The following is a 56951-nucleotide window of genomic DNA, read 5'->3' as shown; positions in this document are numbered from 1 at the left end:
AGGGTGATCTCGGCGATCTGGCCGGCATCGGGATCGTAGTTGACGAAGGGGTCGGCAATGAACAGCGTGGTCCGCTCGAGGATCAGCAGCTGCAGGGCAGCAGGCGTGCTGACGCCCTCGCGCAAACCGATGACGTCCAGCACCAGGTCCAGGTGCTCATGGTAGGTGCCTACCGGACCGGCGATCATGGCATCCACTTCGCCCCGGCGCAGCAGCAGCGAGGCCAGGATGGTAGACCGGCTGCGGACGCGTTTCTCGGCGGCTTCGGGATGGACGCCACGCCGCCCCATCAGCTGGTGGTACTCACTGGCCAGCTCAGTGCAGTCGGGATAGTCCTGCGCGTCGATCAGCTCAAAATCGACGCCGGGCGTCACTGGCAGCCCCAATTCCTCAATGCGGGCCTCGATGACCGCACGGCGACCGATCAGTACGGGCTTGGCATAGCGCTGACTGACACAGACCTCCATGGCGCGCAGGACGCGCTCGTCCTCGCCTTCGGCATACAGCAAGCGGAGAGGGTTCTGTCGAGCCCGCTCGAACACCGGCTCCATCACGTTGCCCGAGCGGTAGACCAGGCGTGACAACGAGCGGGCATAGGCCTCCAGGTCCGCGATGGGCCGAGTGGCCACGCCACTCTCCATGGCGGCCTTGGCCACCGCCGGCGGGATGGTATCGATCAGGCGCGGGTCGAAGGGTTTGGGCAGGATGTATTCCGGGCCGAAGGTCAGCGCCTGCCCGCCATAGGCCACCGCCACCGTCTCTGGCACCGTGGTGGTCGCCATGTCGGCGATGGCCTTGACGGTGGCCAGTTTCATCTCCTCATTGATGGTGGTGGCGCCGCAATCCAGGGCGCCCCGGAAGATGAACGGAAAGCACAGGACGTTGTTGACCTGGTTGGGGTAGTCCGAGCGTCCGGTGGCGATCACCGCATCCGGGCGTACCGCCTTGGCCTCCTCCGGCATGATTTCCGGCGTGGGGTTGGCCATGGCCAGGATCAACGGGCGATCGGCCATGGTCGCCACCATTTCCGGCTTGAGAGCGCCCCCAGCCGAGAGACCCAAGAAGACATCGGCTCCGTTGACGGCATCGGCCAGGGTGCGGGCCTCGGTCCAGGCCGCGTAGCGCGCCTTGTAGGGATCCATGTCCTCGGTGCGTTCGGTGTGGACTACGCCTGTGCGGTCGCAGACCAGGATGTTCTCCTTACGCACCCCCAGGGAGACCGCCAGGTCCAGGCAGGCCAGGGCCGCCGCGCCCGCGCCGTTGCAGACCAGGCGGATGTCGCCGAGCTCCTTGCCCACCACCCGCAGGCCGTTGAGCAGGGCTGCCCCCGAGACGATGGCGGTACCATGCTGGTCATCGTGGAAGACCGGGATCTTCATCCGCTCGCGCAGGCGCCGCTCGATCTCGAAGCACTCCGGTGCCTTGATGTCTTCCAGGTTGATGCCGCCGAAGGTGGCCTCCAGGCCGGCGATGATCTCGACCAGCTTGTCCGGGTCGCGCTCCTCGATCTCGATGTCGAACACATCCACGTCGGCGAACTTCTTGAACAGCACGGCCTTGCCTTCCATCACCGGCTTGGAGGCCAGGGCGCCGATGGCACCCAGCCCCAGCACCGCCGTGCCGTTGCTGACCACCGCCACCAGATTGCCGCGGGCGGTGTACTCGGCCGCCATCAGGGAGTCACGTTCGATCTCCTCGCAGGCCGCAGCCACGCCGGGCGAATAGGCCAGCGACAGGTCCCGCTGGCTGGCCATGGGCTTGGTCGCCTGGATCGCCAGCTTGCCGGGGCGGGGAAATCGGTGATACTGCAAGGCGCTGTCGCGCAAATCGTCTGCCATGTGCTTCGCCTCTTCTCGCTTTCACTCATCGCGGCGATAGAGGAGTAAATGATCGCTTTGCCGATCGCCCTCGAACTGTTTGTTGCCAGGCCGGTTCCTCTGGCCACATCACAATTCCCTCTACGCCGCACTCAGCTCGTCATGCCGTGCCCATTGTCATTCTAGGAGCCGCGCGTCTCATGGGGCGCAGTCTGCGCTCAGCAACCAATGCGCCTAAATGAATGAATAAAATGGCTTTCAAGCGCTTAGCGAATCGACATACGACTTTGGTCGCAACGCTGGCAGCCCGGATTTGACTGGAAATGTGCACAATCGGCGAATTCGGCATACGAATTTCCGCACAGCAACGGAAGCGACTGCCCTGCCTACGAATTATCCTCGCGGAAGGGACCGGCAGCGGTAGTATGCGCCCCATGCGTCGTGCGCATTCCCGCACAGGCAGCTTGCGTCTTCCCTTGTGCCCTCGGCCCTTGTGTTCCCCACCATAGCAACAGGCCCCGCACGGCGATGCCGGCGGGGCCTGTCATTGCGTACCTGGACGAGTGATTACTACAAACCGGCGGCCTGGCGCAGCGCCGCGGCACGGTCGGTGCGCTCCCAGGGGAAGGCGGTGAAGGTTTCGGTATGCTCCTGGCCGTTGGTATCGGTCCAGCGATAGCTGGCCTCGAAGGGGTCGCGGCCGAAGTGGCCGTAGGCCGCGGTGAGCTGGTACATCGGGTGCAGCAGGTCGAGCATGCGGGTGATGGCGAAGGGGCGCAGGTCGAAGTGCTCGCGCACCAGCTCGATGATGCGCGCCTCGTCCACCTTGCCGGTACCGAAGGTGTTGATCGACACCGAGGTGGGCTCGGCCACGCCGATGGCGTAGGAGACCTGGATCTCGCACTTGTCGGCGAGCCCCGCGGCGACGACGTTCTTGGCTACGTAGCGCCCGGCGTAGGCGGCGCTGCGGTCGACCTTGGAAGGATCCTTGCCGGAGAAGGCGCCGCCGCCGTGGCGTGCCATGCCGCCGTAGGTGTCGACGATGATCTTGCGCCCGGTCAGACCGCAATCGCCCACCGGGCCGCCGATGACGAACTTGCCGGTGGGGTTGATGTGAAACTTGGTCGACTCGGTGAGCCACTCGGCGGGGATCACCTCTTCGATGATCTCGCGCTTGACCATGCGCCGCAGCTCCTCCTGGTCGATCTCCGGTGCATGCTGGGTCGACAGTACCACCGCTTCGACACCGCAGGGCTGGCCCGCCTCGTCGTAGCGGAAGGTGATCTGGCTCTTGGCATCCGGGCGCAGCCACGGCAGCAGGCCGTGCTTGCGCAGCTCGGCCTGGCGCTCGACCAGGCGGTGGGCATAGTGGATCGGTGCCGGCATGAACGACTCCGTCTCGTTCGTGGCGTAACCGAACATCAGGCCCTGGTCGCCCGCTCCCTGATCCTCTGGCTTGCTACGATCCACCCCCTGGGCGATGTCCACGCTCTGCTTGCCGATCAGGTTGAGCACGCCGCAGGTCTCGCCGTCGAACCCTACCTCCGAGGAGGTGTAGCCGATATCGATGATGACTTGGCGCACCAGTTCCTCCAGGTCGACCCAGGCAGAGGTGGTGATTTCACCGGCAACGATGGCCACCCCGGTCTTGACCAGCGTCTCACAGGCCACCCGGGCATGCTTGTCGCGGGCAATGATGGCGTCCAGCACCGCATCGGAAATCTGGTCGGCGATCTTGTCCGGGTGCCCCTCGGACACGGATTCGGAGGTGAACAGGGAGTATTCGCTCATGCGTGTCGACCCTTCTGTGTATCGGCAGGCTGTATATCGGCAAGGCGCAGCGGCACCGTCGAACCGGAATGACGGACCTCGAGCTGCGTACTCCCCAGCTTCCTGCCGGGCGGGCACACAGCACCATGGGGACCAGAGTTTACATGCTGCCACCCGGGGAGGCACCCGTCATTTGATGCACGGCGGCAAGTCGGCGACAATAGGCGGCCGAATTCGACCGCGCCGTACCTTCCTGCGGCGCCCAGCCAGAACGCTACCGGCAGGCCAGGCAGGCCGCCGTTGACTTGCCCCATTCTGCCGCAGGCGAGGAGCTTACCCAAATGCCATCCCGTTTCGAACTGGCCAACGCCATTCGCGCCCTGTCCATGGATGCCGTACAGAAGGCCAAGTCCGGCCATCCCGGCGCCCCGATGGGCATGGCAGACATCGCCGAAGTGCTGTGGAACGACTACCTCAAGCACAACCCCAACGACCCGAAATGGCCTGATCGCGACCGCTTCGTGCTGTCCAACGGCCACGGCTCGATGCTGCTCTACTCGCTGCTGCACCTGACCGGCTACGAACTGGAGCTCGAGCAGCTGCGCAACTTCCGTCAGTTGCACTCCAAGACTGCCGGCCACCCTGAGTTCGGCTATGCGCCGGGCGTGGAGACCACCACCGGTCCGCTGGGCCAGGGCCTGGCCAACGCCGTGGGCATGGCCATCGCCGAGAAGACCCTGGCGGCGCAGTTCAACCGCCCCGGCCATACCATCGTCGACCATCAGACCTATTGCTTCGCCGGTGACGGCTGCATGATGGAGGGCATCTCCCATGAGGTGTCCTCCCTGGCCGGCACCCTGGGGTTGGGCAAGCTCACGGTGTTCTACGACGACAATGGCATCTCCATCGACGGCGAGGTCGAGGGCTGGTTCACCGACGACACCGCCAAGCGCTTCGAGGCCTACGGCTGGCACGTGGTGCCCAACGTCGACGGTCACGATCCAGAACAGGTCAAGGCCGCCATCGAGCTGGCCCGCAGCCACGAGGAGAAGCCGAGCCTGATCATCTGCAAGACCGTGATCGGCTTCGGCGCCCCGAACAAGCAGGGCAAGGAGGAGTGCCACGGCGCCCCGCTGGGCGAGGAGGAAATCGCCGCCGCGCGCAAGCAGCTCGACTGGCCACACGCACCGTTCCACGTGCCCGAGCCGATCTACCAGGGCTGGGATGCCCGCGAACAGGGGCAGGCCCAGCAGGACGACTGGCAGGCCCGCTTCGCCCGCTACCGCGACGAGCATCCCGAACTCGCCCGCGAGTTCAACCGCCGCACCCAGTGCCAGCTGCCGGCGGAGATCACCAGCGAGGCCTTCATCGAGAAGATGCAGCAGCAGGGTGAGACCATCGCCACGCGCAAGGCGTCGCTGTTGTGCCTCAACGAACTCGGCCCGCAGCTGCCGGAACTGCTCGGTGGCAGCGCCGACCTGGCCCCCTCCAACCTGACCTTCTGGAGCGGTGCCAAGCCGATTTCCCGCGAGAATCCGGGCGGTAACTACCTGCACTACGGCGTGCGCGAGTTTGGCATGGGCGCGATCATGAACGGCATCGTGCTGCATGGGGGCTTCATTCCCTATGGCGCCACCTTCCTGATCTTCATGGAGTACATGCGCAACTCGGTGCGCATGGCCGCACTGATGGGCAAGCGCGCCATCTACGTTTTCACCCACGACTCCATCGGCCTGGGCGAGGACGGCCCCACCCACCAGCCGATCGAACAGCTGACCAACTTGCGCAGCACGCCCAACCTGTGCACCTGGCGCCCCTGCGACGCAGTCGAAACCGCCGCCGCCTGGGACGCCGCGATCAAGCGCAACTCGGGGCCCACCGCGCTGGTGCTATCGCGCCAGAACCTGCCGCACCAGGAACGCAGCAAGCAACAGCTGGCCGAAATCCAGCGTGGCGCCTACGTACTGAAGGAGTGCGAAGGCACGCCCGAGCTGATCCTGATCGCTACCGGCTCCGAGGTAGCGCTGGCGATGGACGCCGCCGCCGAGCTGGAAGGTCAGGGCCGCGCGGTACGCGTGGTGTCGATGCCTTCGGCCTACCGCTTCGACGGTCAGGACGCCGAGTACCGCGACAAGGTGCTGCCGAAGTCGGTGACCAAGCGCCTCGCCATCGAGGCCGGCCACGCCGACTACTGGTACAAGTACGTGGGCCTCGACGGCCGCGTGATCGGCATGACCACCTTCGGCGAATCCGCGCCGGCGGGCGACCTGTTCAAGCACTTCGGCTTCACCGTCGAGAACGTGGTCGCTCAGGCCCAGGAGCTGCTCGGCTGATAGTCGGGGTCGGTTAGCGGTAACAAGAAAGGGCACGACCTGGCGGTCGTGCCCTTTCGCTATCTTCGCCCCCGAGGAGGTTTCAGGCCACCGTCACGCCCTTGTCCAGGTACACGTCCTGAATGGCATGAAGCAGCTCGACGCCCTCGCTCATGGGTTTCTGGAACGCCTTGCGTCCAGAGATCAGCCCCATGCCGCCGGCGCGCTTGTTGATCACCGCGGTACGCACCGCCTCGCCCAGGTCCGAGTGCCCCTTGGAGCCGCCGCCGGAGTTGATCAGCCCGGCGCGACCCATGTAGCAGCAGGCCACCTGATAGCGGGCCAGATCGATGGGGTGCTCGGAGGTCAACTCGCTGTAGACCTTGGCGTGGGTATGACCGAAGCCGATGTCCTGATAGCCACCGTTGGTCTCGGGCAGCTTCTGCTTGACGATGTCGGCCTTGATCGTCGCCGCCAGATGGTTGGCCTGACCGGTGAGATCGGCCGCCACGTGGTAGTCCTTGCCCTCGTGCTTGAAACCCGGGTTGCGCAGGTAGGCCCACAGCACCGTGGCCATGCCCAGTTGGTGAGCACGCTCGAAGGCCTCGCTGATCTCCATGATCTGACGGCGACTCTCGGGCGAACCGAAGTAGATGGTCGCGCCAACCGCCACGCAGCCCATGTCGTGGGCCTGCTCCACCTCGGCGAACAGGGTCTGGTCGTAAAGCGCCGGATAACTCAGCGTCTCGTTGTGGTTGAGCTTGAGCATCATCGGGATGCGATGGGCATAGCGCCGCGCCACCGACGACAGCACGCCCAGGGTGGAGGCCACACCGTTGCAGCCGCCCTCGATGGCCAGCTCGACGATGTTGGCCGGATCGAAGTAGCGCGGGTTGGGGGCGAACGAGGCGCCGGCGGAGTGCTCGATGCCCTGGTCCACCGGCAGCAGGCTGAGGTAGCCGGTGCCGGCCAGGCGGCCATAATCGAATAGCGCCTGCAGGCTGCGCATCACCGCCGGGCTGCGGTCGCTGTCGGCCACCACCCGGCTGACGAAGTCCGGCCCCGGCAGGTGCAACTGTTCGCGGGGAAAGCCACGGCAACGGTGATCGAGCAGATACTCGGCATCGTCACCCAGCAGTTGGGGTATGTCGGTCATGTCTTCCTCTCCATGGTGTCGTGAATCGCTATTCCCAGCGTAGTGAAAACCGTACCGAGCGTGCGCCTTGCTTGCAAACGGAAGCGCCCTTTCACAGGGAAAGGGCGCTTCAGGAGAATACTTTCCCCGAATCGGCCTTCGTGCTAAGCGGCCTGGATTTCGATCCGCCGGCTGCGATGCCGTTCCTTCTTCGGCAGGCGCAGGTGGAGAATGCCTTTCTCCAGGCGCGCCTCGATGGCGGCGGTATCGATCTCGTGGCTGAGCGTGAAGCGCCGGGCATAGCGCTGAGCCTTGGCTTCCGCATAGGTCGCGGTGATGCCCTCGGGCATGTCGATACGAATCTCACCCTCGATGCTCAGCAGGTTGCCATCGACTTCGACGTTCAGCCCGTCCCGGGCGACCCCGGGCATGTCGGCAACCACGACCAGGGCGTTGTCCTCCTCGTAGATGTCCACGGGAGGCCGCATCGCCAGGCTGCGCCTTTCGCGTGCGGGCACACCGGCCTGCGATTCATGACGTGCGACTTCGTTCATGTCCATCACCTCCTGACGTGCTGATCGGTTCTCCTGTTTCCCACCATTCGACTCAGTGCGTCTGCACCTCGATGCGACGCGGCTTGAGCTCTTCACGCTTGGGCAGGTGGATCTCGAACACGCCGTCGTGGCAGCGTGCCTCGGCACGCTCTACGTCGATGCCTTCTGGCAAACCGATGGAGCGCACGAACTCGCCATCGAAGCGCTCGCGACGGAAACAGGGCCGTTTGCGGCCTTCGTCGCGCTCCCCGGGCAGGGCGTCACGCCGCCCTCTCAGGGTCAGCACATTGTCCTGCACGCTGATCTCGAGATCGTCGTTGGCCAGGCCGGCCGCGAGCACGTAGACGCGAACGGCATCATCGGTACGACCGACGTTGATCATCGGGAAGCTGCCGCGCGGCACCGAGCGAATGTCCGCCGCACCGTCTTCCGAAAAGACCTCGTCGAGCCACTGGCGGAACCAGTCCGCCCCCGGTGTAACGCCGGTATCGAAACGCCTGAGATCTCCGAACATATCGAACACCTCCTACGCTATCAGGCTTTTGGATGTTGCGGGTCAACCCGAACCGCGGCACCGAGGGCACAGGGCCACGCCGGTGCCGTAACCTTTCTTATAGGGTCGCCCCAACGTTTTTCAAGACATCCCCGACCCAGATTGACGCCCCCTGCATGGCGCGGCCTCATCCGCAGGCCACGTGGGCAAATGCGCCGAAAATGCGCTAGAATCGCCGCTTTCAGTCGGCAGGAGAGCCCGCCCACCATGCCTCAGCGCATCGCCATCAACGGTTACGGTCGTATCGGCCAGTGCGTGCTGCGCGCGCTGCTGGAGCGCCAGTCGAACCGACCCGGCGAGCCGGCGCTCGAGGTGGTGGCGATCAATGAGCTCTCCGACCTGGCCACCATCGCCTACCTGACCCGCTACGACACCACCCATGGCCGCTTTCCCGGGCACGTGGAAACGGCCGAGGGCCGGATGATCGTCGACGGTTCGCCCATCCGGATACTGACCGAACAGGAGCCCAAGCATCTGCCCTGGAATGAGCTCGACATCGACCTGGTGCTGGAGTGCTCGGGCAGTTTCAAGGATCGCGCCACCGCCGAGCGTCATCTCGAAGCCGGCGCCGGCCGCCTGCTGTTCTCCCAGCCCGCCGAGAGCGACGTCGACGCCACTATCGTCTGCGGCATCAACGACGGCGAGCTTGCCGCCGAGCAGCGCATCGTCTCGGCGGCCTCGTGCACTACCAACTGCCTGGTACCGGTACTCACCGTGCTCGACCAGGCGCTCGGCATCGAGCACGGCGTGACCACCACGGTGCACTCGGCAATGAACGACCAGCCGGTGATCGACGCCTACCACCAGACCGACCTGCGCCTGACGCGCTCGGCGATGCACTCCATCGTGCCCGTCGACACCAGCCTGGCCCGCGGCATCAACCGCCTGATGCCGCACCTGGCCGGGCGCTTCGAATGCCTGCACATGCGCGTACCGACGATCAACGTCTCGGCCATGGACATGTCGATCTGCGTACGCCGCGACACCACGGCCGCCGAGGTCAACGCGTTGCTGCGCAGGGCCAGCGCCGGGCCACTGGCCGGACTGCTCGGCTACAGCGAGGAACCCACGGCCTCGGTCGACTTCAACCACGACCCTCGCTCGGGTATCGTTGACGCCACTCAGACCCGGGTGGCGGGCAATCGCCTGATCAAGCTGCTGTGCTGGTTCGACAACGAGTGGGGCTTTGCCAACCGTATGCTCGACGTCGCCCAGCGCATGGCGGCGCTTCCCGCGGTGCCCCGGTGATCCCCGGCCTCGGTTTCCCTCACACAAGGAAGGAAGACGCCCGATGAACGTGCTCAAGATGACCGACCTCGACCTCAGCGGTAAGCGCGTGCTGATCCGCGAGGACCTGAACGTACCCGTCAAGCACGGCAAGGTGACCAGTGACGCCCGCCTGCGGGCCAGCCTGCCGACCATCCAGGCCGCCACGACGGCCGGCGCCAAGGTGATGCTGATGAGCCACCTGGGGCGCCCGACCGAAGGCGAGCCGGCCGAGGAGTTCTCGCTGGCACCGGTAGCTGAACGCCTGGGCGAGCTGCTCGGCCGACCGGTGCGCCTGGTCGAGGATTATCTCGATACCGCCCAGGACCTGGCCGACGGCGAGGTGGTGCTGCTCGAGAACGTGCGCTTCAACGTGGGCGAGAAGAAGGACGACGAGACTCTCTCGCAGCAATACGCGGCACTGTGCGACATCTACGTGATGGATGCCTTCGGCACCGCCCATCGTGCCCAGGCCTCCACCCATGGCGTGGCGCGCTTCGCTCCCCAGGCCTGCGCCGGCCCGCTGCTGGCCGTCGAACTCGATGCCCTGGAAAAGGCCCTGGCCATGCCCAGGCGGCCCATGGTCGCCATCGTTGGCGGTTCCAAGGTTTCGACCAAGCTCGAGGTGCTCAACGCCCTCTCCGAGAAATGCGACCAACTCATCGTCGGCGGCGGCATCGCCAATACCTTCATCGCCGCGGCGGGCCACAACGTGGGTAAGTCGCTGTATGAAGCCGACCTGGTCGAGCAGGCCAAGGCGCTGATGGCCAAGGTCGAGATCCCGCTGCCCACCGACGTGGTAGTGGCCACCGAGTTCTCCGACTCGGCCGAGGCCGTGATCAAGCCCGTCGACCAGGTGGGCGACGACGAGATGATCCTCGACATCGGTCCCGAGACCGCCGGGCGGTTGGCCGGGCTGCTCAAGGACGCCGGCACCATCCTGTGGAACGGCCCGGTGGGCGTGTTCGAGATCGACCAGTTCGGCAAGGGCACCGAGGCACTGTCGCAGGCCATCGCCGAAAGCAACGGCTTCTCCATCGCTGGCGGCGGCGACACCCTGGCCGCCATCGACAAGTACGGGATCGAGGAGCAGGTCTCCTACATCTCCACCGGCGGCGGCGCCTTCCTCGAGTACGTCGAGGGCAAGACCCTGCCCGCGGTGAAAGCGCTGGAAGATGCCGCCGCACGCTGACCCAATCCAATGCCGCCCGGCGCACCGGGCGGCGCCCCATCGCCCCAGACTGTAGAGAGACAGGTGAGTACATGGCACTGATCAGCATGCGCCAGATGCTGGACCACGCCGCCGAGCGCGGCTATGGCATTCCAGCCTTCAACGTCAACAACCTCGAACAGATGCGCGCCATCATGGAAGCGGCCGACGCAACCGACTCCCCGGTCATCGTCCAGGCCTCAGCCGGTGCGCGGAAGTACGCTGGCGCGCCCTTCCTTCGCCATCTCATCCTCGCTGCGGTGGAGGAGTTCCCCCACATTCCGGTGGTGATGCACCAGGACCATGGCACCTCTCCCGCGGTATGCCAGCGCTCGATCCAGCTCGGCTTCTCCTCGGTGATGATGGACGGCTCCCTGGGCGAGGACGGCAAGACGCCGATGGACTACGACTACAACGTCGACGTCACCCGCCGCACCGTCGAGATGGCCCACGCCTGTGGCGTCTCGGTAGAGGGCGAGCTGGGCTGCCTGGGCAGCCTGGAGACTGGCATGGCCGGCGAGGAAGACGGCATCGGCGCCGAGGGCGTGCTCTCCCACGACCAGCTGCTCACCGACCCGGAAGAGGCCGCCGAGTTCGTCAAGGCGACCCAGGTCGATGCCCTGGCCATCGCCATCGGTACCAGCCACGGCGCCTACAAGTTCACCAAGCCGCCTACCGGCGACACCCTCTCGATCCAGCGCATCAAGGAGATCCACGCCCGCATCCCCGATACCCACCTGGTGATGCACGGCTCCTCCTCGGTACCGCAGGAGTGGCTCGCCATCATCAACGAGTTCGGCGGCGAGATCCCCGAGACCTACGGCGTGCCGGTCGAAGAGATCGTCGAGGGCATCAAGCACGGCGTGCGCAAGGTCAACATCGATACCGACCTGCGCCTGGCCTCCACCGGGGCGGTGCGCCGCTTCCTGGCCAACAATCCCAGCGAATTCGACCCGCGCAAGTACCTCAAGGAAACGGTGACCGCGATGCGCGACGTCTGCATCGCCCGCTACGAAGCCTTCGGCACCGCCGGCAACGCCAGCCGCATCAAGCCGATCAGCCTCGAGGCGATGTTCGAGCGCTACGCGCGTGGCGAGCTGGACCCCAAGGTTAAGTAAACGTCTCGCCTGAATCGGCAAGGGCGGCCCCAGGCCGCCCTTCTCTTTTCCGCACCAGTCCCGCCTTCCTCACTCGCTCACCCGAATCGACATCGCTCACTCACTCTCGAGCTTGCTCACGCGGCTCATGCCGCCTAGGATGGGAACGTTCCCATTTCGAGAGACGTCATGCCTGTTCGACCTACCCGGCACGCCACCATCCTCGAAGTGGCCTTCGCAGCCGGCGCCTCCAAGACCAGCGTGTCACGCTATTTCAGCGGCGAGCGCGAGCGGCTCTCGCCGGCGCTGCAGCGGCGCATCAGTGAGGCCGCCCACAAGCTCGGCTATCGCCCCAACCAGATCGCCCGCGGCCTCAAGGGCGGCCGCTCGCGTCTGCTCGGCATGCTGGTGGCGGACATTCGCAATCCCTACTCGGTGGCGGTGATGCATGGCGTTGAGCAAGCCTGCCGCGAGCGCGGCTTTTCGCTACTGGTAGCCAACACCGATAACGACCCCGCCCAGGAGCGCTCCCACCTGGCCCTGCTAGCCTCCTATCGGGTCGAGGGGCTGGTGATCAACGCCGCCGGTAGCCCCGCCCATGAGCTGCAGGAACTGGCCGGGCAGGGCCTGCCGCTGGTGCTGCTCGACCGCTGGCTGGAGGAGCTCGAAGCCGACAGGGTTGGGCTCGATAACGCCCTGGCCATCGACATGGCGATCGACCACCTGCGCCAGCAGGGCTATCGCCGCCTGCTGTTTCTCAGCGAGCCGGTGGGTCAGGCCAGCCCGCGCCAGCAGCGCTGGCAACGCTTCGAGCAGCGCCTGGTCGACGAGCCGGCACTCTACGGCGAGCGCCACGACCCTGCCCTCGACGTCAACGCCATCCAGCAGGTCTTGCGGGATTTTCTCGCCCGCCCCAGCCACCCCGCCGCCGTGCTCTGCGCCAACGGCAACGTGACCCTTGCGGCCACCCGCGCCCTGCAGGCCTTGGGCATTCGCCTGGGCGAGGTCGGCCTGCTGGGTATCGACGAACTCGACTGGTGCAGCCTCGTGCCGCCCGGCATCACCACCCTGGCGCAGCCCACCGAGGCCATCGGGCGCACCGCCGTGCAGCAGCTGCTGGCGCGACTCGACGACGGGTCCGCACTGCCGCCCCGCCGCACCCTGTTTCCGCCGACGCTGATCGCGCGCGGCTCGACCCGCCTACCCGGCACCGGCCCCGACTTCGACAACGTCAAAGACAACACCAAGGAGACGCCATGAACACCCACACGCTCCCCCCGGAAGTGCTCGCCTTTGGCGAAGCCATGGCCCTGTTCGTGGCCGAGACTCCCGGTGCGATGGCCGAGGTGGAGTGCTTCCGCCGCGGCATCGCCGGCGCCGATACCAACGTCGCCATCGGCTTGGCCCGACTCGGCTTCCGGGTTGGCTGGCTCAGCCGTGTCGGCAGCGACGGCTTCGGTACCTACGTGCGTCGCAAGCTCGAAACGGAAGGGCTGGACTGTCGCTACCTGAGCGATGATCCCGCCCACGCTACCGGTCTGGTGTTCAAGGAGCGCGCCGAGGGCGGCGCCGACCCACGGGTGGAGTACTTCCGCCGCGGCAGCGCGGCCAGCCAGCTGTCTCCGGAAGATGCCGCCAAGGTGGACTTCACTGCCGCCCGCCACCTGCATGCCACCGGCATTCCTCCGGCACTCTCCGCCAGCTGCCGGGAGCTTACCCAGCACATGCTGGACCGGACCCGAGCCCATGGTGGGCGCATCTCCTTCGACCCCAACCTGCGCCCCAGCCTGTGGCCCAGCGAGGCGGAAATGCGCGAGACGCTCAATGCGCTGGCGGCGAAAGCCGACTGGGTGCTGCCGGGCCTGGCCGAGGGCCGCCTGCTGACCGGGCACGACACGCCCCGCGACATCGCCGGCTTTTACCTCGAGCGTGGCGCCAAGGCCGTATTCCTCAAGCTCGGCCCCGAGGGCGCCTACTACCGTGGCGTGCTGGAAGGCCGCGAGACCGAAGCCACAGTGCCGGGATTCCGGGTCGAGCACGTGGTGGATACCGTGGGCGCCGGTGACGGCTTCGCCGTGGGCGTGATCAGCGCCCTGCTCGACGGCCTCTCGCCGCAGGCCGCTGCGCGCCGCGGCAACCTGATCGGCGCCCAGGCCGTCCAGGTGCAAGGCGACATGGAGGGCCTGCCGAGCCGCGAGCGTCTGATCGAACTCGAGTGTCATCTGCCAGACTTACCGTAACTGCCAGCACCAACATCGGAGCGAAATAATGACAAAACGCATCGTCGCCTACAGCCGCCTCAAGCCGACGCACCTCGATCAGCTCAGGCAACGCTTCCACGTCGACTATTTCGAAACCCTGAAGAACACCGGCGATCCCGACTTTCGCCAAGCGTTGAGCAAGGCCCACGGCATCGTCGGCTCGAGCCTGCTCATCACGCCCGAGCTGCTCGACCAGGCCCCTCATCTGGAAGCCATCGCCAGCATCTCGGTGGGCTACGACAACTACCCCGTCGAGGCGCTGACCCAGCGCGGCATCCTGCTGTGCAACACCCCCGACGTACTCACCGAGACCACCGCCGACACCGGCTTCCTGCTGATCATGGCAACGGCTAGGCGTGCCATCGAGCTGGCCGACTTCGTCAAGCGTGGTGACTGGCAAGAGAGCATCGGCGAGGCCCACTTCGGCAGCGACGTACACGGCAAGACGCTAGGCATGATCGGCCTCGGCCGCATCGGTGCCGCCGTAGCCCGCCGCGGCGCGCTGGGCTTCGGCATGCGGGTGCTCTACTCCAACGCCTCGCCCAAGCTGGAGCTGGAGCGGGAGCTCGGCGCCACGCGCTGCGAGCTGGACGAGCTGCTGACCCAGAGCGATTTCGTCTGCGTAACCGTGCCGCTGTCGGCCGAGACGACCCATCTGATCGGCAAGCGCGAGTTCGGCCTGATGAAGCGCTCGGCGATCTTCGTCAATATCGCCCGCGGCAAGGTAGTCGACGAGGCAGCGCTGATCGGCGCGCTGGAGAACGGCGAAATCCACGCCGCGGGGCTCGACGTGTTCGAGCAGGAGCCGCTCTCGCCGGAGTCGCCGCTACCGCACATGGCCAACGTAGTGGCACTGCCCCACATCGGCTCGGCCACCCACGAGACCCGCGACGCCATGGCCCAGCGCGCGGTGGACAACATCACCCTCGCGCTCGATGGCAAGCGGCCGATCAGCCTGGTCAACGAGGCGGCCTGGCAGCGGAGCTGAGTCTCGGATTTCCGTCCAACCCACCGGGTCACGATCTGGCACGCTGACGTAGCGCCCTTCCGCCGAGGTATCTTCATAGAGCTGGAAGCGACCTTCGCCGGTGCCACGGCCATTCATCACGCCCGCGAGCTACCGGCAGCAGTGGAGCGCCTGTCTCAACAGGCCAGGGATACCACTTTTACGCTGCAACGCAACATACAGTGGCCAAGAATACTGTTAGGATCAAGAACACCGACAGGTGCAGGAACCACCGTCATCAAGCGACAAGGAGTCGTAATGTCACCCCATTCTCCGTTCATTCCGCATACCCCGGCCGCCATGCTGGACGTATGGAAACTGAGCGTCATGGCCCTCGAGCTGTGGTCCACCTCGTTCAGTACCATCGCCATGCGCCATGGCCTATGGCAGACCCAGTCTCCCACTAGCCCCCGGATGCTCAAGGAAAACCAGCGCATGGTGAGCGAGAAGCTCGAGGCCAGCATGGAAACCGGCTTCGAGATTCAGAAGGCCATGCTCCAGATGGCGTTCGGCCAGACGGCCCCCTGGTGGGTCATGGGACGCCGCACCATGACACCTTATCATCGCCGTAGCAGCGCCAACTCCCGGCGGTTGTCGCGCCGTCGCTGAGCTTGCGCCATCGCCGTAGGGCTTCCTACAGTGAAAGGGCATCTGTTGCCAAGGAGAGGTCGACATGAAGTCAAGCCTGCTGGCGGGCGGCATACTGGTGGCGGCATTCGTCGTCGCCCCGGCGCTTGCCGCGCCGGAAACCGCCGAGACCGATGGGAACGACGATCCGTCACAGGTGGAGGGAATGAGCCCCGAGGAGTCAGAGCAGCAGCTTGAAGCGACGCCCGACCCCATCGATCAGGCGCGCGTCGAAACCGACGAACGGGAACCCTTCGGCCGTTATCTGACCAATCAGGACGGCAAAAGCCTCTACATGTTCGAGCAAGACGAACAGGGCGGCGACTACAGTACCTGCTACGAGAGCTGTGCCATCGCCTGGCCGCCCTACACCACCGAAGAGCCGCCTGCTGCAGGCGAGCACGTCGATGCCGACCGCCTGGGTGTGATCGAGCGCGAGGATGGCACACAGCAGGTGACCTACGACGGCTGGCCACTTTACTTCTTTGCCCGTGACGTCTACCCCGGAGACGCGCTGGGCCAAGGCCTGGAGCACATGGGTGGCCCTTGGTACCTGATCTCACCCGAGGGTGAGATCCTCAAGGAGGCGCCAGCGGAGCAGGCCGAGCCGGTAGAACCTTGAGCCAGCCGCCCCGATAGATAGGGATGACACTCGGGCAGCATGTCCTCCTAATCCTTCGCCTGCTAAAATCTTCGGCCCCGTCCATGCCCGGAGCCTCCATGCCTGCCGCTGCCAAGTCGCTGCCCACGCCTCGCCAATGGATCTCGCTCGCCGCTGCGCTGACGATAACCCTGTTCCTGCTGTTGACACCGGGGGCGCCGCTGATGGTTCGGGCAGGTGCCGTGATCGGTCTTTGTATCGGCCTGTGGGCCACCGGCTGGCTGCCACAGTGGCTCACGGCGTTGGTGTTCTTCACTCTATGCACCGTGGCCGGGGTGGCACCGGCTGACATCGTCTTTGCCGGCTTTGGATCGGCGGCAACCTGGCTGGTCTTCTCAGGCTTGATCATCGGGGCGGCGATCCAGTATACCGGGCTCGGTACCAGCCTCGCCCGGAGCGTCGGCCCCTGGCTGGAGGGCTCCTATCGACGCGCGCTGATCGGTGTGATCCTGCTGGGCCTGGCGATGGCCTTCTTCATGCCCTCCGGCATGGGGCGCATTCTGCTGATGGTGCCAATACTCACCACCCTGGCCGATCATCTCGGCTACGAGCCCGGAGAGCGAGGGCGCACCGGGCTGATCCTCGGTGGCATGATGGGCACCTTTCTGCCCACCTATGCCATCCTGCCCGCCAACGTGCCCAACAACGTGCTGATGGGGGCCGCCGAGGCGGTGCTGGGCACGCCACCCAACTACAGCGACTACCTGCTGCTGCACTTCCCAGTGCTGGGATTGCTCAAGACCCTGCTGCTCATCGCGGTCATGCTGTGGCTCTATCCAGCACACGCGCCCAAGCCCGCTACCGGCCCGGGCCAGACGCCCCGGCTCTCGCGGCCCGAGCTGGGTCTGGCAGCGCTGCTCTCGGTGGCGGTCCTGCTGTGGATGAGCGATGCCTGGCACGGTATCTCACCAGCCTGGATCGGCCTGCTGGTGGCACTGGTTTGCCTGTTTCCCGGTAGCCGACTGATGGGTCAGGGCCCGCTGCAGTCGATCAGCTTCGACTCCTTTCTCTACGTGGCCGGCATCGTCAGCCTCGGCGCCCTGGCCTTTCATAGCGGCCTCGGCGAACGCGTGGCCGGCAGCCTGCTGTCGGTGCTGCCACTGCGTGAAGCCACCGATGCGGCGGCCTTCGGCATGCTCTCGGGCCTTGCCATGATACTCGGCACGCTGGTCACGCTACCGGGCATACCCGCCATTCTCACCCCAATGGCGCCGGGTCTTGCCAATATCACCGGCTGGACGCCGGAAGCGGTGTACATGACCCAAGTGGTCGGATTTTCCACCGTGCTGCTGCCTTATCAGGCGCCTCCGTTGATCGTCGGCATCCTCGCCGCGCGCATCTCGCTGCGCGAGACGGCCAGGCTGTGCCTGGTCACCGCCGTGCTCAGCGTGCTGCTGCTGTGGCCGCTGAACTATCTATGGTGGGAGTGGCTCGGCTGGATTTGATGTCAGCCAGGAAAGAGATCGCCCCCGGCGGAGCCGAGGGCGATCGTGGGGGAGGTTAGTGAGCCTCGACCATTACCAATCCTGGTCGGCGTCACCTTCCTCTTCCCACTCTTCCTCTTCATTCTCTTCTTCCCACTCGTCGGTTTCCCACTCTTCCTCTTCGTTCTCCTCTTCCCACTCGTCGGTTTCCCACTCTTCCTCTTCGTTCTCGTACTCAATGGTATCGAAGTCAGCACTGCCCTGAGCATTGCCGTTGGTATCCGGAGCGGTCTCTTCCGGGTAGGTTTCCTGATCCTCTTCCTCGTCATGGAAATCGGCCAGGGCCAGCGGGCTGGCGGTCAGGCCAAAAGTGATACCGACGACACCGAGCTTCTTGAGGAATTCCTTGGACATCATGTTCGTACCTCCAATGAAGTTTGAACTTGCTTTCCTGGATGCATGTACCGAAATCGCATGGTAAGGATTCCGACGCATCCTGAAGAAAGCGAAATGCAGGCCAACGCTGCCAGGTGGAAATAAAATCATTTATAAACAATAGGATAAAGAAAGCCATGCCAAGCTTCAGGGGTACCATGTGCACGCTCCGGCATGGAGAAAAATGACACATGAGCACAGAATGAACGGTTCTGCACACTTCATCATCGGAGCCAGAAGGCCGATACCGAACGCATAAAAAACCGCCCCCAGCATGGCCGGGGGCGGATCCGAGGCGGTTGACGGATCAACCGTTAGATGACGTCGCCATCGTCCTTGACGGCGACTGCCCATCCTTGGGCATCAGACTTTACCAATCCTGGTCGTCATCCTGATCCTCTTCCCACTCTTCCTCTTCGTTCTCTTCTTCCCACTCATCATCAGCGTCGAAGCCGGTATCGCCTTCAGCGCCAGCACCGGCCCCGGCACCTACGTCAGCACCAGTCCCGGCACCTACATCGGCGTCTGCACCAGCACCGGTACCCATGTCGGTATCGGCATCGGTACCCAGGCCGCTATCACCGGTTTCGGCACCTGCATCAATACCGGTATCTGCACCTGTGTCAGTACCCATTTCGGCACCTGCACCTGCATCCTCACCCGGGACCGTTTCCTGAGGCACGGCACCCTGCTCGTCCTCTTCGTCATGGAAATCGGCAAAGGCCAGCGGGCTGGCAGTCAGGCCAAAAGTGATACCGACAATGCCGAGTTTCTTGAGAAATTCCTTGGACATCATGTTCGCACCTCCAGGGGAGTTGAACGTGTGTTTCCTTTGAAGCCGAGGCTTCGCTAGTCATGCCGGTGAAATAGCAAATACGATTTGGCGCTGTTGTCTCGACCGGCATGTCGTGCTCACCCTGAAGGTTGCAGCTGTCGGGCCAAGAGGCCAATTAAACTTAAAATTTATTTAAAATCAGCTATTTGTATAAACATCCGCTTGCCATAACGACACTTGAAAAAGGTCCGGTGGGTGGTGACATCTGACACATGGGTCCGTTCTAGGCAGGCACAGCCCACCATCTCCTGAAGGCTTTCCCTCCTCAGCCCGGGCCACCGGTGCGACGCGATGTTACTGGGAAACTTGAACCCGATGGCCTTACGCGCAATACTTAGGAAACAGCGTTCGCAAAACATGCGCAGCCTAAACTTTCCGGCCCGCATGCCGATACAAGAGGTATGGTGCTCGACAGTCACAGGACTGCGAAGGAATATCGGTATGATTCGCCCCCTATGCCTACTTTTCGATTGTGACGGCACGCTGGTCGACAGCGAGCCTCTGCTGGCCGCCGAAATGGCCGCCAGCCTGACCCGGCTGGGGCTACCCTTCCAGGCCAGTGACTACATCGGCGAATTTCGCGGCAGCCGCTTTCGCAACATCGTGGCGGTGCTCGAAGACCGCTATGGCAGTGTCGACCCTCTGCACCTGGCTGAAACCGAAACCGAAATGCGCAGCAACCTGAACCGCCGGCTCGAGACCGAACTGTCGGCGATCATGGGAGCCCGCGAAGCCCTCCTGGCATTGTCCGACTACCCGTGTGGCGTGGTTTCGAATGGGCCCGAAAACAAGATTCTCACTGCGTTGAAGGCCATCGGCTTCTCCGATTTCTTCGGCACGCATCTCTACAGCGGTTATACCGCCAAGTGCTGGAAACCCGACCCCCGCCTCTATCTGCACGCAGCCAACATGATGGGCTTCGATGCCGAGGACTGCATTGCCATCGATGATGCCCTGGTGGGTGTCAAGGCTGCGCTCGATGCCGGCATGACGGTCATCCATCTGAACCGCTACCCCGATGCCGAAGAAACCCCCGAAGGGGCAATCATGATCAGCAGCATGTATCAGCTGCCCACGGTGATCGAGAATCTGGCACACGCCAGGGCCATGGACAATCGCCAGGTCGCTCACGCCCGCTGAGCCTAGCCGTCCCCTCGCCCCACCGACTTACCAAGGCGTCTCATTGGCGGTGGGTGAAGTCGCGTAGGCACGAGCCCCGCCGGACGTTATCATCACGGCAGCACCATTCCTGTTTTCACGACGCCAGGAGCTTCCATGGCTTCACTTCAGGACCAGCTGCGCGGCCTGGTCTATTCCACCGAACATGGCGACATCTGCCCCAACTGCCGCCAACCGCAGGACGCCTGCCGCTGCGCCGAACTGGCCGAGCAGGAGCGCATCGCATCGCTCGACGGCATAGTGCGTATTCGCCGTGAAACGAGTGGCCGCAAGGGCAAGGGTGTCACCACCATCTCCGGGCTGCCGCTGCCTGCTGCGGAACTCAAGGCGCTGGCCAAGACGCTGAAGAAGCGCTGCGGTACCGGGGGCTCGGTACACGACGGGGTCATCGAGATCCAGGGCGACCATCGCGAACTGCTCAAGACCGAGCTAGAGCGCCTGGGCCATACCGTCAAACTCGCGGGCGGCTGAACGAGGGAACGTCATGTCTTCATCACGCACTGCAACGCAAACCGCACTAGGCCGGTGGCTTCTCGTTGTCGGAGCCCTGGTGGTATTGGCTGGCTGCGCCGGCACGCCCGATTTTGCCGAACTCAACGTCCGGGTCACTCCCCCAGCCGGACTGGAGCCTACCGGGGATGCCGAGCTGCGGGTGCAACTGCGGGATGCCGGGGGAACCCTGGCGGAAACCCGCTCCACCCCGAGCGGAAGCGGGCCTTGGCCGGTCGTGCTGCGCTTCGACCGCCGCACGCTCGAGGCAGCCAGCTCGCCGCAGCTATCGGCCGAACTGCGCCAGCAAGGTAGCCTGACCCATGTGACGTCCGAGCCGGTGGCCATCTCGGGTATCGGAGAGGGGCCGGTCAACCTGCCGCTCGACCCTCGCCCGTAACGGCGGTGGCCACCGCCGCGAGAACCGCCCCCACCGGCGCCTCGAGCTTGAGCGAGTAGAGCCCATCGGCGCGAGTGCGCCCCAGGTTGAGGCAGGCAATCGGCTTGCCGGAGCCGGCTGCCTGGCGCGCGAAGCGATAGCCTGAATAGACCATCAGCGACGACCCCACCACCAGCAGGGCATCGGCCTCATCGACCATCGCCCGGGCCCTGAGCACCCGCTCGGGCGGCACGCTATCGCCGAAAAACACCACGTCGGGCTTCCAGATTCCCTGGCCGCAGCGCTGGCAGCCGGGCATCTCGAAGGCGGAGAAATCCGTCTCGACATTGGCATCGCCATCCGGCCGCACATCGGCTTTCACTTCCAGCCAGTGGGGGTTGCGCTCGGCCAGCTCGGCATGCAGGTCATGACGCATGCGCAGGGCACCGCAGCCCATGCAGCGCACCTGCTCGGCGCGGCCATGCAGGTCGATGACACGCCGTGAGCCCGCCTTCTGATGCAGCCCGTCGACATTCTGGGTGATGACCCCGTATACGACCCCGGCCTCCTCCAGCCGGGCCAGGGCGCGGTGGGCGTCACCCGGGCGGGCTCGGTGCAGCGTGCGAAACCCTACCAGGGCACGCGCCCAGTAACGCTGCCGCGCGGCATGGCTGGTCATGAACTGCCGATGCTGCATGGGCGGGGCACACTTCCAAGCCCCCGTGGTATCGCGATAGTCGGGAATGCCGCTGTCGGTGCTGACCCCGGCGCCGGTGAGTACGGCCAGGCGCGGATGGCGGGACATGAACGCCTGTAGGCGTTCGACGGCTTCTGTCTCGGCGGGCTGTCGTGTATCGTTCATCGTCTATCCGTCATGATGCAGCGCATTGCCTGATACTGAACATAGATGGCTCTGCATGCCCCAGTTTGTCTAGAATGTAATGCTTATGTGACGTTCACCGGCAAGGACGAACCCCGATGGCCTGGCTGGAATACCTGCTGCCTCTCATCTTCCTGTTCCCCCTCGGGGCAATGGCCGTGATCGTCATCGCCTTGCGCAACCTGCATGACGCCCGCGTACGCTCGCCCTTCAATGCCCGCCATCTGCGCGAGCCCGGTCAAGCCCTGCGCAACCGGCTCGACCGTGCCTTCGCCACGCTGTTCCTCAACGGCGCGCTGGGCCCCATCGTAACCCTGGCACCACTGGTATACGGCATGGGCCGCATGCTCTTCGCCAGCCGTCAGAACTGGCTCGAGTGGGCGCTCTATGGCGCACTGAGCACCGTACTGGTACTGGTCTACTGCTTCCTGCTGATTCGCGACTTCCAGCATATCCGGCGCATCAAGTTGGGGCTGGCCTGCGAGCTGGCCGTGGGCCAGGAGCTGGAGCGCATGGTGCACCCCGAGGCGCACCCCTACTATGTGTTCCACGATGTGCCGACCGACACCGACATCATCGACCATGTCGCCATTACGCCCCACGGTGTGTTCGTGGTTGAGACACGCGCCCGGACGAGGCCGTTCACCGCGGACGGTCGCGAGATCAACCTGGTCACGGTCGAGCCGGAGCGCCTGCGCTTCCCGGGCTGGAGCGAGCATGCCCCACTGGTCAAGACCCTGCGCGCCTCGCGCTGGCTTGCTTCATGGCTCGAGCAGCGCTGTGGCAGTCCGGTACCGGTGCAGGGAGTACTCGCCCTGCCGGGCTGGGACATCTCCTGCGCCGGCACGCCCGAGGGCCTGATGGTAGTGAGCGGCGAAGCCTTGTCTCAACAGCTCAACGAACGCCACCTCGGCGTATTGGACGACGGGCTGCACGACAAGGTGATCGCGGCCCTGATCGAGCGCGCCGCGGAACTGGACAAGAACCCGGCTCTGCAACAGCCCTCGATCTAGGCACCGCTCATTCGATGCGCTCAGTCCCCCCGGAGGCGCCCGCCCATCTCCTGCGCCAAGTCCACCGCGTAGTGGTCGGTCATGCCGCCGATGAAATCGAGCATCCGCCGATAGCTGGAATAGAGCGACCAGGAGGGGCGCGGCGTGTTCTCGCCGATCAGCGCCAGCACCCGCTGATGCTTGAAGCTCGACTGGCCGGTGAAGTGCAGCTCGTGGGCGGCACCGATGAAGGCCTCGAGCAGAATACCGAGCGTGGTATAGGCACCGATCTCCAGCTTGGCCTTGCGCTCGTTCTGGAAGATGCGCTCGCGAGCGAGCTGCTTGGCCGCCGCCACGCCCCAGCCCAGGTCGGGGTGGCAGAGTTCGAGCAGGTCGCTGGAGAGAGTACCGTTGAGCAGCGCCGTCTCGTGCTCGACGAACACGGCCCCCACGTCGTTGACTGCCCGCTCCATGGCGGCGCCACGCAGCGCAGCGATGCGGCGTCGCTGCGAGACGCCGTCGCGGACCATGCGCGGATAGTCCGGCGGCGCGTCGCCGGCGATCAGCAGCAGCACCTCGGCCACCTCGTCGAAACGCAGGATACCCATCTCCAGGCCATCCTCGAGGTCGAGCAGCGCGTAGCAGATATCGTCAGCGGCCTCCACCAGCCAGGCCAGCGGGTGTCGGCACCAGCGCCCCTCGCCACGCGGCAACAGTCCCAGGCTGCGGGTCACGTCCTCGAGTAGCGGCCGCTCCGACTGGTAGCAACCGAACTTGCCGGCACTGCCGCCGTGCTCCACGGTCCAGGGATACTTCAGCAGCGTGCCCAGAGTGGCCGCGGTCAGGCGCATGCCACCGCGGAACTGGTTGTATTCGATCTGGGTGACGATGCGAAAGCCCTGGGCGTTACCTTCGTAGGTCAGCAGGTCGGCCCGTTCATGCTCGCTCAACCCCTCGAGTAGCCCGCTGCCGTCGCGCTCGGCGCGCTTGAACCAGTCGCGGATGGCGTATTCGCCAGCGTGGCCGAAGGGTGGGTTGCCAATGTCGTGCCCCAGGCAGGCGGCCTGCACGATCACGCCGAGGTCGGCCGGGGTAATCCAGCCGGGCAACCGCTCGCGCAACAGCTCACCGACGATCATGCCCAGGCTGCGCCCCACGCAGCCCACCTCCAGGGAGTGGGTCAGGCGGGTGTGAATATGGTCGTTGTCGGTCAGCGGATGGACCTGGGTCTTGCGCCCCAGCCGCCGGAACGAGCCGGAGAAGACGATACGATCATGATCCTTGTGGAACGGGCTGCGGCCGATCTCGTCACGGCCGCTGGTGGGCTTTCCGTGCAGCCGGGAAGGGTCGAGCAATTGCTGCCAGTGCATCTGCGTCATGGGCTTCCTCCTGAAGCCTTCATTCTGGCACTGCCGCGGGCCCTATGACCACGGCTACGATAATCCACCAAAAAAGACCGGGCCCTCTGAAGCTCGGCCTTTCGAAACTGATGACTAGTGCATCAATCCTCCGCCAGTGAGGGCAGCAGCGTCTTGAGCTTGCGGGTGAGGGTATTGCGGCCCCAGCCCAGCAGCTCGGCGGCCTCGCCCTTGCGCCCGCCGGTATGCTTGAGCGCGGTCTCGATCAGGATGCGCTCGAAGTCCGGCACCGCCTCTTCCAACAGGTGGGTGTGGCCCGCCGCCAAGGCACGGTCGGCCCAGTCGCGGAAGGCAGCACGCCAGTCGCCATTGGCGACCTCGCTGTCCTCCCCCTGGCGCAGCTCCGGCGGCAGATCCTCGATCAGGATCTCGCGCCCCGAGGCCATGACCGTCAGCCAGCGACAGGTGTTCTCCAACTGGCGTACGTTGCCCGGCCAGGCCAGCCGGGTCAGGTGAGCCTCGGCGTCCTTGGTCAGCACCTTGATGTCGGTGGCGAGCTCCTTGGCGGCTTCGGCCAGGAAATGCCGCGCCAGCCGTGGGATGTCCTCGCGCCGTTCCGCCAGCTTGGGCAGGTGCACGCGGATCACGTTGAGGCGATGAAACAGGTCCTCGCGGAAGCGACCATCCTCCACTAGCCGTTCCAGGTTCTGGTGGGTGGCCGCGATGATGCGCACGTCTACCTTTACCGGCGTATGGCCACCGACCCGGTAGAATTCGCCGTCGGCCAGCACCCGCAGCAGCCGCGTCTGGGTCTCGGCGGGCATGTCGCCGATCTCGTCGAGGAACAGCGTGCCGCCGTTGGCCTGCTCGAAACGCCCCTGGCGGCTTGCCGTGGCACCGGTGAAGGCGCCCTTCTCGTGGCCGAACAGCTCGGACTCGATCAGGTCGCGGGGAATCGCCGCCATGTTCAAGGCAATGAAGGGATGGGTGGAACGCGGGCTGTGCTGATGCAGGGCGCGGGCCACCCGCTCCTTGCCGGTACCCGACTCGCCGTTGATCAGCACCGTGATGTGCGAGTGTGACAGGCGGCCGATGGCACGGAACACCTCCTGCATCGCCGGTGCCTCGCCGATGATCTCGGCGTCCAGCCCCTCGGGCACACTCACCGGGCGCTTGCGCTCGCGGGCATGGGCCACGGCACGACGCACCAGGGCCAGCGCCTCGTCGACGTCGAACGGCTTGGGCAGGTATTCGAAGGCGCCGCCCTGATAGGAGGCCACGGCGCTGTCGAGGTCGGAGTGGGCGGTCATCACGATGACCGGCAGGTCGGGGTGCACTTCCCGCACTCGCGACATCAGGTCGAGGCCGTCGATGCCCGGCATGCGAATGTCGGTGACCAGCACGTCGGGGGGATCGTCCAGCAAGCGGCTGAGCGCCACGTCGGCCCGCTCGATGCATTCGACCTCGAGGTCGGGCTGAGCCAGGGCGCGCTCCAGCACCCAGCGAATGGCGCGGTCGTCGTCGACCACCGCGACACGTGCGACATCAGTCATGGCGCCTCTCCAATGGAATAAGCAGTCGAAACTCGGTATGACCGGGGCGGGAATCGCACTCGATCAGCCCCTGGTGCTGATGCAGGATGCCCTGGGCAATGGACAACCCCAGCCCACTGCCGTCGGCACGCCCCGATACCATGGGATAGAAAAGGGTTTCCTGAAGGCTTTCGGGAACGCCGGGGCCGTTGTCGATCAAGGCCACCTCGCAAACCAGGCGATGCCGCTCCGCGCCCAGGGTGAACTGGCGGCGTGCCCGGGTGCGCAACAATAGGCTCGGGGCTTCGGTGCCGGCTTCGGTCATCGCCTCCACGGCATTGCGCGCCACGTTGAGCACCGCCTGGATCATCTGGGCCTCGTCGCCGGGAAAATCCGGCAGGCTGGGGTCATAGTCGCGCTCGATGACCACCGACGGTGTCTCGGCCATCAGCAGGGTGCGCACCCGCTCCAGTACCTTGTGGATGTTGAGCGGCTCATGGCGCACCAGCTTGTTCGGCCCCAGCATGCTGTCGACCAGATCGCGCAGACGATCGACCTCCTCGACGATGATGCGGGTGAATTCCTGCTGGGCGGGGTCGTCGAGGTCGCGCTCCAGCAGCTGCGCGGCGCCACGAATCCCGCCCAGCGGGTTCTTGACCTCATGGGCCAGGCCGCGTGACAGCACCTTGATCGCCTCCTGACGGTTGAGCAGGGCCTCCTCGCGAGAGATCCGCAGCAGGCGGTCGCGCGGTTCCATCTCCACCAGCAGTTCCGCCGTCGACAGCGGCGTCACCGTATAATCGATCGTGACCGCGGCGCCGCCGAGCAGCGCCAGCCTTACCTCACGCTGGGTGAAAGGGTGCTGGTCGTCGCGGGACTTGGCCAGTACCTCGCCCATGCCATCGTCCTCGGCCAGCAGCGTCGCCAGGCCAAGCCCCTTCACCCGCCCCAGACTGACCGCCAGCAAGGCTTCGGCCGCCGGATTCATCCAGCTCAGCCGCAGCTCATCGTCCAGCAGCAGCACCGCCGTGGTGAGGTGTTCCATCAGGCGTCGATACATTTACGACCTTCCCTTGGTGAATGCAGGGGTGCATGAAGCAGTATGTGCATCGTCATGGCGCATCGTTGGGATCGCCGCAACCACCGCCCGAAGCCAGGCAGCACTCAGGACTCAACATTCCAAGCAAGAAACGCGCCAACCCTTCCCGGCGCGGCATGGCGCCGTTTCAGGGCGAACGCAGCGCATCCTCATGCACTATAATGGTGCACAAGCAGATAAACTGCCATGCCAGGGAGCATGCGCCTCCCCCGCCTTGGTGCATCGCGGTCCAGGGCGGGCGAAGCAAGAGAGGGGGTAATGGTCAGATTGGGGCAGAGCGCCTCGAATCAGCCGCCACCCTGCGGCAGCATCAATAGCCTCGCTGCACATGGAAGGTGACCGGCGGGCTGCGATGGCGTATCTGCCCCTGGGCGTCGAGCAGCTCCGCCTGCAGCACGTATTCGCCACGGTCGAGATCGTTGAGCATGAAGGCTCGGGTATGCATGGGGGTCTGGCTCACTCGGCCGTCGACCAGCAGCCGCACGCTGTGGTCGGGGCGCAGTTCCGGCTCGATGGCCAGTTCCACCTGCAGGTTGCCGGCATGGCTCGCGGGAAGGTCCGCCCCGTGCTCCGGCGAGCGGATGCGGAAGGTGTCATAGGGCATGAAGGGCTGGCCCGGCGCCTCGTCCATGCGGGGGGCAACGCCCTCGACGCGTGGCGGCTCGGCCCGGGGCTCCTCGACGCGCGAAGGGATGACAGTCAGTGGTGCCAGCTCCACCGGCTCACCGCCGCGGTTGGGGTCGTCAGTGAAGATCACGTTGCCCTGAGCATCGGTGGTGCGATAGATCGTCGTGGCCAGCGCCCCCTGCGCCAGTATCAGGCCCAGCAGACACAGCACGATCGCCTTGCCCATGAGGACTCTCCTTCGATGGCGACCCGCGCAGCTCAACTGTCGGCCGGCCGATGTGCCAATGAACGTATTTCCCGGCAATCTTTCGCCACTCAGTGTACGACAAAAAAGGGGCTCCGCGATGCGGAGCCCCTTGGCGGAGCCGGCTGGCAAGGCAAGCCTCGTCCAGCCGTCCGAGCTGCGGTATCAGCAGCTGTAGTACATGTCGAACTCGATCGGGTGCGTGGTCATGCGGATACGCTCGACGTCTTCCATCTTCAGCTCGATGTAGGCGTCGATCATGTCGTCGGTGAACACGCCGCCCTCGGTGAGGAAAGCACGATCCGCGTCCAGCGCCTCGAGCGCCTGGTCCAGGCTGCTGGCGACGGTCGGTACCAGCTTGCCCTCTTCCGGAGGCAGGTCGTAGAGGTTCTTGTCCATGGCGTCGCCAGGATGGATCTTGTTCTTGATACCGTCGATACCGGCCATCAGCATGGCGGCGAAGGCCAGGTAGGGGTTGGCGGTCGGGTCGGGGAAGCGAGCCTCGACACGCTTGCCCTTGGGGCTTGCCGTGTAGGGAATGCGGATGGACGCAGAGCGGTTGCGGGCGCTGTAGGCCAGCATTACCGGCGCCTCGAAACCCGGCACCAGACGCTTGTAGGAGTTGGTGGAAGCGTTGGTGAAGGCGTTCAGGGCACGGGCGTGCTTGATGATGCCACCGATGTAGTAGAGCGCCATTTCGGACAGGCCGGCGTACTGATCGCCAGCGAACTGGTTCTGACCATCCTTCCAGAAGGACTGGTGCACGTGCATGCCACTGCCGTTGTCGCCAACCAGCGGCTTGGGCATGAAGGTGGCCGTCTTGCCGTAGGCATGGGCCACGTTGTGGATCACGTACTTCATTTCCTGGACTTCGTCGGCCTTCTTCACCAGGGTGTTGAACTTGACGCCGATCTCGTTCTGGCCGGCGTTGGCCACCTCGTGGTGGTGCACCTCGACGGTCTGGCCGATGGCCTCCAGGGTGTTGCACATGGCGCCGCGAATGTCATGGAAGCTGTCGACCGGGGGTACCGGGAAGTAGCCACCCTTGACCCGCGGACGGTGCGCCAGGTTGCCGCCTTCGACCTGACGGTCGGTGGCCCAGGCGCCCTCTTCGGAGGTGATCTTGTACATGGCGCCTTCGATATCGGCTTTCCAATGCACTTCGTCGAAGATGAAGAACTCGGGCTCGGGGCCGAAGAAAGCCGTGTCGCCCAGGCCGGTGGACTGCAGGTAGGCTTCAGCGCGCTTGGCGATGGAGCGCGGGTCGCGCTCGTAGCCCTGCATGGTCGCCGGCTCGATGATGTCGCAGCGCAGCACCAGGGTCGCGTCTTCGGTGAACGGGTCGAGGAAGGCGGTACCGTCTTCCGGACGCAGGATCATGTCCGACTCGTTGATGCCCTTCCAGCCGGAGATGGAGGAGCCATCGAACATCTGGCCGTTCTCGAAGAATTCCTCGTTGACGTCACGGGCCGGAATGGTGACGTGTTGTTCCTTGCCCCGCGTGTCGGTGAAGCGCAGGTCTACCCACTTCACGTCATGTTCTTCGATCAGGGCGAGAGTCTTGGCTGACATGTGTGTCCTCCGTTTGAGCTGTGGCTCGATTTGTTTGGCTGAAGTCCACTGGCGCGGGTTCGTTGCAGCGCCTGTTGTAACACGCTGTGGGCCTGCTGCCCACGTTCGCCATGCACAAGCATGGCGAGCTGCCCATACGAATGCAGGAGGCATGCCAAAAATGCACCATGCAAGCCCAGCAAAATAGTAATCACCTGTTTTTTCGAAAGATTAATTTGCACCGTACTGTATCGCACTGCACCAAGCCTGCTCGATTGACCTCACTCAGCCCCCTCAGGGCTCTCCACAAGGCGCCATACTGGTGCAATCAATACTGCCTCGCACTAAAACAGTGCAAAAAAGACATCAATCTCATGCGGTCTCGATCGACACGCGAGCTTGGCATGCCCGCAGCCGCTCGAGCAGATCGGGAAGCGCATCGCTCCCCAACTGCGGATCGAAGCCACCGATGCGCTCGAACCAGGGCCGCGCCACCAAGAAGGTATCGCATGGCGAAGGACCCTGGAGCAGCCACCACCAGCGGATCCAGCTGTGACGGCGTACCGGCAGGACGGCAGCGTCCCAGTGGCTGTCCAGCTCCACGTCGATCAGACGCTGGCTCAGCCAGTCGGCAACGCGACGATCCCCTAGCCCGGGAAATAGCAAGACTTCCCCGCGGCTCGCACGCACCGCGGCATTGAGGCGGCTGCCCAAGGTAGAGGAACTGCACGATAGCAGGGTGGCTTGGTGGCGCTGAGCCAAGGCTGGCAGCCGGCGATCTCCAGTATCATCCACCAGCAGCAGCTCATAGCCACCCTGCCAGCGCCGGGCGGCCTGCTCGAAGATGACCAGGTTACGCGGCAGTTTCGCTCCCGCGGCACGTGCATCGAAAATGACACTGGATAAGGTCATGGCTCTGGCTCCACCACGGGAGGGCCGCTCGGGAAACATCGTTACAAACTGTGTGGATAAGTGTAGAAAGGTGTCATCAAAGTTCCCTTGCTGAATTTCATCGCACCACGTTGTCCCACTTGTGCCCAGCTTTGCTGGCCGGGAATATTGCCCGGGCAGCCTCGAGCGCATGGGGGCAGCCACGCCCCGGGCTGAGAAGTGCCTTATGACGAGGTTGTGCTATTCCCCTTCGCCGCTTATCTGTACAATGCGCCACCACTCCCCTACCCCGCGCCTAGGGTACGTCCTATCGATGTGTACATAGGTGCGCACCTGTTGATGAGTCACACCCTATGAACACAGCTGTAACCCCCTCTCGTATCGAGAGTTTGCGCAATATTGCCATCATCGCTCACGTCGACCACGGCAAGACCACGCTGGTCGACAAGCTCTTGAGCCAGTCCGGCACGTTGGACCGCAAGGCCGAGGGTCAGGAGCGCATCATGGACTCCAACGACCAGGAAAAGGAACGCGGCATCACCATCCTGGCCAAGAACACCGCGATTCGCTGGCAGGACGGCAACGGCCGCGACTTCCATATCAACATCGTCGACACCCCCGGACACGCCGACTTCGGCGGCGAGGTGGAGCGCGTGATGTCGATGGTCGATTCGGTGCTCTTGCTGGTCGACGCCGTTGACGGCCCCATGCCGCAGACCCGCTTCGTGACACAGAAGGCCTTCGCCCAAGGCCTCAAGCCGATCGTGGTGGTCAACAAGATCGACCGCCCCGGTGCACGCCCCGACTGGGTCATCGACCAGATCTTCGATCTGTTCGACAACCTCGGCGCCACCGACGAGCAGCTCGACTTCCCGATCGTCTACTGTTCGGCGCTCAACGGCATCGCCGGCATGGACCCGGAATCGCTGGCCGAGGACATGTCGCCCATGTTTCAGGCCATCGTCGACATCGTCGAGCCGCCTGCCGTGGAGCAGGACGGCCCGTTCCAGATGCAGATCTCGGCGCTGGACTACTCCAGCTATGTAGGTGTCATCGGTCTGGGCCGCATCAAGCGCGGTTCGGTCAGGCCCAACCAGCAGATCGTGGTGATCGGCACCGACGGCAAGACGCGCAAGGGCAAGGTCGGCCAGGTGATGACCCACATGGGCCTGGAGCGCGTGCAGACCGAACTGGCCACCGCCGGCGACATCGTCTGCATTACCGGCATCGACGAGCTCTCCATCTCCGACACCCTGTGCGACCCGGCCGCCGTCGAGGCGCTGCCGCCGCTGTCGGTGGACGAGCCCACCGTGTCCATGACCTTCCAGGTCAACGACTCGCCCTTCGCCGGTCGCGACGGCAAGTACGTCACCAGCCGCAACATCAAGGATCGCCTCGACCAGGAGCTGATCCACAACGTGGCGCTGCGGGTCGAGCAAGGCGAGAGCCCCGAGAAGTTCAAGGTCTCCGGCCGCGGCGAGCTGCACCTCTCGGTGCTGATCGAGACCATGCGTCGCGAAGGCTTCGAGCTGGCGGTGGGCCGCCCCGAGGTGATCATCAAGGAGATCGACGGCGTCAGGCAGGAGCCGTACGAAGAGGTGATCATCGACTGCGAGGAGCAGCACCAGGGCGCGATCATGGAGGAGCTCGGCTACCGCAAGGGCGAGCTGACCAACATGAACCCCGACGGCAAGGGCCGCGTGCGTCTGGACTTCATCATCCCCGCACGCGGGCTGATCGGCTTCCGCGGCCAGTTCCTGACGCTGACCTCGGGCACTGGCATCCTCACCAGCCGCTTCGACCACTACGGCGCGCTCAAGCCCGACGCCGCCATCGAACGCCGTAATGGCGTGCTAGTGTCGATGGTCGACGGCAAGGCCCTGGCCTATGCGCTGTACGCCCTGCAGGAGCGCGGCAAGCTGATCATCGACCACGGCACCGAGGTCTACGAAGGCATGCTGGTGGGCATCCACAACCGTGCCAACGACCTGGTGGTCAACCCCACCAAGGGCAAGAAGCTCGACAACATGCGCGCCTCGGGCAACGACGAGAACATCGTGCTGACGCCGCCGGTGAAATTCAGCCTGGAGCAGGCGATCGAGTTCCTCGACGACGACGAGCTGGTGGAGATTACCCCCAACCACATCCGCCTGCGCAAGAAGTTCCTCAAGGAGCACGAGCGCAAGCGCGCCAAGAAGTAAGACGTCCCCTGCGGACCCGAGAACCGGCGCCAGGCTTCTGGCGCCGGTTTTTTGTTACCCTGCTGCTCAGTCCGAGTGGTGACAATCCCGGCGATAGCCAATGTCGTCGCCTTTTTGTCAGCCATGGCTTACAAGCCGATCAGAGAAAAACGACAGAAGCCTCGCCGAAGCATTGGTATCCTCGTTTCGCCAAGAAACCGCTAATGCAGCGTCGGGCGCGCACGCGACGCCCGGAAACACGGACGTAGGGAGACGTCATGGCCAGCCTGACCGGATTGCAGTTCACCCTGACCCTGCCCGGCGTCGACGATGTGGCGGTAATCGACTTCATCCATCGCGAAACGCTCTCCCGACCCTTCAAGTTGACGGTCAACCTGGCCAGCCGCAACGGCGACCTGGACGCTGCCGAACTGCTCGACCGCGAGGCCAGCCTTACGATCTGGCAGGACGGCGAGCCGCTGCGCCGGGTGCATGGCATCATCAGCGAGTTCGGCCGCGGCGATCGCGGCCACCGCCGCACCTGCTATTCACTGGTCTTGCGCCCCGCCCTGTGGCGCCTCTCGCTGCGCCAGAACTCGCGCATCTTCCAGCAGCTTTCGCCGCTGACCATCATCGAGACCCTGTGCCAGGAGCGCGGCCTGCGCGATATCGCCTTCGCCGTGACCCGCGAACCCCAGCTTCGCGAGTTCTGCGTGCAATATCGGGAGCGGGACCTGGACTTCATCCAGCGCCTGGCCGCCGAAGAGGGGCTGTTCTACTTCCACGAGTTTCACGAAGGCGGCCACCGCCTGGTGTTCGCCGACGCGCCCCAGGTCCTCGCCGACCTGGGTCCGCGCAGCTACCACAGCCGTGCCGGCGGCACCGCCCCCAGCCGCCACGTGCGCCAGCTGCGCCAGCTCGCCCGGGTCGCCCCCGACTCGGTCACGCTCAAGGACTACTCCTTCAAGCAGCCCGCCTATGGCCAACTGCACGAGCACATCGCCCCGGAGGGGGATGACGCCGGCTACGAACACTACGACTATCCCGGCCGCTACAAGCAGGACGCCTCCGGCCAGCCCTTCACCCGCGTGCGCCTCGAGTCGCTGCGCCGTGACGCCCTCACCGCCGAGGCCCAGAGCGATCTCCCCGAACTTGCGCCGGGCGCCCGCTTCGAGCTGACCGACCACGACGCCGAGAGCCTCAACCGCAGCTGGCAACTGGTCGCGGTCAAGCACCATGGCCAACAGCCCCAGGCCCTGGAAGAGGACGCCGTCGCGATCGACGGGCAAGCCGGCATGACCAAGTACCACAACGAACTGGTACTGATTCCCGGCGACGTCGCCTGGCGCCCCACGCCCAACCCCAAGCCGCGCGTCGACGGCCCCCAGGTCGCCTTCGTGGTCGGGCCGGCGGGGGAAGAGATCTACTGCGACGAGCACGGCCGGGTCAAGGTGCAGTTCCCCTGGGACCGTGACGCCGCGCCCGATGAGACCGCCAGTGCCTGGATTCGCGTCAGCCAGGGCTGGGCCGGTGGTGGCTACGGCAGCATCGCGATTCCGCGGATCGGCCACGAAGTGGTCGTCAGCTTCCTCGAGGGCGATCCCGATCAGCCGCTGATCACCGGGCGCACCTACCACGCGGTCAATCGGCCGCCGCACCTGCTGCCTGCCCACAAGACCCGTACCACGATCAAGACCCAGACCCACCAGGGCGAAGGCTACAACGAACTGACCTTCGAGGATCAGGCCGGCGAAGAATTCATCTACCTGCACGCGCAGAAGAACCTCGACGTGCACGTCGAGAACTCGCGCCAGAAGCGCGTCGAGTACGACGATACCGCCACCATTGGCCACGACTCCCATCTCATCGTGGCCAACGACCGCATCGAGACGGTCGAGGGCAACCGCGAGGTCACCGTCGGCGCCAACCTCAGCGAAAAAGTCGACGGCGAACGCGGGCTGCGCGTCGGCAGCAGCTTCCAGACCCACGCCGGGGGCGACATCACCCTCAAGGCCGATGGCGAGATCATCCTCGACGCGTCCAAGATCACCCTCGTCGCCGGCGGTGCCGCGCTGGTCGTCTCGGGCGGCCGCGTCGACGTCACGCCGTATCTCAACGTCGGCTCCGCCTCTCCCGGGTCGGCGGCCCTGCCGCCCATTCCCGCCGTGCTGGAAGCGGCCGCCGGAGAAGGTAGCCCCTTCGTCTCCCACTGTCCGCTGCAAGGGTAGCCCGTGTCATCCTATGACTTCTGGACCGGGCGCTGCCACCTGCGCGCCGGCTCGCCCACGGCGAGACGCTGGGAGGCCGATGCCGACGAGGTCATGGTCACCGTGGTGGTGCGGGCCGAGTCGGCGGACGACATGCGCGCCCAACTGCAGGCAACCCTCGACGGCGAAGGGCTCCGCCTCATCCAGCTCGACGCGGTGCAGACCCTGCTGCAGCGCTTTCGCCGCGAAGGCATGTCGAAAACGTTGCTCGACCTGGCGGAGGCGCTCTCACCGCGTACCCCGGTGGCCTTTGGTGAGATGCTGCCCATCCTGCCGGAATCGACAGCACCAACCGAAGAGCCCATCCCGTCGGCGCCCCCGGTGCGCTACGACGAGATCGCCTGGCCCGACCTCTTTACCTCTACTTCGGCGCCACTGTGGGCGGTGATCGACGGCGTCAACTGTCGCGAAGCCGTGCAACGGCTCGCCGCTGCCGAGGTCCAGAGCGCCTGCCTCTACGCCACCACCGATGCCGCCACCCGCGCCATCGCCCCCTGGCTGGTCCGGCTCGAACCCGACAGCGAGATCCGTCACTGGCTGGCAGGCCTGCCCCAGGAGCAGCACTGGGGCCTGCTGCTGCAGTCCCACGCCACCCTGAAGCAACTGCGCAGCCATCTGCGCAAGTTCACCATGCTGTGGACCCCGGCCAACGACCAGGCCCCGGTCTACTTCCGCTTCTACGACCCGCGCGTGGCGCTGGACATGGCCCAGGCGCTGGCCCCCTGGAAACTGGCCGCCTTCATGGCCCCGCTGGACGCGCTCATCGTTGGGCTCTCGCCACTGATGACCGTGCCCGACGCAGCCAACCTCAGCGATGCGCCCCACTTCGCCGCCACGCCCCAGGAGGTACAGGGGCGGCTGCTGCGGCTGGCGCTGAACGACACAGCGGGTGATCGCGACAAAGAGACCAATCCCACCGTCCCTGGCCGTAGCTTCGCCATCGATCCAACCGAGTTCGCCAGCTTCGGTGCACTGCAGAAAATCCGAGCCCAGCGCAAGCTGGCGAGGGAGCTCACGGAGACGTATGCCGTGACGCCGCTGGAGGAAATCCTGGCGGCGGTCGAGGCTGCCGGCAGGCTGGGGCAACGCTATGGAATGACCTCGGGGAAACAGGTGGCGACGTTAGCCAAGTGCGTGCTGGAGTTCGGCCAGGATTTTCTCCACGAATACCAGGATGCCAAGGGCATCCTGAACCACCCCGGCAAGCTTGCATGGCAGAAGCGCAAGCTCATCGAAGAGTGGATACCGCGTGGCCGTATTCGGCGTGACTTCCTGAAACAGCAAGCACAGATCAGCGTGATACATGGCGCCTGGATCGAGTCGCCATAGCAGGCAGAGGAAAATCGGAATGAGCTATAACCCAACCGCAGAAGATCTCGCCTATATCCTCGCCTCGGATGGAGAGCGCTTCAGCGCCCACGACCGCCGCTTGCTGGAGAACGAGATCGGCAAGGCCTTCCAGCGCAGGAGCGACAACGGCGCAAGTAACCTGGAAAGCCCCGTTATGAGAAATTGGGCCAATAGGTGGGTCGAGCAGGGTGGTAATGGCGGGCAGCCGCTTGCCAGAAGCCCCATCCCACCGGAGCCGGGTAGCGATCCCACCCTCGATCCGGATTTCGCAGCGGCCTGCGTCGAATGCCAGTCCAACGAGCCTTGCTGTCTAATCTCGGGCAGCATATCCGACAGCACCGATAGCACTCGCAAGATTACCTGGCCACCGGCAATGGCCGAGTCGGACGAGCAAGGTATCGCGGCCACGACACTCCTGGTCGTCGCCAAGGAGATTGAAGGCATGCACCTGCTCTCCAAGGTGCAGGTCGAATGGGAAGGACAGCGCTGCCAGGCCGGGCACTATGATCGGCCCAGAATGGAGACGACGGGACTGACCAATGGGCGCAGCCGCATCGAAGAGAAGCAGGTGGAAGTGGCCACCGGCTACCAGCAAGCACTCTATGTCAGTCTGGCACTGCGAAACTACGTACCAGAGAATGTGCTGTATGCGCTGTTTGCCATGGATGCCGTGCTAGCCATTGCCTCGGCTGTGAAGGGAAGACAGGGAGCCAGCTTCACGCCCTACCAGTGCATTTCGGATACCGCGATGGGTGTGCCTTGCCAGGTCATTCCGCTGCCCTACGCCAAGCTGGATGGGAAGCTTGAACTGGCCACCCGCATCAACTTCACGACAGCAGGAGTTTCCGCCTCCGCCGAGGCCAAGGGAACGCTCACCGGGCAGTATGGAGCCGACGAGTTGACGGCCGAAGGCAGCGCCGGTGGCTCCGCTAACACCGGTCAGGCGATCGATAGCGGCAAAGAAGCTCCTGGGCTCGTCGGCACCATGGCCAGTATCATCGACAGGATGGATCACTATGTTTTCGTGGGCAATCGGCAGCGACAGGAGCTGGATCGTACCCAGTATGCTTCCGGCATACAGCTCAGCAAGTCGTTGACCTTCGAGCCGAAGGGCTTTGAACTGACCGCCGTCACGGGGTCTCCTGATCTGCAATTAGCCATCTCCAGCCTTGAATCGACGCTCAGCATTGGGGTATCGGGCAAGCTCGACTTCATCGATGCCTTGGCCTATGGCTTTAGCGGCCCCGGCGCCCGCGTCATTCAGGAGGCCCGGGCGCGCATGGCAGCGGGTGAACACGTTAAGGCGAAATTGCAGGCGGAGCTTGAAGTGGCCGCCACGGGCAGCCTGCGGCATACGATCGATAGCGGAGTGAGCATCACGATTCCGGCCAATGGCAATCTGGAAGCGGCCTACGCTGGTATTCAGCAGCAGTTTGGCGGTGAACTCAAGATCAACGGTACGGCCGAAATTGCAATTCAAGTATCCACAGAGGTGTGGGTATTCAGTGCCAAGGCTGGAGCCAGCGGCTCGCTGCATACCGCCTGGATCTGGGCCATGCGTATGCATGAGGGCGAGCGACAGCGCCGCTATGAATTCGAAGGCGTCGTTTTGACCCTAACGGCGTATGCGGAAGTAAGAGTGGGAAATGACAACGATAACATTAGGCAAACAGGATTCAACTTCGGCGGAGAGAGCAGCGCAGAGGCGCAAGCAGGGGATCTTTACGGAAAGGTGAGGCAGCATATCTCCTCATCACAAACGGCGGCAGAGAGGATGGCGCAGGAGCGGCCAGATGCTCCCGCCAGAGGCACAGATTATTCCATATGGAGCCCCGAGGTAACCGAATGGCAAACCTATTGAGAAACTTGACCTTCGCACTTCTGGCGATAAATGTTTGGCAAGGAGCGGCCATGGCCAATAATTCTGAATATCTATATTACTCCCATATTCATACGCAGGGAGTCGCTTGGTCTCTGCGGGTCAATGATATTTTTGTGCGCGACAATATAGATGTATCCTATGCAGATTATTCACCGAGCATTGGTTTGAATCTTCGGACGGGAAGAAATACTCTTTCTCTGCTCTTCTCCCCAATCACCGGGCAGGACCCGGATACCGGGGAGTATCTGTATGCGCTGAATGATGGCATGTCGATCGATATTGCACTCGAGCGTTATCAATGGGCGACCCAGAAGCAGGAGCGCATTCATCCCATACGCATTCGTTATAGCGAGGCAGAAGGCAAGTTCGAACACCTCGAACTCACAGCCGGTGGCGAGGTGCGTGTGCTAGAACAGCCGCACCTGCGTAGCAATGGACGCATGCAGCTTTCCGAGTTCGATAACATCATCTTCGGTGGTGGTCAGACCATTGATGGCTATCGTCTGGATATCACTTTTACCATTGATGACCCCATCCCACCCTTTCACTGGGAGCGCGAAGCTACCGCACTGGAGGACACTCCCGAGCTGCGCCGTGAGCTGCGCGACGCCTACCGGCATATTCATGGATTGATCTCAAGAAATGATAAAGAAGCGATCTTTAGGGAGGTAGAGCCGGTGTGGGAGCGTACGGCGCATATGTTGACGGAGGAGCAGTCAGCACGGGACTTTATTGAAAATTCCAGCCAAGGGCTGGAAAGATTTCAACAAACCCGGCCGGACGGTGCGGTGTTGCAACCATTATACTGGGGAGATGACCCTAAGAAAGATCAAGTTGAATTTCTTGATAATGGTCGTCTAGTGAGAATCCGTCCCAACCCTATACTCTGGGAGCATCCACCGGCCGGTAGTGAGCGTTTCGCCAGCTTCCCGGTGGTCTTCTACAAGACCCGTAATGGCGAGTGGCAGGTGGCGGATGTGGCGACCGGCATATGAAACCCGTCGCACGCAAAGGCGATCTGCATCGCTGTCCCATTCCCGGCCATGGCGTCACGGAAATCGTCTCGGGCTCGCCTTCTCAGGTAGAGGGGCAGCCCGTGGCCCGGGTGGGCGACAAGACCGGCTGCGGGGCCACCATCATCGAAGGGGCGAGCAGCTCCACCACGGATGGCAGGCCCACGGCTTACCTCGGCTGCAAGACGGATCACGGCGGCGAGATCATCTCCGCCTCGGGCAAGGCAAAGGTTCAGCCGTGACAGGGCTATCGAGACTTCTGGTTCTTGTCGCCCTTGCCATGTTCGCATGGCAAGGAACGGCAATGGCTAATAACTTCGAGTATCGATACAACGCCTATATTCACACCGAAGGTTCCGCTTGGTCCTTGAGGGTTAACGACATCTTCGTGCGTGACAACGCCAAAGTGGCGTATGCCGACTACTCCCCGAATATCGGATTGAGCCTGCGGCCGGGGAGGAACACGCTTTCCCTGCTCTTTTCCCCAGTGACTGGGCAGGACCCTGACACGGGGGAGTATCTCTATGCTTTCCACAATGGCGTGGCGATCGATATTGCGATCGAACGTTATCAATGGGCGACTCAGGAGCGGGAACGCATTCACCCTATTCGCATTCGCTACAACGAGGCGGAAGGCAGGTTCGAGCATCTTGAACTCACTGCCGGTGGTGAGGAGCGCGTGCTTGAGCAGCCGCATCTGCGCAGCAGTGGACGCATGCAGCTCTCCGAGTTCGAGAATATCATCTTCGGTGGCGGCTGGACGTTGGATGGCTATCGTCTGGATATCACTTTTACCGTCGATGATCCCATCCCGCCTTTTCACTGGGAGCGAGAAGCCGTCGTACTGGAAGATACTCCCGAGCTGCGCCGTGAGTTGCGCGATGCCTATCGGCATATTCATGGTTTGATTTCAAGAAATGATACAGAGGCGATCTTCCGCGAAGCCGAGCCGGTGTGGGAGCGCACGGCATACATGCTGACGGAGAGAAGCTCAGCTCGTGATTTTATCGATAACACCCAATATGGACTGGTCGGATACGAGCGAATAGGTCCAGAAGGCGAGGTGTTACAGCCGTTATATTGGACAGACAACCCCCAAGACGACCAAGTTGAACTCCTGGCCGAAGGGCGCCTCGTGCGTATTCGCCCTAACCCTATTCTCTGGGAACACCTACCGGCTGGTAGTGAGGAATTCACCGCTTTCCCTGTGGTTTTCTACAAAACCCGCAATGGCGAATGGCGGGTGGCGGATGTGGCGACCGGCATATGAAACCCATTGCACGCAAAGGCGATCTGCATCGCTGCCCCATCCCCGGCCACGGCGTCACAGAAATCGTCTCGGGCTCACCTTCTCAGGTAGGGGGCCAGCCCGTGGCCCGGGTAGGCGACAAAACCGGCTGCGGGGCCACCATCATCGAAGGTGCGAGCAGCTCCACCACGGATGGCAGGCCCACGGCGTACCTTGGCTGCAAGACCGATCACGGCGGCGAGATTGTTACTGCGTCAAGTAGTGCAAAAGTTCAGCCGTAGTGCTTATGCTGAATGATGGAGTTACAAGGAGAGAAGAGGCATCTTGAAACTGTATGCCGGTTATTCCTTATCTGCTGCGTTAGCGATGGGAACATATGGCGCTATGTTGTTGATGCGCAATATTTCTAATGCGTAATAAACCAGCCCTTATGGTGAACTATGAAGCAATGGATTGTTGTCTTTTTTGTATTGGTGATAATGACAGGAGAGGTGCTAGCAGACACTTCGGTAATGCCGCGCTCGGGCGTATATGCCGTGACCTCTATAGAGCCTTTAGAAGCTAGCCCTCTGGTAGATATGATCCTGCCCGACATCGAAGAGAGTATGGGGCGCGCCTGGATTAGATATAATCGCCAAACAGGGCATGCAGATATCTATATGGAAGGGCAGAAAGAGCCCCTGCATTTTAATTTTGATTTCGATAGCCGGTTGGCTACTGGCCCGGATCAGCCTTCTGCGGAACTCCGCCCGAATTCGTCCGAACAGTTTCTGTTAATTAATGGCACGCCGTTTGAAATCGCCTTCACCTTTCAGCGGATAGACGAAGATGGGCCGGAATTTACCGCTCTGCAATCTTCTCGAGAGGAATTTCTAGAGAGCAAGCAGTTGGCTATTGAAGATCGGGAATCAGGTCTATCTGAGCTTTTTAACGTCGAGCCACTCTCGATAAATGCGTCTAATCCGGTGGATTGGAGCTTACCCTATATATTTGATAGGCCAGTTGATTGGAATGTCACAGACATCACGTTTACCAATACAGATACAATCGCTTCGGAAGGGCTGATCGTTTCTACCGATTTTGGGGCGCCAGGGCTGGTGATAGGCCAGTTGTTGACAGATGCGGACGCCTTTCGTGAAAGTGTTATATCACCTGACGATAGCCAGGAGACGATTCACCTAGAGGCACCAGAACGATCACTGACTATCATCATGGATCAGAATGGCAATCTTGGACTTCTTGGACTTGTGCCAAGTGGTCAAGATGAAACGAACTTCTGGGCTGTCGAGCCCGATAGTTTTTGGGATCAGCGAAATATCCAGACGCTCATTGCCATGTTTTATACCATACGGAGGCGAGATTCCCAGGAAGAAAGCCACTCGTTTACTGATCCTGACACTTGGCCGCAATATCGTCTAACCGAGGAAAGTGAGCAGATGCTAAAGGAACGCATCAAAGACATATTTTCCTTGGAGGGGCTATTGGGACTTATGGGTGGGCAGGTGAGGGTCACCTTATTTGATGATGACCGCCGCCGTAGTGATCCAGTTTTCAGTCTTACCCTTGTTGACGCAGAGCCCGAACCGTTATCGCCAATGCCGCCTCTCGTAGGCCTGGGAAACCCGGATGAGGGTCAAATATCGCTGTGGGAGGATGGTTCTAGCACCCAATGTACAGCATCCCTGTCTTTGCCTATCCTCTCGCGTGAAAGGGAAACGGTGGCCTATCTACGTATTGCCGAATACGTAAATCATCATGGTTACCAAGGCCCAGATTATTCGCAGTATGGGTATTGCATTACTGCCTGGAGTGCCCTTCAGACCTTTAAGAGTACATTTGAAGATGACCTTGTCACGGATCTGCCTACCTTAGCCCGCGTACTTGGGAGCTCCGAAGGTGCCTATTTAAGAGATGGCTATTTGGTGGTCGTTCAAAAGGTCGGTGATGATCTGTTGAGGGGGCTGCTATCTCAGGAAGGTGAGACTATTCTTCCGACCCAGTATAAGAAGATAGATATTCACTCAGATCGAATTGTAGCTGAAGACTCGTTTGGAAAATGGGAGTTTCCAAGAGAAGGGGAAATGCTGGTTGAACCGTGAGAGTTAGACGGATGCTCTTGTCGATGCCTGCGTTACGCATCATGCGTCAACAATATGGCATCGCCTCGGCTGAAGACGACCTTGTATATTGCCAATCAGCAGAAAAATAAGCATGGGTGTGGCACCCACTTCAGGTTGCAATCATGGACGCCCACCATCAACCTAGGTAGTAAAACCGGTCGTCATGTCAAATAGTGCCAAGGTGGCGCCTTAATGCAACGCATCAGTTTATCGAGGCGCCAAAGGTAGATAGCAGCATGCAAAAATGGATAGCATATTGTTGGCTTGTTGCACTGACGCTGATCAGTACGCCAGCCACGGCAGAGGAAATGGAGTATCAGTTTGGCGTTCGCTGGAGCGTGAATAACTTGCCGTCATCCCTCTACAGCAGGGAATCATGCTCGATTTTACCGTCGACTTCAGCCATTTCGATCGCCGCCAGCCGATCAGTCAGCATATCAAAAATGGAAAAAATATCATTGAATTGAATACATTTCCGTACGAGTATAAACTTGAGCATGAAGTGCATGTCTCTCTGCTGTATTGGAGGCCAGAGCAAAATCCCAACATCGAAGCCAGTACCGCTTTCGAAGTAGTGATGAGGCCCGGGGTGGAGGACGCCAAGCCCGAGGTGGTCTCTAGAGACCCGGCCGCCCCCGTGCAGCCACGGGAAGGTGAGATTAGCTGGGACATGGACTACTTTAAATTATTCGTTCCCTTTAACAATCGCCAGCTAATGCCTACCTGGTGCTGGGAAGAGGGTGAAGTCCTGCGCGACAATGAAGCCACCCGCGATAGCCTGACCCAGGCCTACCGCCGGCTACATAGGCTGTTCGCCGCGGGCGATAACGACGCCCTGTTAGCGGCCGCAGCGACAAGAACAAAAGAGCTTGCCCAAGCCACGGGCACCCCGGAAGACTACGTGCGCCACCGGTTCAGCTACACCATGTTCTTCGATAACCCGGATATCTACGAGTTAGACGACTTCCCTGAAGAACCCATGACGTTGAACCTGGGAGCGGATAATCGTGTGGCTTGGCTAACGACACAGGGAGTTAGTGCTCCCCTTGTGTTTAGCCACGTTGGAACCGAGCACGGTGCTTCGTTTATCAGGCCTTACTTTATTCGTCGTAATGGTCAGTGGGAAATTTGCCGATGAAACCCATCGCACGCAAAGGCGATCTGCATCGCTGCCCCATCCCTGGCCACGGCGTGACGGAAATCGTCTCGGGCTCGCCCTCTGAGGTAGAGGGCCAGCCCGTGGCTCGGGTAGGCGACAAGACCGGCTGCGGGGCCACCATCATCGAAGGCGCGAGCAGCTCCACCACGGATGGCAGGCCCACCACCTACCTTGGCTGCAAGACGGATCATGGCGGCGAGATTATCACCGCCTCGGGCCAGGCAAAGGTGCAGCCATAGCCGGTCCAGCCTGCCTACTCGCGACACCCGCCGCCCAGGCGGGTGTCGTCGTTTTGCGGTACAAAACCTTCTTGACCCTCACGCAACGTGAGCCTCCAAGCTTCAGCCCACGCATGGACGAAAGGAGACGAAGCATGCTGTTACGAGTCGGTGAATTGGCCAAGCGCACGGGGCTGACCGTGCGAACGCTGCACCACTACGATGAGATCGGCCTGCTCAAGCCCTCCATGCGTTCCGATGCCGGCTATCGGCTCTACCGGCGCCAGGACGTCGCCCGCCTGCACCATATCCAGGCGCTGCGCTCCCTGGGCATGCCGCTGGCTGATATCGGCACCCTGCTCGACCGGCCTTCTCCCTCCCTCACCACGTTGATCGAACGGCAGATCCAGGAACTGGAACGCAAGATCGCGGACCAGAGCCAGCTGCGAGACCGCCTCGTGGTGCTGCATCGACAGTTCGAGAACGGCGACGAGCCGGAGATGGACGACTGGCTGAAGACTCTGGAGATGATGACCATGTACGACCGCTACTTTACCCCACAGGAACTCGACCGCCTGCCGCTGTACCAGTCTGACGACGAGCGACAAGCCGAATGGAAGGCGCTCATCACCGAAGCCGAAGCGCTGGTACGCCAAGGCGTGCCGACCGACGACAGGGCCGCCCAGGACTTGGCGAAGCGCTGGATGACGACGCTCGAGCGTGATACCGCCGGCGACCCAATGCTGCTCGACAAGCTGAACGCCATGCATGCCAACGAGCCGGAGGTCCAGGCTCAGATGGGCATTTCCGCTCAGGTTTCCGAGTACGTGATGCAAGCGTTCGCCGAGTTCAAGCTGGCCATCTACCGGCACTACCTCAACGAGGAAGAGTTCGCCTTCATGCGTCGGCACTACCCCCAGCGCATGCAGGAGTGGCCCTCCCTGATGGCCAAGCTGCGCCAGCAGCTCGAACAGAACGCCTCGCCGGAAGACCCGGCCGGTCAGGCACTGGCCAGGGAGTGGCTGGAGCTGCTGCGCAGCTTCGCCGGCGACGACCCAGCCACGCATGAGAAGATCCGCCGAGCCAACGAGCAGGAGCCGGCGCTTCAGGCGAACGTCTGGATGACCGAGCGTATGAAAGAGTATCTGGGCAAGGCGATCGCACACATGACGGCGAACTGAGCCGCCCCGCCCGCCACCATCAGGGGTGGCGGGCCACGTTGGGTGGCGTTAGCAGGCACCTGTCCTAGACTCAACGTCAGCGCCCGTCCGCGGGCCGAGGCTCCTTATCACGAAAAAGACCCACAGGGACACTGCCATGAATGGACTCCCCCTCAAGCCGCTTTGCTGCGGCGCGGCCCTGGCCACTCTCGTTATCGCCAACCCTCTCGCCGCCGAGCCCGTGGCCAACGGATCCGACCAGGAAGTTCTCGCTGCCGCCGAGCGCCACGAGGAGCCGTTGCTCGAGACGCTCGAAACCCTGGTCAACATCGATTCCGGCACCACCTATGAGCCGGGCCTGGCCGAGGTAGAGACGATTCTCGACGAGCGCCTGCGTGAGCTGGGCGCCGAGGTCGAGACTCACCCCTCCGAGGAGCTCGGCGGCAATACGCTGGTCGGCACCCTTCAAGGCAGCGGTGAACGTGACATCATGCTGATGATCCACTACGACACGGTGTTCGGCGAGGGCACCGCAGCCGAGCGGCCGTACCGCGTCGAGGACGGCCGTGCCTTCGGCCCCGGCGTGGGCGATGCCAAGGGCGGCCTCGCGCTCATCCTGCACAGCCTGGCGATACTCGAAGAGCTGGAGTATGACGGCTACGGTACGCTGACGGTGGTCTTCAACCCCGACGAGGAGCGCGGTTCGCTGGGTTCCCGCGAGCTGATCCAGCAGCTCGCCGCGGAGCAGGATGCGGTACTGGTCTTCGAGCCGACCCTGGGCGAGGACGGCATGGACGCGGTCACCACCGTGACCAAGGGCATCAACTACGCCTTCCTCGAGGTGACCGGCCGCGCCTCGCATGCCGGCAGCGCCCCCGACGAAGGCCGAAATGCGGTGATGGAACTCTCCCACCAGCTGCTGCAACTCAGCGAGCTTGGCGACCCCGACAAGGAAACCACCCTCAACTGGACGGTGGTCGAGGGCGGCGGCACCCGCAACATCATCCCCGAGCGCGCACGAGCCGAGGGCGACATGCGCTACTTCGAGGCCGACGAATACGAGCGCGTGACCCAGGAGGCCAACGAAATCATCGCCAGCCGCCTGATCGAGGATACCGAAGTTGAGTTCCGGCTTGAGCGTGGGCGTCCGCCGCTGCCGGATAATCCGCAGACCCAGGAGTTGGCGGAAGTCGCCAAGGCGGTTTACGCCGAGCTTGACCTCGAGCTGGAAGCCGTCGAGATCGGCGGCGGCACCGATGCTGCTTATGCCTATCAACCCGATACGGAGCGCCCCGCCGTTCTCGAGTCGCTGGGCCTGGTGGGTGGCCGCTACCACAGCAGCGACGAGTTCGTCGAACTGCACAGCGTGGTGCCGCGCCTCTACCTAGCCACACGAATGATCATGGAGCTTGCCGAAGAGACCCCCTGAGCAGGAGACCGGTACCGCTGGAGATGCCCACCATCAGATGGGCATTTTCTTGCCCATGCGCATGAGCGGCTACGCTGTAGACAAACCCAGCAAAAGCGAGGAACAGCCATGCACAAGCACGTGGAATGGGACGACCCCGGTGCCGACAGCGTCATGCGCCACTACGAACGCAACCCGCAGGGCTACTCTGAGCCGGGGCCTGGCGACATCCTCTCGGCCCGCTACCAGGGCGTAGTGGTTCGGATCAAGGTCGAGGCCTATGTCGACGGCACCAGCATCGGCGACGTAGCGGCACTGATCGAGCCGCACAGCGGCAAGCGCCGCAAGCTGCACGGCAAGCTCGCCGTGGGCGACACGGTGAGGCTGCCGGATGCCAGCCGCGCCTTCGAGCCGCGTCCGGCCGACATCTCGAAGGAAGACGAAGAGCCGCAGTGACTTCCACGAACCCGTGCCCCGGTCACCTGCGATTTCCAACGTATCCTTAACGATCGTCTACTGGCCAGGAAGCGGGTTCTGTCGCACAGTGTACGCGCCCACCGACCGGCCCCACCCAACCGGCTTTCGGTAGCACCTTTCGCGGGCCCACAAGGCCACAAGACGAGTCTTCGGAAGCACAATGAGTACGCACAACGTCTGGACACACAAGGGCACCTTCCTGTTGGCTGCCGTCGGCTCGGCAGTGGGGCTCGGCAATCTATGGCGCTTTCCCTACCTGACCGGTGAGAACGGCGGCGGCGCCTTCATCCTGGTTTATGCCCTGACCATCTTCGCCGTCGGCATACCGATCCTGATCGCCGAGACCATGCTCGGCCGCGCCAGCCGCCGAAGCCCGATCATGGGCATGCGGTTCCTGACCCGTACCCACCAGGCCTCCCGCGCCTGGGAGTCGATCGGCTGGCTGGGCGCCGCCTCGGCCTTCCTGATCCTCAGTTTCTATTCGGTGATCGCCGGCTGGGCGATCCACTACACCTGGCTGATGCTCACCGGCTCGCTGGTCGGCGCCGATGCCGCCACCATCGGCGCCGGTTTCGATGTGCTGCTGGCCTCGCCGGGCCTGCTCACGCTCTACCACACCCTGTTCATCATCGCCTCGGGACTGATCGTGGGCATGGGCATTCACAAGGGCATCGAGAACGGGCTGCGCATCATGATGCCCGCGCTGTTCGTGATCCTGCTGGTGGTACTCGCCTACAGCATCGCCAACGGAGACTTCGCCGCCGCGGCGAGCTTCCTGTTCACCTTCAACCTGGCCGACCTGAGCCTGGAAGGCTGGTTGCAGGCCATGGGCCAGTCGTTCTTCACCCTGAGCCTCGGCATGGGCGCGATCATGGCCTACGGTGCCTACATGGCAAGCGACGCCTCGCTGAGCCGCACCGCCTTCGCCGTTGCCTTCGTCGATACCGCCGTGGCCATGGTCGCGGGCCTGGCGATCTTCTCGCTGGTGTTCGGTGCCGGGCTCGACGCCGGCGCCGGGCCAGGCCTGATGTTCGTGACGCTGCCGCTGGCCTTCGCCGAGATGCCCTTCGGCGGGCTGATCGGTGGGGTGTTCTTCATCCTGGTGCTGGGTGCGGCGATCAGCTCCTCGATCTCGCTGATCGAGCCGGTAGCCGCCTTCCTCGTCGAACGCTTCGACCTTACCCGCCCCCAGGCGGTGTTCGTCATGGTGGTGGCCAGTTGGGCCCTGGGCCTGCTGACGGTGATCAGCTTCAACACCTGGGCCGAAGGCAGCCCTTTCCACGCCCTGTTCGGCCGCAGCGCCTTCGACTTCATCGAACTGCTGACCAACATCTTCATGCCGCTGGGCGGTATGCTCATCGCGCTGTTCGCCGGCTGGGCGCTGACCCACTCCGAGGTGATGAAGGAGATGCGTACCGGCGAGACCTGGTTCCAGGTCTGGCGCTTCCTGGTACGCTTCGTGGCACCGGCCGCGGTGGCCTTCGTGTTCCTGCGCACCATCCCGCAGGTCGAGGGTTACCTGATTCCGACCCTGGGCGCCCTGATCATTGTCGGCGCCTTCGCCGCCAGCCGCACCTTCCTGGCCGGCAACCGCCAGGAGCAATAACGACGAAACCCTGCCGCCGCCTTCTGGCGGCGGCTCGATATACGCCGCCCGGTCTCGCGCCTTACAGAGGTACCGGGCGCATAACAAAGATATAAAAGTGCAGGAACCAACATGCCATCCATCATCGACGTCAGGCACGTCTACAAGGCCTTCGGTGGCCTGAAGGTCATCAACGACTGCTCGATCCAGGTCGAGGAGGGCTCGATCACCGGGCTGATCGGCCCCAACGGGGCCGGCAAGTCGACGCTGTTCAACATCATCGCCGGCGCCCTGCCGCTCGATAGTGGCCAGGTGCTGCTCGACGGCGAGGACATCACCAACCATCCTGCCAACGAGCTGTTCCACAAGGGCCTGCTGCGAACCTTCCAGATCGCCCACGAGTTCTCCCAGATGACGGCGCTGGAGAACCTGATGATGGTGCCGCCCCGGCAGGCCGGGGAGAACCTCTTCGATGCCTGGTTCAAGCCCGGTGTGGTACGCCGCGAGGAGGAAGAGGTCCGCCGTCGCGCGCTCGAGGTGGTCGACTTCATCGGTCTTCACCATGTGCGCAACGAGCTGGCCGGCAACCTCTCCGGCGGGCAGAAGAAGCTGCTGGAGCTCGGCCGCACCATGATGACCGATGCCCGCGTGGTGCTGCTCGACGAGATCGCCGCCGGGGTCAACCGCACCCTGCTGGGCGACCTGGTGAGCAACATCGAACGGCTCAATCGCGAGATGGGCTACACCTTCCTGGTCATCGAGCACGACATGGAGATGATCGCACGCCTGTGCGACCCCGTGATCGTGCTGGCCCAGGGCAGCGTCATGGTCGAAGGCACCATCGAGGAGATCCGGAACAATCCTCAGGTGATCGAAGCCTACTTCGGCTCCAACGTCGCCTGAGGGCTTTGCCTGGCCCCACCGGCCCGCAGAGACCGACAAGAAGAACAGCAACGACAGCGCAGAGAAACCACGATGCCACTACTCGAAGCACGCGAGGTGCACGGCGGCTATGGCGGCATGAACATCCTCAACGGGGTGAACATGTCGATCGAGGCCAACGAAGTCGGCGTGATCGTCGGCCCCAACGGCGCCGGCAAGTCGACCATGCTCAAGGCCATCTTCGGCCTGCTCACCGTCAGCCAGGGCGAGATCCTGCTGCGCGGTGAGCCGATCCACAACCTGCCTCCCAACAAGCTCGTGCAGAAGGGCATGGGCTTCGTACCCCAGGAGAAGAACGTCTTCCCCAGCCTCACGGTAAAAGAGAACCTGGAGATGGGCGCCTTCCTCAAGCCGGGAAACGTCCAGCGCATGCTCAAGCAGGTCTACGACTTCTTTCCTCCGCTCTACGACAAGCGCCACCAGCCCGCCGGTGAGCTTTCCGGCGGCCAGCGGCAGATGGTCGCCATGGGTCGCGCGCTGATGGCCGAACCCGACGTGCTACTGCTCGACGAGCCCACCGCCGGCCTTTCGCCGCTGTACATGAACGAGATCTTCGAGCGCGTAAAGGAGATCAATGCCGCTGGTGTCGGCATCCTCATGGTCGAACAGAACGCCAAGCAGGCCCTGGCCATCGCCGACAAGGGCTTCGTGCTGGCAGCCGGCAAGAACCGCTTCACCGATACCGGCGCCGCCCTGCTCGCCGACCCGGAAGTGGCCAAGAGCTTCCTGGGCGGTTGAGCCCGGAGCCGTACTGGAGAGTGAGTCGTGAACGAACTGGTATTCTTCATCAACAACGTGATCATCGCCGGCAGCGTGACCGGCTCGATCTACGCCATCGGCGCCATCGGCGTGACGCTGATCTTCAGCATCATGCGCTTCGCCCACTTCGCCCACGCCGACATGATGACTTTCGGCGCCTTCATGGTGTTGCTGCTGACCATGGCCTTCCCCGGCGTGGGTGGGGTGGTGGGCCTGCCCACCCCCATCGTCATGCTGCCGCTGGCCATCCTGCTCACCGCCCTGCTCGCCGTAGGCATCGATAAGGCGTTCTACAAGCCGCTGCGCGCCCACGGCGTCAAGCCCATCGTCATGGTGATCGCCTCGCTGGGCGTGACCCTGATGCTGCAAGGGCTGATCCGCCTGTTTGCCGGCACCGGCTCCCAGAACCTGTACCTGGCCGGCGAACGCAAGGAGATCTACCGCCTGGACGTGCCGTTCGAGCTGGCTGCCCGGCCCATCATCGTCACCGAGCCACAGATCATCCTGTTCGTCCTGACCATCGTCTGCGTGGTGGGGCTGCACCTGTTCCTCAACCGTACGCGGCTGGGCAAGGCGATGCGGGCGATGTCCGACAACCCCGACCTGGCGCGGGCCTCGGGCATCAATACCAACCACATCGTGGCGGTGACCTGGGTAATCGCCGGGGGCCTGGCGGCCATTGCCGGCACCCTGCTGTCCCTCGACGTGACCTTCAAGCCCGACCTGAGCTTCTTCCTGCTGCTGCCGATCTTCGCCGCGGCCATCGTCGGCGGCGTGGGGCACCCCTACGGGGCCATTGCCGGCGGCTTCGTGGTGGGCTTCGCCGAGACACTGGCGGTGTTCAACTGGACGGTGCTGCTGCGCCCCATCGCGCATCATTTCCCCGAATGGCTCGAGCTGCCGCGCAATCTCGCTTTCGTCGGCACCGAATACAAGATCGTGGTGCCTTTCTTCATCCTGGTGGCGATCCTGGTGTGGCGCCCCACCGGCATCTTCAAGGGTAAGGTGATCTCATGAACACGCAACATACCGAACGCCGCGAAGATGCCGTCGCCGCACCGTCACGCTTCCCGCTACGCGAAATCATCCTGTTCGGCATCCTGCTGGTGGCGGTTCTCGGCGTTTACGCCGTGATGGGCACCGCCTACAGCACCCGCATGCTGGTGGAAGCCTCCTGCTACGCCATCCTGGCCCTGGGCCTGACCATCCAATGGGGCTATGCCGGCCAGTTCAATGCCGGCGTGATGGGCTTCGTTGCGCTGGGAGCCTTTGCCACCATGTTCTTCAGCGTACCGGTCAACGACGCCTTCTGGGGCACAGAGCTGCCTGGCGAACTCGGCCGTGTGCTGCTCTACGGTGCCGCTGCGGCAATGCTGGTCTATGGCGCCACCAAGCTCGACCGACTCGGCGTACCGCGCAAGCTGCGCACGCTGATCGCCATCCTGCTTGCCGTGGTGCTCTACCTGGTGGTGATCAGCATGCTGCGCGGCGTGACCGGCGAGATCCAGTCCCGTGCCGGCTTCATCGGCGGCCTGGGCCTGCCGGCCTGGACCGGCTGGGTCGTGGGTGGCGCGCTGGCCGGCGCCATCGGCTACTTCATCGGCCATATCTGCCTGGGGCTGCGCAGCGACTACCTGGCCATCGCCACCCTGGGCATCGCCGAAATCATCAAGGCGTTCCTCAAGAATTCCGACTGGCTGACCCGCGGCACCGCCACCGTCTCGCCACTGCCCTGGCCCACGCCAGGCCCCAGCGAGCTGGGCTTCACCCTGGCCCGGGCACTGTACCTCTCGGTCACGGCGGCCATGATCGCGGTGATCTTCTTCCTCCTGCACCGTGCCTATCATGCCCCTTGGGGCCGCATGATCCGCGCCATCCGCGACAACGAAATCTCCGCCTCGGCAATGGGCAAGGACATCAACAAGCGCCGCCTGGAGATCTTCGTGCTGGGCTGCATCCTGATGGGCATCGGCGGCGGCGCGCTGGCCTCGTTCAACAGCATCTTCGACCCCAACGGCTTCCTGCCGCTGAACCACACCTTCCTGGTACTGGTGATGGTGATCCTGGGCGGCCCCGGCAACAACCTGGGCACCATCTTCGGCGCCGTGGCGGTCTACATCATCTGGCTGATGTCCGAGCCACTGGCGCTGTTCGTGATGCACGGAGCCGCCGCCCTCGGCGAGGGTTGGTTCGGCTGGGAACTGCCGGGCAACCTCGACAGCCGCGCCCTGCAAGCCCGGGTGTTCGTGATCGGCCTGCTGATCACGCTGGTGCTGCGCTTCGCTCCACAAGGACTGCTGCCCGAGAAAGTAAAACACCACGGGTAGAGAGGGTGATTTATGCGACATAAATCCGCACCTCTCTAAAAACTACATTTAAAAAGAAGGGCCTCGGCAGTGCCGAGGCCCTCTTGTGTGCAGGCTAGGTCTGAGTGGGGTTTAGTCCTGGATCAGGCCCTTGCCGACGAAGGCGCCGCCTTCGACGAGCATCTCGACCACCACGCCCGGTACGTCGCCGTTCTCGTCGAACTCGTGGCTGCCGGAAGCCCCTTCGTAGTTGATCTCCTCGCCGGCCGCGATCAGTTCCACCGCCTTTTCCCACTCGCCCGGCAGGATCACTTCACCCGGGGCGGAGGAGACGCTGCGCAGTGCCTGGGAGAGGCCTTCGCGCTCGGCGTTGCCGTTCTGCTCGATGGCCAGCGCCAGCAGGAAGGCGGCATCGTAGGCCTGGGCGGCGAACACCGCGCTGGGATCGAAGCCGGCTGCCTCGGCGGCCTGGTTGAAGATCTCGGTGCCCGGCAGTTCGGGGCTGCCCGGGCGGGTCGCGATCATGCCCTCGAGGGCATCTGCCCCCACCGCTTCGACCAGCGATGACCCCACCATGCCGTCGGCGCCAGCGTACTGGGTGAAGGCGCCGCCCTCGTAGGCCTGGCGCAGGATTGTCTGGCCCGAGCCGTCGGCGTAGGCGAGCACGACCAGGGTCTCGGCGCCGCTGGCAGAGAGCGAGCCCAGCTCGGAGCGGTAGTCGGCACGGCCATCCTCGTGGGCCAGGTTCTCGGCTATCGTACCGCCGCCCGCCTCGAAGCCCGCAGTGAAGGCTTCCGCCAGGCCGCGGCCGTAGTCGTTGTTGACGTAAGTGACGGCTACCTCGTCAAAACCCTTCTCGAGCATCAGCTTGGCCAGGATGAGGCCCTGGTAGGCATCCGAGGGTACGGTACGGAACACCAGGTCGTTGTCATCCAGCTCGGTTACTGCCGGGGCCGTGGAGGCCGGCGAGACCATCACCACCCCGCCGGGAATAGCGGCGCTGTTGGCTGCCGCCACGGTCGCCCCGGTACACAGGGCACCGACGATAGCCGTGACCTGCTCGGTATTGACCATGCGGTCCGCTGCGTTGGAAGCCGCCGAGGCATCGCTACAGGTGGTATCGGCATTGGGCATGACCAACGTCTGCCCGCCGAGAATACCGCCCTGCTCGTTGATCTGCGCCACCGCCAGCCGCGCGCCGTCGAAGATCGGCGGGGTCAAGCTCTCGATCGGGCCGGTGAAACCGCCGATGAAACCAATCTTCACTTCCGCCTGCGCCACACCTGCGAACGCCACGCTGGAGGCAGCGATTGCCATCGCCAAAACGCTCTTTTTCATTTGTTCTTCTCACTCTCGTTAAGCACTTTTGGTCAAGTGCTTCTGGTTAAGTACGTCTGGTTGACTATGTCCGAACTGCGTCCGGCCATTTACGTCTCGTGGTTTACGCCTGGTTACGAATCAAGGACACCCCTTAAATCTGGAAGGCCCAGAGGCAAAACACAAGCCCCCCATACCAACGTTTGATCTTTGCTGCATAGCGCCAACCCCTTATCAGCGATGGAAAACCCAACACGACAATGCTCGGCGCATTCAACGCTCAGACCCTGCCCCGCCGGCCATCGCCTATACTCAAGTCCGCCACGGCTTCAACATCCGCCACGCACACAACACAGGAGTTCCCCATGCGCCCTGCATACCTCTCCTTCACGCTGCTGGCATCGCTCGGCCTCGCCACCGGCGCTCACGCCTTCACGCCCGCCGGCAACGACATCATCTACGAGGTCGGCGACGACGCTTTCGAGGGCTACTACAGCGCCGCCCAGGGCGAATCCCGCGGCACGGTATTGATCGTGCACGACTGGGATGGCCTGGGCGACTACGAACGCCAGCGGGCCGACATGCTGGCCGAACAGGGCTTCGATGCCTTCGCCGTCGACCTGTTCGGCCAGGGCAACCGCCCCGAGACCACCGAGGCCCGCCAGGAAGCCACCCGGGCGCTCTACTCCGACCGCGAACGCATGCGCGAGCTGACCCTCGCAGGCCTGGCCGAGGCTCGCGAGCAGGAGGCCGCCGAAAGCGTGGTGATCATGGGCTACTGCTTCGGCGGGGCCGTGGCGCTGGAGATCGCGCGCTCCGGTGAGGCCGATAACGTGGCCGGCTACACCAGTTTCCACGGCGGTGTGGCCACGCCGGAAGGCCAGGAGTGGCCCGACGAAGTGCCCCCGCTGCTGATCGCCCATGGCGGAGCCGACACCAGCGTGACCATGGAGGACGTCAGCGGCCTGGTGGAAGAGCTGGAAGCCATCGAGGCGACCTACACGGTGGAAATCTATTCCGGCGCCCCGCACGGCTTCACGGAGTTCGACAGCGAGCGCTACCAGGAGCGCGCCGACCAGAAATCCTGGGCTGCCTTCCTGACCTTCCTCGAGGAGGTGCTATGACCCCACAGGCCCGCCCCCTGGCCATGACCGAGCTGGCGGGAAGCCACCACGAGATCGGTGCGGAACACGGCCGTATCCATCGCCACCTGATCCAGCGCGGCATTCAGGTCTATGGGCAGCTGTTCCACGACTTCGTCGGCATCCGCTGGGAAGAGGCCCGCGACCGCGCCTGCCACTTCGAGGCCCAGATCGCGCAGGGTTTTCCCGAGATTCTCGAGGAGATGAACGGTATCGCCTGGGGGGCGGGGGTCGATTTCATCGACATTCTGACGCTCAACTGCCGCAGCGAGATCGCCCTGACCCAGGCCGGCGGCGGCTGTTCGGCCTTCTCACTGCAGCGCCACGGCCGGCAGTGGCTGGCCCAGAATTGGGACTGGCGCCACGATCAGCTCGACAATGTGGTCGCCCTGCACATCAAGGGCGACGGGCGCCCCGAGCTGGTCAGCATCGGCGAAGCCGGCATGGTCGGCAAGGTGGGGCTGAATGCCCACGGCATCGGCGTGTGTCTCAACGCCATTCGCTCGCAGACCTGCGGAGCCGGCCTGCCGATTCACATTGCCCTGCGCAAGATCCTCGAAAGCGAAGACATGCCGAGTGCGCTCGCCGTGGCCAGCCACGACCGGGTCTGCTCACCCGCCCACTTCCTGCTCGCCAGCGCTCAGGTCGGCAACGAAGGGGGCCAGGCCGTCGGCCTCGAGGTGCAACCCGGCGAGCCGGGGCACATCGCACCGCGCGCCGGCATCGTTACCCATACCAACCACCTCTACGCCGAGGACACGCCCTGCCCGGTGCAGGACTTCCCCCGCGTCGACTCACAGCCACGCCTGTGCCGTCTCGACGCGCTGCTGCACGACGAGCTGGCCGAGGATGCCGGCATCGACGAGGCCAGGCTGTTCGAGGTGCTCAGCGACCATCAGGGAGCGCCACTCTCGATATGTCGCCACTTCAACCCCGACCAGCCCGCCGAAGAGCGCATGGAAACCCTGTTCTCGGTGGTAATGAACCTGAGCGAGCGGCGCCTGACCCTGCGCCACGGCAAGCCCTGTGAAAACGGCGACAGCCTGACTGTCACCTTGAATTGAAACGCCCCGCCCCGTCGCCATGCGGGCCAGGCTCGGGCAGCTCCCCTTTCAGGTAGCGCTCGGAAGTGAGCAGGAACGAGCGCCGGAACAGGTCGTGAATGGCCTCCTCCCGGCGCAGTTGAAGCAGCGACCACTCCTCCTCGGAGAGGCACGTATCCTGGCGCGGATACTTCCAGGCCAGGCGCACCGAGCCCGAGCTGGCATCGCAGACCTGCAGGGCAGGGCTAGCGCCGCGGATGGCGGTGTTGATGGAGTACGGCATGGCGACCTCCGTTCGCTCAATTAATGATAACAATTATCATTAACCATCGGAAATCTAGCCTCCCTGTTGATGACTGTCAACTCATACGAAGAAAAATCATTCTCTTTATCTTTCTTCCTTGCCCGGCACAAACGGGAGTGGTACACAAGCTAACGCATACCATTCTCATTTGAGCTGGAGACAAGCCCATGAAGAAGCTGCTGTTCACCGCACTGCTGTCCGGCCTGGTGGTCGCTGCTACCGCTCAGGCCAGTTCCACCGACCACTTCAAGGGCGAGCCCGCCGACACCCTGAGCCAGGCGGTGGCAAATTTCTCGGAAACCAACCAGCAGTTGGCCGAGCTGCTCGCCCAGGACGAACTGAGCATTACCGACCTCGGCACCGTTCACGAGCTGACCTACACCCTGGAAAATGCACTGGAGAAGATCCAGGAAGAAGTGGCTACCATGGCAATCGACCTGGAAGAGGTTCACCTGGGCTCGGAAACCGGCGACTTCGAGCGCGTGCAGAGCCACGGCGCCGATTACCTGGAAGCGGCCCAGACGCTGGTGCACTGAGCGCCGCATGGCAACGCACCGGCTGGCATATCGGCCGGTGCAAGACAGACGCCACTTGGCGCTTCAGTCTGTGCCATCGGCCGATCGATATCTCCACCTGACCAACATCCATCGAAACCCGACAAGATGTCGTCATCTTGTTCTGTCATGACGACATCTTGTTCTCCTCCACCACCTGCGCATGCTTCGATAGAAATCCCCCCAAAGCATGTGCCTACCATGATCGCACGCCTGGACATCACCGAATCGAGCGCCACCGCCGCCCTCGGCACCCACTACCTGCGCTTTCTCGAGGCACTGAAGGCCGCCGGCTTCGAGGGCGAGATCGCCCCGGACTACGCCAGCCGCAC

52 protein-coding genes (1 of these 52 running past the window's edge) are annotated in these 56951 nt (G+C 63.5%); 36 read left to right on the top strand and 16 right to left on the bottom strand.

The window, feature by feature from the left end:
- Positions 1–1838 carry the 5' portion of an NADP-dependent malic enzyme gene (locus tag ACUY1T_RS19495; RefSeq protein WP_446025223.1) on the bottom strand. The gene continues 433 nt to the left of window position 1, outside the view, so only the first 1838 of its 2271 coding nucleotides appear in the window; it begins with the start codon at positions 1836–1838; its stop codon lies beyond the left edge, outside the window.
- A gap of 549 nt (positions 1839–2387) precedes the next feature.
- A complete protein-coding gene (metK, locus tag ACUY1T_RS19490) occupies positions 2388–3608 on the bottom strand; it encodes a methionine adenosyltransferase (protein WP_446025222.1) in 1221 nt (406 codons plus the stop codon).
- 320 nt (positions 3609–3928) lie between these two features.
- Here metK and tkt point away from each other — a divergent pair, with 320 nt between their 5' ends.
- A complete protein-coding gene (gene tkt / locus ACUY1T_RS19485; protein WP_446025221.1) occupies positions 3929–5920 on the top strand; it encodes a transketolase in 1992 nt (663 codons plus the stop codon).
- An 82-nt stretch (positions 5921–6002) separates the two neighbouring features.
- On the opposite strand, the gene ACUY1T_RS19480 is transcribed toward tkt, so the two are convergent.
- From ACUY1T_RS19480 to ACUY1T_RS19470, 3 genes are all read right to left on the bottom strand, one after another.
- A complete protein-coding gene (locus ACUY1T_RS19480; protein WP_446025220.1) occupies positions 6003–7055 on the bottom strand; it encodes a class I fructose-bisphosphate aldolase in 1053 nt (350 codons plus the stop codon).
- A gap of 143 nt (positions 7056–7198) precedes the next feature.
- Positions 7199–7588, bottom strand: a complete 390-nt coding sequence (locus ACUY1T_RS19475; RefSeq protein WP_446025218.1) for an Hsp20/alpha crystallin family protein — start codon at positions 7586–7588, stop codon at positions 7199–7201.
- A gap of 52 nt (positions 7589–7640) precedes the next feature.
- Positions 7641–8102, bottom strand: coding sequence for an Hsp20/alpha crystallin family protein (locus ACUY1T_RS19470; protein WP_446025217.1), 462 nt, complete (start codon positions 8100–8102; stop codon positions 7641–7643).
- A 246-nt stretch (positions 8103–8348) separates the two neighbouring features.
- Between ACUY1T_RS19470 and ACUY1T_RS19465 the strand changes: the two genes are divergently transcribed.
- The 9 genes from ACUY1T_RS19465 (at position 8349) to ACUY1T_RS19425 (ending at position 17714) form a co-directional block, all read left to right on the top strand.
- Positions 8349–9389 (top strand): type I glyceraldehyde-3-phosphate dehydrogenase, encoded by a 1041-nt coding sequence (locus ACUY1T_RS19465; RefSeq protein WP_446025216.1) that lies wholly within the window; start codon positions 8349–8351, stop codon positions 9387–9389.
- Between the two features lie 43 nt (positions 9390–9432).
- Complete coding sequence (locus ACUY1T_RS19460) at positions 9433–10599, top strand: phosphoglycerate kinase (protein WP_446025214.1); 1167 nt, start codon at positions 9433–9435, stop codon at positions 10597–10599.
- Positions 10600–10670: 71 nt separating this feature from the next.
- Positions 10671–11735: a class II fructose-bisphosphate aldolase gene (fba, locus tag ACUY1T_RS19455; RefSeq protein ID WP_446025213.1), complete on the top strand. Its 1065-nt coding sequence runs from the start codon at positions 10671–10673 to the stop codon at positions 11733–11735.
- A gap of 168 nt (positions 11736–11903) precedes the next feature.
- Positions 11904–12974, top strand: coding sequence for a LacI family DNA-binding transcriptional regulator (locus ACUY1T_RS19450; protein WP_446025211.1), 1071 nt, complete (start codon positions 11904–11906; stop codon positions 12972–12974).
- A complete protein-coding gene (locus ACUY1T_RS19445) occupies positions 12971–13954 on the top strand; it encodes a sugar kinase (RefSeq protein ID WP_446025210.1) in 984 nt (327 codons plus the stop codon). Before ACUY1T_RS19450 ends, ACUY1T_RS19445 begins: the two co-directional genes overlap by 4 nt.
- A gap of 28 nt (positions 13955–13982) precedes the next feature.
- The gene (locus tag ACUY1T_RS19440; RefSeq protein ID WP_446025209.1) at positions 13983–14963 is read left to right on the top strand and encodes a 2-hydroxyacid dehydrogenase; all 981 of its coding nucleotides are present in this window, start codon (positions 13983–13985) and stop codon (positions 14961–14963) included.
- Positions 14964–15239: 276 nt separating this feature from the next.
- The gene (locus tag ACUY1T_RS19435; protein WP_446025208.1) at positions 15240–15590 is read left to right on the top strand and encodes a hypothetical protein; all 351 of its coding nucleotides are present in this window, start codon (positions 15240–15242) and stop codon (positions 15588–15590) included.
- A 64-nt stretch (positions 15591–15654) separates the two neighbouring features.
- The gene (locus ACUY1T_RS19430) at positions 15655–16230 is read left to right on the top strand and encodes a COG4315 family predicted lipoprotein (RefSeq protein WP_446025207.1); all 576 of its coding nucleotides are present in this window, start codon (positions 15655–15657) and stop codon (positions 16228–16230) included.
- 98 nt (positions 16231–16328) lie between these two features.
- Complete coding sequence (locus ACUY1T_RS19425) at positions 16329–17714, top strand: SLC13 family permease (RefSeq protein ID WP_446025206.1); 1386 nt, start codon at positions 16329–16331, stop codon at positions 17712–17714.
- Between the two features lie 72 nt (positions 17715–17786).
- Here ACUY1T_RS19425 and ACUY1T_RS19420 read toward each other — a convergent pair whose 3' ends face one another.
- Together ACUY1T_RS19420 and ACUY1T_RS19415 are read right to left on the bottom strand one after the other, a co-directional pair.
- Positions 17787–18110, bottom strand: coding sequence for a hypothetical protein (locus tag ACUY1T_RS19420; protein WP_446025205.1), 324 nt, complete (start codon positions 18108–18110; stop codon positions 17787–17789).
- Between the two features lie 388 nt (positions 18111–18498).
- A complete protein-coding gene (locus tag ACUY1T_RS19415) occupies positions 18499–18924 on the bottom strand; it encodes a hypothetical protein (protein WP_446025204.1) in 426 nt (141 codons plus the stop codon).
- A gap of 480 nt (positions 18925–19404) precedes the next feature.
- Between ACUY1T_RS19415 and ACUY1T_RS19410 the strand changes: the two genes are divergently transcribed.
- The 3 genes from ACUY1T_RS19410 (at position 19405) to ACUY1T_RS19400 (ending at position 21031) form a co-directional block, all read left to right on the top strand.
- Positions 19405–20103, top strand: a complete 699-nt coding sequence (locus ACUY1T_RS19410; protein WP_446025203.1) for an HAD family hydrolase — start codon at positions 19405–19407, stop codon at positions 20101–20103.
- A 135-nt stretch (positions 20104–20238) separates the two neighbouring features.
- A complete protein-coding gene (locus ACUY1T_RS19405; RefSeq protein ID WP_446025202.1) occupies positions 20239–20613 on the top strand; it encodes a translation initiation factor Sui1 in 375 nt (124 codons plus the stop codon).
- Positions 20614–20626: 13 nt separating this feature from the next.
- The gene (locus ACUY1T_RS19400) at positions 20627–21031 is read left to right on the top strand and encodes a YbaY family lipoprotein (protein WP_446025201.1); all 405 of its coding nucleotides are present in this window, start codon (positions 20627–20629) and stop codon (positions 21029–21031) included.
- On the opposite strand, the gene ACUY1T_RS19395 is transcribed toward ACUY1T_RS19400, so the two are convergent.
- Positions 21003–21872, bottom strand: coding sequence for an NAD-dependent protein deacetylase (locus tag ACUY1T_RS19395; protein ID WP_446025200.1), 870 nt, complete (start codon positions 21870–21872; stop codon positions 21003–21005). The two genes, ACUY1T_RS19400 and ACUY1T_RS19395, sit on opposite strands and share 29 nt — an antisense overlap.
- 116 nt (positions 21873–21988) lie before the next feature.
- Here ACUY1T_RS19395 and ACUY1T_RS19390 point away from each other — a divergent pair, with 116 nt between their 5' ends.
- On the top strand, positions 21989–22903 hold the full coding sequence (locus ACUY1T_RS19390; RefSeq protein WP_446025199.1) for a nuclease-related domain-containing protein: 915 nt from the start codon (positions 21989–21991) through the stop codon (positions 22901–22903).
- 20 nt (positions 22904–22923) lie between these two features.
- Here ACUY1T_RS19390 and ACUY1T_RS19385 read toward each other — a convergent pair whose 3' ends face one another.
- The 6 genes from ACUY1T_RS19385 to ACUY1T_RS19360 all read right to left on the bottom strand — a co-directional run bounded on the left by ACUY1T_RS19385 (position 22924) and on the right by ACUY1T_RS19360 (position 30205).
- Entirely contained in the window at positions 22924–24261 is a 1338-nt protein-coding gene (locus ACUY1T_RS19385; RefSeq protein WP_446025198.1) for a deoxyguanosinetriphosphate triphosphohydrolase, read from the bottom strand.
- 122 nt (positions 24262–24383) lie between these two features.
- Positions 24384–25793, bottom strand: coding sequence for a nitrogen regulation protein NR(I) (ntrC, locus tag ACUY1T_RS19380; protein WP_446025197.1), 1410 nt, complete (start codon positions 25791–25793; stop codon positions 24384–24386).
- The gene (gene glnL / locus ACUY1T_RS19375) at positions 25786–26832 is read right to left on the bottom strand and encodes a nitrogen regulation protein NR(II) (RefSeq protein ID WP_446025196.1); all 1047 of its coding nucleotides are present in this window, start codon (positions 26830–26832) and stop codon (positions 25786–25788) included. The genes ntrC and glnL overlap by 8 nt, the downstream gene beginning before the upstream one ends.
- Before the next feature lie 349 nt (positions 26833–27181).
- A complete protein-coding gene (locus tag ACUY1T_RS19370) occupies positions 27182–27724 on the bottom strand; it encodes a DUF4124 domain-containing protein (protein ID WP_446025195.1) in 543 nt (180 codons plus the stop codon).
- A 183-nt stretch (positions 27725–27907) separates the two neighbouring features.
- The gene (glnA, locus tag ACUY1T_RS19365) at positions 27908–29314 is read right to left on the bottom strand and encodes a glutamate--ammonia ligase (RefSeq protein WP_446025194.1); all 1407 of its coding nucleotides are present in this window, start codon (positions 29312–29314) and stop codon (positions 27908–27910) included.
- Positions 29315–29665: 351 nt separating this feature from the next.
- The gene (locus ACUY1T_RS19360; protein ID WP_446025193.1) at positions 29666–30205 is read right to left on the bottom strand and encodes a hypothetical protein; all 540 of its coding nucleotides are present in this window, start codon (positions 30203–30205) and stop codon (positions 29666–29668) included.
- Between the two features lie 332 nt (positions 30206–30537).
- Here ACUY1T_RS19360 and typA point away from each other — a divergent pair, with 332 nt between their 5' ends.
- The 19 genes from typA (at position 30538) to ACUY1T_RS19265 (ending at position 52280) form a co-directional block, all read left to right on the top strand.
- Positions 30538–32385 (top strand): translational GTPase TypA, encoded by a 1848-nt coding sequence (gene typA / locus ACUY1T_RS19355; RefSeq protein WP_446025192.1) that lies wholly within the window; start codon positions 30538–30540, stop codon positions 32383–32385.
- A 257-nt stretch (positions 32386–32642) separates the two neighbouring features.
- Positions 32643–34592, top strand: coding sequence for a type VI secretion system Vgr family protein (locus ACUY1T_RS19350; protein ID WP_446025191.1), 1950 nt, complete (start codon positions 32643–32645; stop codon positions 34590–34592).
- Positions 34593–34595: 3 nt separating this feature from the next.
- On the top strand, positions 34596–35960 hold the full coding sequence (locus ACUY1T_RS19345; protein WP_446025190.1) for a DUF4123 domain-containing protein: 1365 nt from the start codon (positions 34596–34598) through the stop codon (positions 35958–35960).
- 19 nt (positions 35961–35979) lie between these two features.
- Complete coding sequence (locus ACUY1T_RS19340; RefSeq protein WP_446025189.1) at positions 35980–37842, top strand: hypothetical protein; 1863 nt, start codon at positions 35980–35982, stop codon at positions 37840–37842.
- Between the two features lie 50 nt (positions 37843–37892).
- The gene (locus ACUY1T_RS19335; RefSeq protein WP_446025188.1) at positions 37893–38858 is read left to right on the top strand and encodes a hypothetical protein; all 966 of its coding nucleotides are present in this window, start codon (positions 37893–37895) and stop codon (positions 38856–38858) included.
- On the top strand, positions 38855–39118 hold the full coding sequence (locus ACUY1T_RS19330; RefSeq protein ID WP_446025187.1) for a PAAR domain-containing protein: 264 nt from the start codon (positions 38855–38857) through the stop codon (positions 39116–39118). The genes ACUY1T_RS19335 and ACUY1T_RS19330 overlap by 4 nt, the downstream gene beginning before the upstream one ends.
- Before the next feature lie 62 nt (positions 39119–39180).
- Positions 39181–40146 carry a hypothetical protein gene (locus ACUY1T_RS19325; RefSeq protein WP_446025186.1) on the top strand — a complete coding sequence of 322 codons (966 nt, stop codon included), beginning with the start codon at positions 39181–39183 and terminating at the stop codon, positions 40144–40146.
- On the top strand, positions 40113–40406 hold the full coding sequence (locus ACUY1T_RS19320) for a PAAR domain-containing protein (protein ID WP_446025185.1): 294 nt from the start codon (positions 40113–40115) through the stop codon (positions 40404–40406). The genes ACUY1T_RS19325 and ACUY1T_RS19320 overlap by 34 nt, the downstream gene beginning before the upstream one ends.
- A 159-nt stretch (positions 40407–40565) precedes the next feature.
- A complete protein-coding gene (locus ACUY1T_RS19315; RefSeq protein WP_446025184.1) occupies positions 40566–42224 on the top strand; it encodes a hypothetical protein in 1659 nt (552 codons plus the stop codon).
- A 397-nt stretch (positions 42225–42621) separates the two neighbouring features.
- Positions 42622–43383 carry a hypothetical protein gene (locus ACUY1T_RS19310; protein WP_446025183.1) on the top strand — a complete coding sequence of 254 codons (762 nt, stop codon included), beginning with the start codon at positions 42622–42624 and terminating at the stop codon, positions 43381–43383.
- Positions 43380–43643, top strand: coding sequence for a PAAR domain-containing protein (locus ACUY1T_RS19305; RefSeq protein WP_446025182.1), 264 nt, complete (start codon positions 43380–43382; stop codon positions 43641–43643). The genes ACUY1T_RS19310 and ACUY1T_RS19305 overlap by 4 nt, the downstream gene beginning before the upstream one ends.
- A gap of 134 nt (positions 43644–43777) precedes the next feature.
- Complete coding sequence (locus ACUY1T_RS19300; RefSeq protein ID WP_446025181.1) at positions 43778–44803, top strand: MerR family transcriptional regulator; 1026 nt, start codon at positions 43778–43780, stop codon at positions 44801–44803.
- Between the two features lie 136 nt (positions 44804–44939).
- Positions 44940–46211, top strand: a complete 1272-nt coding sequence (locus ACUY1T_RS19295; RefSeq protein ID WP_446025180.1) for a glutamate carboxypeptidase — start codon at positions 44940–44942, stop codon at positions 46209–46211.
- 108 nt (positions 46212–46319) lie between these two features.
- Complete coding sequence (locus ACUY1T_RS19290) at positions 46320–46646, top strand: hypothetical protein (RefSeq protein ID WP_446025179.1); 327 nt, start codon at positions 46320–46322, stop codon at positions 46644–46646.
- A 181-nt stretch (positions 46647–46827) separates the two neighbouring features.
- Positions 46828–48273 carry a sodium-dependent transporter gene (locus ACUY1T_RS19285; protein WP_446025178.1) on the top strand — a complete coding sequence of 482 codons (1446 nt, stop codon included), beginning with the start codon at positions 46828–46830 and terminating at the stop codon, positions 48271–48273.
- Positions 48274–48384: 111 nt separating this feature from the next.
- Positions 48385–49155: an ABC transporter ATP-binding protein gene (locus ACUY1T_RS19280; RefSeq protein ID WP_446025177.1), complete on the top strand. Its 771-nt coding sequence runs from the start codon at positions 48385–48387 to the stop codon at positions 49153–49155.
- 72 nt (positions 49156–49227) lie between these two features.
- Positions 49228–49932, top strand: a complete 705-nt coding sequence (locus ACUY1T_RS19275; RefSeq protein WP_446025176.1) for an ABC transporter ATP-binding protein — start codon at positions 49228–49230, stop codon at positions 49930–49932.
- 27 nt (positions 49933–49959) lie between these two features.
- On the top strand, positions 49960–50970 hold the full coding sequence (locus tag ACUY1T_RS19270; RefSeq protein WP_446025175.1) for a branched-chain amino acid ABC transporter permease: 1011 nt from the start codon (positions 49960–49962) through the stop codon (positions 50968–50970).
- Positions 50967–52280 (top strand): branched-chain amino acid ABC transporter permease, encoded by a 1314-nt coding sequence (locus tag ACUY1T_RS19265; protein ID WP_446025174.1) that lies wholly within the window; start codon positions 50967–50969, stop codon positions 52278–52280. The genes ACUY1T_RS19270 and ACUY1T_RS19265 overlap by 4 nt, the downstream gene beginning before the upstream one ends.
- Positions 52281–52391: 111 nt before the next feature.
- Here ACUY1T_RS19265 and ACUY1T_RS19260 read toward each other — a convergent pair whose 3' ends face one another.
- Positions 52392–53576 carry an ABC transporter substrate-binding protein gene (locus ACUY1T_RS19260; protein ID WP_446025173.1) on the bottom strand — a complete coding sequence of 395 codons (1185 nt, stop codon included), beginning with the start codon at positions 53574–53576 and terminating at the stop codon, positions 52392–52394.
- A 365-nt stretch (positions 53577–53941) separates the two neighbouring features.
- On the opposite strand from ACUY1T_RS19260, the gene ACUY1T_RS19255 reads away from it, so the two are divergent.
- On the top strand, positions 53942–54700 hold the full coding sequence (locus ACUY1T_RS19255) for a dienelactone hydrolase family protein (protein WP_446025172.1): 759 nt from the start codon (positions 53942–53944) through the stop codon (positions 54698–54700).
- Positions 54697–55782 (top strand): C45 family autoproteolytic acyltransferase/hydolase, encoded by a 1086-nt coding sequence (locus ACUY1T_RS19250; RefSeq protein WP_446025171.1) that lies wholly within the window; start codon positions 54697–54699, stop codon positions 55780–55782. The genes ACUY1T_RS19255 and ACUY1T_RS19250 overlap by 4 nt, the downstream gene beginning before the upstream one ends.
- Here the strand turns inward: ACUY1T_RS19250 and ACUY1T_RS19245 are convergent.
- A complete protein-coding gene (locus tag ACUY1T_RS19245) occupies positions 55769–56044 on the bottom strand; it encodes a hypothetical protein (RefSeq protein WP_446025170.1) in 276 nt (91 codons plus the stop codon). The two genes, ACUY1T_RS19250 and ACUY1T_RS19245, sit on opposite strands and share 14 nt — an antisense overlap.
- Before the next feature lie 188 nt (positions 56045–56232).
- Here ACUY1T_RS19245 and ACUY1T_RS19240 point away from each other — a divergent pair, with 188 nt between their 5' ends.
- The gene (locus tag ACUY1T_RS19240) at positions 56233–56601 is read left to right on the top strand and encodes a DUF6746 family protein (protein ID WP_446025169.1); all 369 of its coding nucleotides are present in this window, start codon (positions 56233–56235) and stop codon (positions 56599–56601) included.
- Positions 56602–56951: the final 350 nt, after the last annotated feature.

The sequence above is a fragment of the Billgrantia sp. Q4P2 genome (genome assembly GCF_052806135.1).
The sequence above is the reverse complement of the archived record's forward strand: the minus strand, read 5'-3'. Positions and strand labels throughout refer to the sequence as shown.

Coding starts and splice junctions, on each gene's coding strand:
- ACUY1T_RS19315 (WP_446025184.1), top strand. CDS start 40,566: ATGAAGCAATGGATTGTTGTCTTTTTTGTATTGGTGATAATGACAGGA.
- ACUY1T_RS19240 (WP_446025169.1), top strand. CDS start 56,233: ATGAAGAAGCTGCTGTTCACCGCACTGCTGTCCGGCCTGGTGGTCGCT.
- fba (WP_446025213.1), top strand. CDS start 10,671: ATGGCACTGATCAGCATGCGCCAGATGCTGGACCACGCCGCCGAGCGC.
- ACUY1T_RS19330 (WP_446025187.1), top strand. CDS start 38,855: ATGAAACCCGTCGCACGCAAAGGCGATCTGCATCGCTGTCCCATTCCC.
- ACUY1T_RS19400 (WP_446025201.1), top strand. CDS start 20,627: ATGTCTTCATCACGCACTGCAACGCAAACCGCACTAGGCCGGTGGCTT.
- ACUY1T_RS19435 (WP_446025208.1), top strand. CDS start 15,240: ATGTCACCCCATTCTCCGTTCATTCCGCATACCCCGGCCGCCATGCTG.
- ACUY1T_RS19335 (WP_446025188.1), top strand. CDS start 37,893: ATGGCCAATAATTCTGAATATCTATATTACTCCCATATTCATACGCAG.
- ACUY1T_RS19285 (WP_446025178.1), top strand. CDS start 46,828: ATGAGTACGCACAACGTCTGGACACACAAGGGCACCTTCCTGTTGGCT.
- ACUY1T_RS19415 (WP_446025204.1), bottom strand. CDS start 18,924: ATGATGTCCAAGGAATTTCTCAAGAAACTCGGCATTGTCGGTATCACT.
- metK (WP_446025222.1), bottom strand. CDS start 3,608: ATGAGCGAATACTCCCTGTTCACCTCCGAATCCGTGTCCGAGGGGCAC.
- ACUY1T_RS19385 (WP_446025198.1), bottom strand. CDS start 24,261: ATGACGCAGATGCACTGGCAGCAATTGCTCGACCCTTCCCGGCTGCAC.
- ACUY1T_RS19390 (WP_446025199.1), top strand. CDS start 21,989: ATGGCCTGGCTGGAATACCTGCTGCCTCTCATCTTCCTGTTCCCCCTC.
- ACUY1T_RS19260 (WP_446025173.1), bottom strand. CDS start 53,576: ATGGCAATCGCTGCCTCCAGCGTGGCGTTCGCAGGTGTGGCGCAGGCG.
- ACUY1T_RS19470 (WP_446025217.1), bottom strand. CDS start 8,102: ATGTTCGGAGATCTCAGGCGTTTCGATACCGGCGTTACACCGGGGGCG.
- ACUY1T_RS19410 (WP_446025203.1), top strand. CDS start 19,405: ATGATTCGCCCCCTATGCCTACTTTTCGATTGTGACGGCACGCTGGTC.
- ACUY1T_RS19245 (WP_446025170.1), bottom strand. CDS start 56,044: ATGCCGTACTCCATCAACACCGCCATCCGCGGCGCTAGCCCTGCCCTG.
- ACUY1T_RS19475 (WP_446025218.1), bottom strand. CDS start 7,588: ATGAACGAAGTCGCACGTCATGAATCGCAGGCCGGTGTGCCCGCACGC.
- ACUY1T_RS19420 (WP_446025205.1), bottom strand. CDS start 18,110: ATGATGTCCAAGGAATTCCTCAAGAAGCTCGGTGTCGTCGGTATCACT.
- ACUY1T_RS19440 (WP_446025209.1), top strand. CDS start 13,983: ATGACAAAACGCATCGTCGCCTACAGCCGCCTCAAGCCGACGCACCTC.
- ACUY1T_RS19465 (WP_446025216.1), top strand. CDS start 8,349: ATGCCTCAGCGCATCGCCATCAACGGTTACGGTCGTATCGGCCAGTGC.
- ACUY1T_RS19445 (WP_446025210.1), top strand. CDS start 12,971: ATGAACACCCACACGCTCCCCCCGGAAGTGCTCGCCTTTGGCGAAGCC.
- ntrC (WP_446025197.1), bottom strand. CDS start 25,793: ATGACTGATGTCGCACGTGTCGCGGTGGTCGACGACGACCGCGCCATT.
- typA (WP_446025192.1), top strand. CDS start 30,538: ATGAACACAGCTGTAACCCCCTCTCGTATCGAGAGTTTGCGCAATATT.
- ACUY1T_RS19395 (WP_446025200.1), bottom strand. CDS start 21,872: ATGAACGATACACGACAGCCCGCCGAGACAGAAGCCGTCGAACGCCTA.
- ACUY1T_RS19480 (WP_446025220.1), bottom strand. CDS start 7,055: ATGACCGACATACCCCAACTGCTGGGTGACGATGCCGAGTATCTGCTC.
- ACUY1T_RS19430 (WP_446025207.1), top strand. CDS start 15,655: ATGAAGTCAAGCCTGCTGGCGGGCGGCATACTGGTGGCGGCATTCGTC.
- ACUY1T_RS19275 (WP_446025176.1), top strand. CDS start 49,228: ATGCCACTACTCGAAGCACGCGAGGTGCACGGCGGCTATGGCGGCATG.
- ACUY1T_RS19320 (WP_446025185.1), top strand. CDS start 40,113: ATGGCGGGTGGCGGATGTGGCGACCGGCATATGAAACCCATTGCACGC.
- ACUY1T_RS19360 (WP_446025193.1), bottom strand. CDS start 30,205: ATGACCTTATCCAGTGTCATTTTCGATGCACGTGCCGCGGGAGCGAAA.
- ACUY1T_RS19305 (WP_446025182.1), top strand. CDS start 43,380: ATGAAACCCATCGCACGCAAAGGCGATCTGCATCGCTGCCCCATCCCT.
- ACUY1T_RS19325 (WP_446025186.1), top strand. CDS start 39,181: ATGGCTAATAACTTCGAGTATCGATACAACGCCTATATTCACACCGAA.
- ACUY1T_RS19405 (WP_446025202.1), top strand. CDS start 20,239: ATGGCTTCACTTCAGGACCAGCTGCGCGGCCTGGTCTATTCCACCGAA.
- ACUY1T_RS19300 (WP_446025181.1), top strand. CDS start 43,778: ATGCTGTTACGAGTCGGTGAATTGGCCAAGCGCACGGGGCTGACCGTG.
- ACUY1T_RS19350 (WP_446025191.1), top strand. CDS start 32,643: ATGGCCAGCCTGACCGGATTGCAGTTCACCCTGACCCTGCCCGGCGTC.
- ACUY1T_RS19370 (WP_446025195.1), bottom strand. CDS start 27,724: ATGGGCAAGGCGATCGTGCTGTGTCTGCTGGGCCTGATACTGGCGCAG.
- ACUY1T_RS19450 (WP_446025211.1), top strand. CDS start 11,904: ATGCCTGTTCGACCTACCCGGCACGCCACCATCCTCGAAGTGGCCTTC.
- ACUY1T_RS19460 (WP_446025214.1), top strand. CDS start 9,433: ATGAACGTGCTCAAGATGACCGACCTCGACCTCAGCGGTAAGCGCGTG.
- ACUY1T_RS19250 (WP_446025171.1), top strand. CDS start 54,697: ATGACCCCACAGGCCCGCCCCCTGGCCATGACCGAGCTGGCGGGAAGC.
- ACUY1T_RS19280 (WP_446025177.1), top strand. CDS start 48,385: ATGCCATCCATCATCGACGTCAGGCACGTCTACAAGGCCTTCGGTGGC.
- ACUY1T_RS19425 (WP_446025206.1), top strand. CDS start 16,329: ATGCCTGCCGCTGCCAAGTCGCTGCCCACGCCTCGCCAATGGATCTCG.
- ACUY1T_RS19290 (WP_446025179.1), top strand. CDS start 46,320: ATGCACAAGCACGTGGAATGGGACGACCCCGGTGCCGACAGCGTCATG.
- glnA (WP_446025194.1), bottom strand. CDS start 29,314: ATGTCAGCCAAGACTCTCGCCCTGATCGAAGAACATGACGTGAAGTGG.
- ACUY1T_RS19310 (WP_446025183.1), top strand. CDS start 42,622: ATGCTCGATTTTACCGTCGACTTCAGCCATTTCGATCGCCGCCAGCCG.
- ACUY1T_RS19295 (WP_446025180.1), top strand. CDS start 44,940: ATGAATGGACTCCCCCTCAAGCCGCTTTGCTGCGGCGCGGCCCTGGCC.
- tkt (WP_446025221.1), top strand. CDS start 3,929: ATGCCATCCCGTTTCGAACTGGCCAACGCCATTCGCGCCCTGTCCATG.
- glnL (WP_446025196.1), bottom strand. CDS start 26,832: ATGTATCGACGCCTGATGGAACACCTCACCACGGCGGTGCTGCTGCTG.
- ACUY1T_RS19340 (WP_446025189.1), top strand. CDS start 35,980: ATGAGCTATAACCCAACCGCAGAAGATCTCGCCTATATCCTCGCCTCG.
- ACUY1T_RS19265 (WP_446025174.1), top strand. CDS start 50,967: ATGAACACGCAACATACCGAACGCCGCGAAGATGCCGTCGCCGCACCG.
- ACUY1T_RS19255 (WP_446025172.1), top strand. CDS start 53,942: ATGCGCCCTGCATACCTCTCCTTCACGCTGCTGGCATCGCTCGGCCTC.